The organism is Paenibacillus xylanivorans (assembly GCF_001280595.1).
Taxonomy (GTDB): Bacteria; Bacillota; Bacilli; order Paenibacillales; family Paenibacillaceae; genus Paenibacillus; species Paenibacillus xylanivorans.
This window is the reverse complement of the sequence record NZ_LITU01000070.1, coordinates 1-41806: the sequence shown is the minus strand read 5'-3', so window position 1 is coordinate 41806 and position 41806 is coordinate 1. Positions and strand designations below refer to the sequence as shown.

General features: G+C 44.2%; 24 protein-coding genes, 2 pseudogenes and 1 other annotated feature. Of the genes and pseudogenes, 7 read left to right on the top strand and 19 right to left on the bottom strand.

Translation table 11 applies throughout. The features are described 5' to 3' along the window. Nucleotides 1-370: pseudogene (locus AMS66_RS34000) on the bottom strand (DNA-binding protein); the annotation flags it as partial. A 213-nt stretch (nt 371-583) separates the two neighbouring features. Here AMS66_RS34000 and AMS66_RS20035 point away from each other — a divergent pair. Beyond that, a complete protein-coding gene (locus tag AMS66_RS20035; RefSeq protein ID WP_053782473.1) occupies nt 584-931 on the top strand; it encodes a helix-turn-helix domain-containing protein in 348 nt (115 codons plus the stop codon). A gap of 444 nt (nt 932-1375) precedes the next feature. Here the strand turns inward: AMS66_RS20035 and AMS66_RS20030 are convergent, their stop codons facing one another. Both AMS66_RS20030 and AMS66_RS20025 read right to left on the bottom strand, forming a co-directional pair. Further along, a complete protein-coding gene (locus tag AMS66_RS20030) occupies nt 1376-3274 on the bottom strand; it encodes an ATP-dependent helicase (protein WP_053782472.1) in 1899 nt (632 codons plus the stop codon). A gap of 21 nt (nt 3275-3295) precedes the next feature. Further along, nucleotides 3296-5068 (bottom strand): ATP-dependent nuclease, encoded by a 1773-nt coding sequence (locus AMS66_RS20025; RefSeq protein ID WP_160319717.1) that lies wholly within the window; start codon nt 5066-5068, stop codon nt 3296-3298. Between the two features lie 397 nt (nt 5069-5465). On the opposite strand from AMS66_RS20025, the gene AMS66_RS20020 reads away from it, so the two are divergent. Then, a complete protein-coding gene (locus tag AMS66_RS20020; protein WP_082350807.1) occupies nt 5466-6506 on the top strand; it encodes an IS630 family transposase in 1041 nt (346 codons plus the stop codon). A gap of 58 nt (nt 6507-6564) precedes the next feature. On the opposite strand, the gene AMS66_RS20015 is transcribed toward AMS66_RS20020, so the two are convergent. The 5 genes from AMS66_RS20015 to AMS66_RS19995 all read right to left on the bottom strand — a co-directional run bounded on the left by AMS66_RS20015 (nt 6565) and on the right by AMS66_RS19995 (nt 13406). Continuing rightward, a complete protein-coding gene (locus tag AMS66_RS20015; protein WP_053782469.1) occupies nt 6565-8259 on the bottom strand; it encodes a histidine kinase N-terminal 7TM domain-containing diguanylate cyclase in 1695 nt (564 codons plus the stop codon). Nucleotides 8260-8604: 345 nt separating this feature from the next. Beyond that, entirely contained in the window at nt 8605-9375 is a 771-nt protein-coding gene (locus AMS66_RS20010; RefSeq protein ID WP_053782878.1) for an AAC(3) family N-acetyltransferase, read from the bottom strand. A gap of 193 nt (nt 9376-9568) precedes the next feature. Further along, the gene (gene araA, locus AMS66_RS20005) at nt 9569-10993 is read right to left on the bottom strand and encodes an L-arabinose isomerase (RefSeq protein ID WP_053782468.1); all 1425 of its coding nucleotides are present in this window, start codon (nt 10991-10993) and stop codon (nt 9569-9571) included. Nucleotides 10994-11090: 97 nt separating this feature from the next. Continuing rightward, nucleotides 11091-11786 carry an L-ribulose-5-phosphate 4-epimerase gene (locus AMS66_RS20000; RefSeq protein ID WP_053782467.1) on the bottom strand — a complete coding sequence of 232 codons (696 nt, stop codon included), beginning with the start codon at nt 11784-11786 and terminating at the stop codon, nt 11091-11093. 3 nt (nt 11787-11789) lie between these two features. After that, the gene (locus tag AMS66_RS19995) at nt 11790-13406 is read right to left on the bottom strand and encodes a xylulokinase (protein WP_053782466.1); all 1617 of its coding nucleotides are present in this window, start codon (nt 13404-13406) and stop codon (nt 11790-11792) included. Between the two features lie 397 nt (nt 13407-13803). Between AMS66_RS19995 and AMS66_RS19990 the strand changes: the two genes are divergently transcribed. The 3 genes from AMS66_RS19990 to AMS66_RS19980 all read left to right on the top strand — a co-directional run bounded on the left by AMS66_RS19990 (nt 13804) and on the right by AMS66_RS19980 (nt 17648). Next, nucleotides 13804-14895 carry a GntR family transcriptional regulator gene (locus AMS66_RS19990; protein ID WP_053782465.1) on the top strand — a complete coding sequence of 364 codons (1092 nt, stop codon included), beginning with the start codon at nt 13804-13806 and terminating at the stop codon, nt 14893-14895. A gap of 278 nt (nt 14896-15173) precedes the next feature. Further along, complete coding sequence (locus AMS66_RS19985) at nt 15174-16643, top strand: hypothetical protein (RefSeq protein WP_144424553.1); 1470 nt, start codon at nt 15174-15176, stop codon at nt 16641-16643. Between the two features lie 147 nt (nt 16644-16790). Continuing rightward, nucleotides 16791-17648, top strand: a complete 858-nt coding sequence (locus AMS66_RS19980) for a hypothetical protein (RefSeq protein ID WP_053782464.1) — start codon at nt 16791-16793, stop codon at nt 17646-17648. Between the two features lie 113 nt (nt 17649-17761). Here AMS66_RS19980 and AMS66_RS19975 read toward each other — a convergent pair whose 3' ends face one another. Continuing rightward, complete coding sequence (locus AMS66_RS19975; protein ID WP_236703538.1) at nt 17762-18577, bottom strand: GNAT family N-acetyltransferase; 816 nt, start codon at nt 18575-18577, stop codon at nt 17762-17764. Continuing rightward, nucleotides 18576-18804, bottom strand: a binding site (T-box leader). It overlaps the preceding gene by 2 nt. A gap of 9 nt (nt 18805-18813) precedes the next feature. Next, nucleotides 18814-19434 (bottom strand): annotated as a pseudogene (locus AMS66_RS33995) (ATP-binding protein); the annotation flags it as partial. A gap of 840 nt (nt 19435-20274) precedes the next feature. On the opposite strand from AMS66_RS33995, the gene AMS66_RS19965 reads away from it, so the two are divergent. Together AMS66_RS19965 and AMS66_RS19960 are read left to right on the top strand one after the other, a co-directional pair. After that, on the top strand, nt 20275-20661 hold the full coding sequence (locus tag AMS66_RS19965) for a MerR family transcriptional regulator (RefSeq protein ID WP_053782463.1): 387 nt from the start codon (nt 20275-20277) through the stop codon (nt 20659-20661). 16 nt (nt 20662-20677) lie between these two features. Beyond that, nucleotides 20678-21439, top strand: coding sequence for an SDR family oxidoreductase (locus AMS66_RS19960; protein ID WP_053782462.1), 762 nt, complete (start codon nt 20678-20680; stop codon nt 21437-21439). Between the two features lie 155 nt (nt 21440-21594). On the opposite strand, the gene AMS66_RS19955 is transcribed toward AMS66_RS19960, so the two are convergent. The 9 genes from AMS66_RS19955 to AMS66_RS19910 form a co-directional block, all read right to left on the bottom strand. Beyond that, nucleotides 21595-23448, bottom strand: a complete 1854-nt coding sequence (locus AMS66_RS19955; protein WP_053782461.1) for a hypothetical protein — start codon at nt 23446-23448, stop codon at nt 21595-21597. An 11-nt stretch (nt 23449-23459) separates the two neighbouring features. Further along, nucleotides 23460-25751: a glycosyltransferase family 2 protein gene (locus AMS66_RS19950; protein WP_053782460.1), complete on the bottom strand. Its 2292-nt coding sequence runs from the start codon at nt 25749-25751 to the stop codon at nt 23460-23462. After that, nucleotides 25751-26851, bottom strand: coding sequence for a bifunctional glycosyltransferase family 2/GtrA family protein (locus AMS66_RS19945; protein ID WP_053782459.1), 1101 nt, complete (start codon nt 26849-26851; stop codon nt 25751-25753). Before AMS66_RS19945 ends, AMS66_RS19950 begins: the two co-directional genes overlap by 1 nt. A 231-nt stretch (nt 26852-27082) precedes the next feature. Next, complete coding sequence (locus tag AMS66_RS19940; RefSeq protein ID WP_053782458.1) at nt 27083-27616, bottom strand: YceI family protein; 534 nt, start codon at nt 27614-27616, stop codon at nt 27083-27085. 701 nt (nt 27617-28317) lie between these two features. Then, a complete protein-coding gene (locus AMS66_RS19930) occupies nt 28318-32652 on the bottom strand; it encodes a LuxR C-terminal-related transcriptional regulator (RefSeq protein ID WP_053782456.1) in 4335 nt (1444 codons plus the stop codon). Between the two features lie 362 nt (nt 32653-33014). After that, nucleotides 33015-35417, bottom strand: a complete 2403-nt coding sequence (locus AMS66_RS19925) for an InlB B-repeat-containing protein (protein WP_053782455.1) — start codon at nt 35415-35417, stop codon at nt 33015-33017. 85 nt (nt 35418-35502) lie between these two features. Then, nucleotides 35503-36126 carry a cupin domain-containing protein gene (locus AMS66_RS19920; RefSeq protein ID WP_053782454.1) on the bottom strand — a complete coding sequence of 208 codons (624 nt, stop codon included), beginning with the start codon at nt 36124-36126 and terminating at the stop codon, nt 35503-35505. Between the two features lie 283 nt (nt 36127-36409). After that, nucleotides 36410-38533 (bottom strand): 5'-nucleotidase C-terminal domain-containing protein, encoded by a 2124-nt coding sequence (locus tag AMS66_RS19915; RefSeq protein WP_053782453.1) that lies wholly within the window; start codon nt 38531-38533, stop codon nt 36410-36412. Between the two features lie 756 nt (nt 38534-39289). Further along, a partial coding sequence (locus AMS66_RS19910; RefSeq protein WP_144424552.1) for an S-layer homology domain-containing protein occupies nt 39290-41806 on the bottom strand: 2517 nt, incomplete at its 5' end.

The following is a 41806-nucleotide window of genomic DNA, read 5'->3' as shown; positions in this document are numbered from 1 at the left end:
CCTGTGCTCGATGCCTAAACTCCTGCACTACCTGCATTCCCGCCTCATCCAGCTCTTCCATCCATGCTAGTTCTGCATACCGGTTGATACACGCCCGCGCTTGATCCACCTGCCCCATCTTCTGGTGAGCCATGCCCCGCATTTGGAGACTGAACCCGTGATAATAGATCAACGGACGCTCGGTATGAATATAGGGTAAAGGTAACCCCTTGGTTCGATGCTCCTGTCGCTCTTCATGAATGCACTGCACACATTGATACAACATGTCCGCCCTCTCCATTACCTTGTTCCAATTTTCAAAAGCAACAGCCATGTCCAACATTTCAACTATGATGTTCGGTTTGAGTGATTTCAGGATAGAAGTTCGCAAGGATGGGTCCTCCTTTAATTTGAGATGGGCTAAATAGTAAGATAACTCCGTATTAAATACCTTTATTGTTGATTTCCCTTTTAGAAACTCCAAAGAAGTAGTACAATAAAATAAATATAGTACTTTATCGTAGTTTTTTCAATATATTTTACCGCCTTTATATATCTGCTAATTACTTCGATACTCTCCTAACCTTTAGGAGAGGTGGTTAATATGAAAACATTACGGAATTCCGTTGGAGAACGAATTAGAGCAATTCGTAAGGCGAAAGGTTTGACACAACAACAGCTTGCGGAACTTTCAGGATTGGATGACGCATATATAGGATCGGTAGAGCGAGGGGAGAGGAATTTTTCAATTGATACTTTGGAGAAAATAATATTAGGTTTGAATATCCCTATTCATCAAATATTTGTTGTTTCTCGACATGAAAACAATGAAGACTATGAAATAAATAAAGCAGTTGATGAATACAGCATTTTATTAACTGATCTAAATTTAGAACAGATTAAAGCCTTAAATAACATTGTACACGAAGTAAAGAAAGTCATTCTTTCATAATTCCTATGTTGAATCTCATAACCAACTATAAATAGACCGTAATTGATATATTTATCCAATAAAATAGATAGGAATTTTCTCACCAAAAATTTTTACTCTCTATGCAGTGGAATTTAATAGTATAGCTTACCTTTAAAAGCGTAATAGTTTTACCACTAGCCTTATCTATAATAGTGGGCCTAGCCTATTAAAATAGTAAAATTGCGGTAATTATTTTAATAGCTCTACTTGACCTCACAGTGGCCCCATTCTACACATGTTCTATTCAATTCCATTGATATTCTAAGCTACCAACAAAAATAATAATGCGACTTTCGTAAAAAACGCCATCCCAAAAACGAATGGCCTTCAGGACCTTGGTTTTAGGATGGCGAGTATTCTCTGTGTTTTTTGGAATTCACATCATTTAGCATAAGTTCTCCTTAAAACATCGCTGTATATATTTTATAAGAACTTACTCGGTAAAAATCTTGATGGGGACTGTGATATTTTCTTACCTGTGGGTAATACTTTTGTTTTAGAATAAGATAGATAAAGAACTCTTTTAGCACGTGTTATAGCCACGAATATATTATGTCTTTCTTCTTCTAGCGCCTTTCCATTCATTTTTATAGCTCTGTAATCAGGAAAAGTACCATCACTCATACCTAGTATGTGCACTACTTGGAATTCTAATCCTTTGGAAGCATGCACCGTTAAGAGACCAATACCCTTGTTGATTTTCTCTCTAACTGTCCCTAGTGCAATTTGATTTCTAAACTTAGCTAAATCATGCAAGTCTCCAGTAGTTTGTTTAACATAGTTTATCCAGTATGTCTTCCACATTTCCAAATCATTTTCTATTAGAAATAAGAATTCTTCTTCTTCGGACCAATATTCCGCTGCAAAATCACTAAGTATTTTTAATGCTTTACTAAATTTAGGCCGTTCAATAGTGAGAATTTCCCATACATGTAACAAGCATTTATACGGCTCTTTCCAATCATTTAAAACATACTTATTAAGTTCATTTAATAATTCGAATCCGTTCATTTTATTATTTGTTCTTATATCCTCGATTCCTTTTTCTATGTTCAATATTTCCAACAAATGTTGGAAATGAAGCCTATCAGAAGGATTAATAATCAATCGAGTTCCTAACTCAAAGCAACGAATAAAATCTGATTCGCTATCAATGATATTTGAAGAACGAGTATAATATGGAATACCTAGTATATTTAATTGATCCTCTAGAGTTTTTAAAATATATTTATTTCTTGCAATAACAGCGCAGTCCTCGAAAGTTATTTTATTTTCTATTTGTGCATGTCCATTTTCAATTAAATCTTTAAAATTGTTTATTATCCAGTTTGCCTCTTCCATTTCGTCATTAAATATTTTTAGAGATACTTCACCCTCAATTTTCAATTTTCCATGAACTTCTAGTGTGGGATTTATTATCTTAGCAAATTCAATAATTTCTTTTGTGGAGCGATAATTTTCATTTAGTTTAATTTGTATCGGACTAAAGTCTTTTATGAAAAGTTCACACATATATTTGCTGTCTGCTCCATTAAAACCAAATATAGCTTGATTGGGATCGCCAACCATCATAATGTTATTAAAGCCATTGTTACATAATGATTTTATTAACTCATATTGAGCAAAATTCAAATCTTGAGCTTCGTCAATACAAACATATTTGTATAATCTCTGATAAAAATTAGTTATAGATGGTCGCTCAATAAATATACGATATGTTAAAAAGATTAGATCATCATAATCAATTGCATTTTGTTGTCGTAGAAGATTATCATATTCTCTATAAAGCTCCGCAAACAAACTTTGATTTTCATTTAATGCGATTTTATCTTCAAAAAAATCTGGTGCTTTTAAAGATCTTTTTTGTGCACTAATAAAGTCTAAAACTTTTTTTATGAATTGTTGCTTGTTTTCCTGCTTCAATAAAATCTCTTTTAATTCTGGTTTATAATCAAAAGCTTCTCGCAATATATCCTGTCTATCTGACTCAGAATCAAACATGTGAAAATCATTACTTAATCCTATAAATTTCCCATGGCTATTTAATACATCCATGCAAAAGCGATGTATTGTTCCAATAAAAACTCTCTCTTCTATATTTTCTTCAATATTTAATAATCTCTCTCTCATTTCTTCAGATGCTTTGTTAGAAAAAGTAAGAGCCAGCACTCTGTAATGACCTTTTTTATTCGTAATTAAATTTCGAACTCTTTCAGTTAGTACTTGTGTTTTCCCACTACCTGGACTAGCCATTACAAGAATCGGACCCTCTGTATGATGAGTTACTCTCAATTGGGACTCAGATAAGTTAATATTACTCATCAAAATTCAATCCTCCATTCTCTACATACCAATTTTACTTCCTATTTGAACAAATAAATCTTTTATCTTTGGAGGGATACGTCTATCCGGATCGTCAATCTCAATTAGTTTTTTTGCTATTAGTGGCCCATACTTTGTCTTTCCGTTTCTTAACTCTTCTAATACTTCATCATCAGAGAACTCTTTACCACTCCACTCTCTTTCAAGAGCAGTTCTATGCTGATCATTAACTGCTGCATTAATTTTGCTTTCAATTATTACAGATTGAAGTTCATTCTTATAGTCTCTAGTCATAATTTTCTCAAAATTTAATCCCTGATCTATCTTAATTACATTATTATCATCTATTGATTTCCCCAAACTTCTTATAACAGAATCTAGCTCACTAATTACATCTACTTCTCCATCCGAGAAAATAAACCAATCAATATTTAAACCCTCTGCTATCCTTAAAAAAGGAAGATATCTTGCTCCCTTACCTCCAACACCTATGAAGCTAAATCCTAACTCATAGGGATGTTTATTAAAATGTTTCTGAAAGAATATTGGCAGAGCCTGTTCTTCAGTTTCACCTTCGAAAAGAACAATACCACGTGAAAATAATAATTCACCACGAGTATGCATAACTTCTCTATTTATTTTCCTTAAGTCTTCACCACTAAGATTAGTTAAATCTATTTGTGTTACTTTGCACTCAGAATTTTTCTTGCAAAAGTATCTTATGGATGAGATGTTACCTTGGCTCACAATATACGGTGAATGTGTACTAACAATTTTCTGACCCTCAAATTCACTTATTTGTTGAAATATATGTCTTTGAGCATGTGGATGTAAATGTGCTTCGGGCTCTTCGAGAGCTAATAACGGAGAAAAAGGAATACTGCTTTCTTCATTTTTTTTTAATACCCATGAACAATATGAACGAAATGTCAACAAAGTTGCCCAGCTTCTTGTTCCCATACCATGATAATTGAGAGGAAAGCTTTCACTCCCGTTATCCTGGTACAATATATCAATTCCTCTATTTAGATCCCGCAACTTTCTCGTTAATGGAGTAATTTGGACTCCCTGCTCAGTGCCAGAAGCTATTTCATTAAGTTGGGTAAGATTTGATTTAATATGATTTAGAACATCACTTTTTTCTAATATAATTTCGTTTAATTTATTTAAAATCCTTTCTATTCGAGAGATATCAGCATTATCCAAGTCGATATCGGAAGCTAATTTGCTCCAGTAAGAAGAAGACTCCTTCAAATCTTTTATCATATCCCTCTGCGCATCCATGAAAAATAAAGGTAATTTCTCTAAAATTCTTCTGGTAACCTGAGCTCCTCTAACCGATTTTGCTTCATATAACTGCTCAGGATCGTCATACCAAAAATCTAGAGCTTCTTGTGAGATAACAAATTCATTTTTTATTGAATTAAATTCTATTTTTGTTCTCACTGCCAAGAATTGTCTTTCTGATATATCAAACTGTAATAGAGTTCCAAAATGTTCATTCCACGCATCATTAAAATTCATACATCTATTAAATTGTTCATCAATAGGTACTATGAGAATATCAATAATAGCCTCATTTTTATTTATTATTTGCTCATTTGGCGATATGTAGATATCCTCTTTACTTACATACTTTCTTCCTACTCCTAGAGATAATTCCAAAGCTCTTAGAAAGCTGGTTTTCCCAGAATTATTAGCCCCCACCAACAAAGTTAACGGCTCTAATGTGACATTAATACTTCGCAGGGATCTAAAGTTTCTTATTCTAACTTCTTGAACTAGAATTGACACAATAACACCTACTATCTTAGATTTTATTACTAGTTAAAATAGTAACATTATAATCAACATACTGGTACACAATTCCATTAAACGGAATTATATTCGGTAATTATGATACAGTTCTCCAGTTACAAGTAACAGCAAGTTTTTGAGCAATCCTTTGTAGGATAGCCCTTTCAAATGAAATTAACGTTTCCCGGAACGTGCTACACGATTTTTAGAACCCTCAGCATGATATTCGAAACGATCTGTTGTTAATTCTCCCACTCATTATCGGAGTTATAATAAGGAAGAAAGTTTCCAATATTTTAAAATTATGTTTCTATATAGAACGTCATTAAGAAACTAACAAAACCTCTACAGTCGCCAAATCGGGTAATACATGGTAAATAAACTCGAGGCGGCGATGAAAATGAGTAATAAAGAGATTGAACGATTGAATACGGCAATGAAACAAACCTCAGATAAACGGCTTTACGAAAGATATCTAGCGGTTCGCCTTCGTCTCGAAGGACACACCTTTGACGAAATCGGTGAATTACTTAGCCGCGCGCGTCAAACGATCAGTATTTATTGGCAAGCCTACCAAGCTCAAGGGCTGACGGGTCTGGAGATGGATCATTCTCCTGGACAACCGACAAAACTCACGAAAGAACAGCGTCATCGGTTAGCCGCGATGTTGGAACAGCACGCACCCGTCGATGTGGATTTTGAGGCTCGTTATACCTGGACCCTGCCACTGGTAGCGGAATGGATTAGACGGGAATTTGGTGTCACTATGAGCGTACGTGGAATTAGCGCAATGCTAAAACGGATGAATTTTAGTTTTACCAAAGCCACTTACACGCTTGCCAACGCCAACGAGGAGGCTCAGGCTTTCTTCAGAAAGCACACATTTGCTCAGCTCAAGAAACAGGTGGAGGCCGAACAAATTGACCATCTGCTGTTTGAAGACGAGTCTATGATTCGCTCGTATCAAGCCCTTCAGTACAATTGGTTTCCTCGCGGCAAGCAACGCAAAGTGCCAACATACGGCAAACATGAAGGAGCCAAATTATTTGGTGCCATTAACTATGAAACCGGTCAAGTTCATCATCGAGAAGAAGAAAAAGCGGACACTGCGGCCTTTATTCGATTTCTACAGGATATTCTCTCTGCTTATCCTAATGGAAAAATGGCATTGATTTTGGACAACAGTCGGATTCATCACGCTACAGAGCTACAGCCGTTTTTAAAGGAACATCCGCGGCTGCAGCTAGTTTTTCTACCACCTTACAGCCCAAACCTTAACCCCGTTGAAGGACTTTGGCTATGGCTCAAAGCTGATGTGGTGAACAACATCTTTTTTGAAAAATTTTATAAGATCAGACTTCATGTGAGTCAATTTATGAAGCGAATCAACAACCAACCGATGGAAACGATAGATCGTCTCCTCGTCAGGTTATAAACTTAATTGCGGTCTATATAGTAAATCTTCAAGGAACTGAATATATCCTCGTACCCATCTACAAAACAACCCGCTCAAACTCCGCAAACTCAATCCGGTTACGCCCATTCTGCTTCGCCTGATACAACGCCTTATCCACTGCAGCGAACAGCTGAATCAGATACCCCTCCGGATTGTCCGGTACATGTTCCAATTCAAAATCCTCAATCGACAGAATGCCTATGCTGATCGTAATGGACACCTGTTCAATCTCGTGATCAACCACAATGAGGTTGGACTCCACTGCTAATCTCACACGTTCCGCTATTTGTTGAGCTAACTGGCGTTCGGTATGCGGAAGGTAGATCATAAATTCCTCCCCGCCATATCGCGTTAGAATATCGGTGCTCCGAATGGATTCTTTGACGGCCTGAGCGGTGCGTTGCAGCACTTCATCCCCGATGACATGTCCGTAGCGATCATTGATCGCTTTGAAGTAGTCAATATCCAGCAGTATGAGTGAAAACGGTGTTTTATATTGAATATTGGTTATAACCTCATGATTCAGGTGTTGGGTCAGATAACGGCGGTTATAACAGTTGGTTAGACTGTCCGTGAGGGCGAGTTCTTCCAGCTTGCGATTGGCCTCGGACAACTCCAGACGAATACGATCTAGGGCATGATTACGCTCCTGAAGCGTCTCATTCTGCCGATTCATTTCTTTTACATAGAATCTCTCTTGAGAGACGTCCTGAAACGTAAGGATATGACCAATGGGTGCGCGAGCAGCATCAACAATGGGAGACGCTTGGAGGATATAATGGCGGATGTCATCCCGCCCCACGATCACTTCAATTTGAGACAATGTATTGTCTTTTTGCTTATACTCCTCCAGAAACTTCTGGCGGCTGCCCTCAACACGAACAGAACCCAGAAATGCCTCCATATCAAAAGAATCCCCCACATGCAGATCCATAAAGGATCGGGAGGCTTTGTTCAATTCAATAATCATCTCATTCTCATCCAATACAAGGATGCCGTAAGGAATGGTATTGATCACATCCTCGTGCGCAATGGAGACCAGATCGAACACATTGTATCTTTTGATGACATAGACGAAGAACAGGTCCGACAGAAAAATGCCCAGCGAAGTCATTCCGGGAATAATAAACGGTAAATACGCTCTAAAAACCACATTAAGCAGAGCATCGATGGTTGCAAAAACAGCCAGCACGAATATGCCCCATAGCGTAACTTTCACCTGGTTTTTAATCATGGTGGACGTTCGCGAAGAATAAAGTGCCCGGAACAAAATAAAGAGGGAAGTCACAAAGTAGCTCACGAGAATAAACATGACAACCCAGAACCAGGGTCCATAGGCCCGCTCAACATAACCGCCTTCCAGCGGAGTTACAAACCAGCTCCACGGGTTCAGGACCACGCCTACAGCGCCAATAACCGCGGGAATAAATAGCAGGAAGGATCTTATTTTGCCTAATCGCTCCGCCTCACCAGTAATAAAGATAGTAAGCAGCAGCCAACCGCCCCCGAGCAAGGAAACCGCGACAAAAGATAACGTAACATAGAACAACTGCAAGCCGGGATCATCCGTCAACGTACTCGCAAACTGACAGAATGGCCACAGCATCATCAACCCATGAAACAAAAAGTAAACCTTATGTAAGTTCGTAATTCTAACCGTTGCAAAAACATATACGTATACACCAAACAATAGGACGAATAGAAAGAGATCATACCATACTAATGGGCTCACGAATCTTCTCCTTTTTGCATGCGACAACGAAGATAGTATTGAACTGGGGTATTTCTTAACGCTACTTACGCTAATGTGGACCTTTGATAAACCTATAAAAGATATTCTTATACTACAGCTAGCTATTGGTTAAATTAACCACATCTTATCATACCGCTACTGGACTGAGTAGCCCATACAATGGCAATCCAGCCAACCTCTGATTGAATTTTGCGCTATTTTTGCGTTTTCGTGAAAGAATTTGAACGTTTGGATGCAAACCGGGAGGGAAGAAGACCTTGTTAGCTGTCGTAGGAGATACGGAAGTGCGCATATAGAGCCCTCCGTCGCCGGACGGCCCTCTCCTCATTCGTGTACAGTAGCCAAAGGCAAATTGTCCGAGAACAAATCCGGATTATCTTGGAGCATGTCCGTAATGACTTCCGTCAACATCGCCGCATCACACACTCTGACGATCGCATCACCAAGCTGCCCCTTGCGCATCGCACCTTTACGTTCAAGAACGTCATCCACTTTCCAAAAATGCTCCGACCACGACAATCCGCAATGTCTCCGGGAGGGCACCGAAATTTCGGTTCCATCGGGTAAAACCGTACGTAACATCTCAGGCTCATCCGTTAATCTGCCCGGGATGTCGACCCATTCTTCGATACCATGGATAAACGTGTTCCGTTTCAGATCAACGCCGATCAAAAGGATGGTTGCCTTCCGATCGAGCAGTTTTCCCCAGGCTGAGCCTCTCGCACAAGGTGTATCGAAAAGATGATCGTCCTTCGTAAATGCTTCGGCGTCCCGTCCCAGAGCAGCTACCGAATGTGTAGGGTGCCAAGAACGTACGACCTCAGGTCGTTTGCGAAATAGCTCAGGCAGAATACCGACGCAGCATGGTGAGGATTCCACGTGGAACATCGGATTGTCCGCATTGATCGTGGACCATGTATGCGTTGGCAACACCAGCAGTCCGTCCTTCATATACTCGGTCAACGCATCCAACACCGTATCCGCGCCGCCTTCAACTTCGCCCATGCTTTTCATGGAAGAGTGCACGAGCAACGTCCCTTGGTCGTCAATGCCGAGCTGGCGCAGTTGGTGGAACAAACTTTCTTGGGTATGCATCATTAATGGATAACCTCCTTTGGGCTATTATAGCAAAATAGAGTGTAGACGACGGTACTAACGTTATCCTTTGTATTGGAGAGAGCACAAGACCCGTTTCAGGCCGTCTACCATGCGCCTCACGGCAAGACAAAGGGCCGGGGAACCCCCCGGCCATAAGGAAAGAATTTGTATGAGTCCATGAATAACAAAACTATTTAATCACAACGTACTCCAGGTTCACCAATTTCGCATAAGTAACGATCTGGTCTGTTGTCAGGTTCAAGGATACTACGGTATGGTGACCGCCGCCATTCTCGATCCAAGCTCTGACCCCATCCTGGAAGTTAGGCTTCACATTCCACAGTACACGGGCTACCGGTAGATTAGGCGCTGGAACCGTCGGTTCGAATGCGGATACTTCGTTGATTAACAATTTGTAATGCGTTCCGAAGTCTGCCATGGATACCACGACACCTTCTCCCGCTTTGCCATCGAATACGAGACGTGCAGGGTCTTCACGATCGCCAATACCCAGTGGGGACACGATGATTTTCGGTTTGTTGCTGGCGAGTGTCGGGTCAACTTCAAGCATATGGGATTGAAGGATCGCCTCTTGACCAGCCGCCATCTCGTATGTGTAATCCTCCATGAAACCTGTGTTTTCGTTATGGGCCATAACTTTGAGCAGGCGGTCGAGTGCAGCCGTTTTCCAATCGCCTTCACCTGCGAAGCCATACCCTTGGGCCATCAGGCGTTGAACAGCCAGACCCGGAAGCTGCTTCATGCCATGCAGATCTTCGAAGTTGGTGGTGAAGGCACTGTATCCACCTTCGTCCAGGAAACGTTTGATCGCAATTTCATAACTTGCTTGTACACGTACGCTAGCTTCCCAAGCTTCTTTGCTGTTCGTGCCATAATCGAATTCATACAGCTCTGCATACTGAGCGATCAGATCATCGATTTCTTGCTCCGTTACGGCATTCACGTATTGCACAAGGTCGCCGATACCGAAATAATCGACTGTCCATCCGAATTGGATCTGTGCTTCCACTTTATCCCCTTCGGTTACACCTACGTTACGCATGTTGTCGCCAAAACGAGCAACCTTGATGTTGAAGCTTTCGTTATAAGCTACCGCTACGTCCATCCAATCCGCAACCTGTTGCTGCACTTCTGGGCGCTCCCAGTAGCCAACAACGATTTTGTTTTGTTTTCTCAGGCGTGCATTGATGAAGCCATATTCGCGGTCACCGTGAGCCGCTTGGTTCAGGTTCATGAAGTCCATGTCGATCGTCGCCCATGGAATGCTTTCATTGAATTGTGTCGCAAGATGAAGCAACGGTTTTTGCAGCAATTTCGTACCCCGAATCCACATTTTTGCAGGCGAGAACGTATGCATCCAAGTGATTACACCCGCTACCTCGTCGCGATAGTTCACTTCTTTCATAATGCTCGTGATTTTATCTGCGCTTACCGCCAAATCCTGCAATACGAGCGGGTATGGCAGAACGCCGCTTGCATTGAGGGCATCCGTGATTTTCTGTGCGTTGGCTTTAACCTCACCAAGTGCTTCTTCCCCGTACAAATGCTGCGAACCTACAACAAACCAAAACTGTTTTGCTGCTGTTGCTGACATGTAATCATCCTCTTTTCTATATAGTGTGTTTAACTCCATTTACACTTGATTACTCCAACTGCAGTACCATCTTACGATCGCTGTTTTCCTGCTCGCATCATTTCTGTCCGTAGTACGCGTCTTTTCCGTGTTTACGCAAATAGTGTTTATCCAAAATGCCTTGCGGCAGTTCTTTTGCAAAGTTATTCAATTGCCGCGCATACAGGTTCATTTTGCACACTTCCTCCAGCACGACGCTGTTCACAACCGCTGACTTGGCGTCTTTGCCCCATGTGAACGGTGCATGACCATGAAGTAGAACTGCCGGGATCGCCATCACATCCAACCCCCGCTGCTTGAACGTTTCGATGATGACATGGCCTGTCTCCGCTTCGTAGCCCCGATCGATTTCACCCTGATTCAAGAAACGGGCACAAGGTACGGCACCATAGAAAGTATCTGCATGCGTCGTCCCCATCACGGGTACGTCCAATCCGGCTTGCGCCCAGATGGTCGCCCAGGTGGAATGGGTGTGCACGATACCACCGATTTCCGAGTAATGTTTATACAGCACCGCGTGAGTCGCGGTATCGGAGGAAGGTCTCATTTCGCCCTCTACCACATTGCCGTCCAGATCAACCACAACCATGTCGCTTGGTTTCATCTTGTCATAGCTGACACCGCTCGGTTTGATGACAAACAGACCGCTGTCCCGATCCATTGCGCTGACATTACCCCATGTGAACTTCACGAGTCCGTGCTTCGGCAGCTCCAGATTCGCCTCATAGACCTCTTCTTTCAGTTGTTCTAACATGTGTTAGTGCCTCCCGTTCTCTACCAGATGATCTACCGCTGCCTGCTCAATCGCGAGGCCCTTCCGATAACGTTCGATAAATACTTCAAACCCTTTGACATCCGATGCATCCGGCGCAACTTCCTCACCCTGGACATCATTGAAGACCTTCTGTTCCAGGAACACATCCAGGCTCTCCTGCTGATCCTTGTTGATCATGTACGAGGCTAGAAGCGCCATACCCCATGCGCCGCCTTCACCCGCTGTAGACATGACTGACACCGGCACGTTCATCGCTGCGGCTACGATCCGCTGTCCGACAACAGGAGTCTTAAACAGACCACCATGAGCCAAAATGCTATCAATCGCCACATGCTCGTTCTTCGTCAAAATGTCCATACCAAGCTTGAGTGCACCAAAAGCGGTGAACAGATGCGTACGCATGAAATTCGCCAGATTGAAATTACTTTCCGGGGAGCGGACGAACAATGGGCGGCCTTTATCGATGCCCGTAATGTTTTCACCCGAGTAATAACCGTAGCTCAGCAAACCGCCACCATCCGGGTCAGCTTCCAAAGCCTTATTGAACATCACGCTGAACAATTTACCGGTGTCGACTTCGTATCCCATCGCCTCGGAAAATTCACGGAATAATCCAAGCCAGGCGTTGATGTCGCTGGAGCAGTTGTTAGCATGCACCATGCCTACCGGACTGCCGTCTGGCGTCGTAACCATATCGATCTCGGGATACACTTTGGACAATTCCTTCTCCAAGACGATCATCGCGAACACGGAGGTGCCGACGGAGATGTTGCCCGTACGCTTCCTCACGCTATTCGTTGCTACCATGCCCGTTCCGGCATCACCTTCTGGCGGACAGAGTGGAATGCCTGACTGCAAATCATTCGAAGGATCGAGTAACTTGGCTCCCGCTTCGGTTAACTCACCAGCGTTCTCACCTGCGAGATACACCTTGGGAAGAAGCTCCTCAACCTTCCACGGATAACCTTTGCCTGCGATCAGCTCATCGAACTGCCTGATCATGGACGGGTGATAATTATGCGTAGACTCGTCGATGGGGAAAATGCCTGAAGCGTCGCCGATACCGATGGCTTTATTACCTGTAAGCAGCAAGTGTATGTAACCAGCCAAGGTTGTCAGGTGATCGATGCGTGGCACATGGCCCTCTTCGTTCAAGATCGCTTGGTACAAGTGAGCGATGCTCCAGCGTTCCGGGATATTGAACTGTAGAAGATCCGTCAGCTCCCTCGCAGCCTTCCCTGTAGTCGCATTACGCCAAGTCCGGAACGGTACCAGCAGTTCTCCCGCGCTATCCAGTGCGATATATCCATGCATCATGGCGGAGAATCCGATGGAACTTATCGTTTGCAGCGTGATTCCGTATTTCCGCTCTACGTCTTGCTTCATTTCACGATACGCGGTCTGAAGACCTGTGATGATATCCTCCTGGTTGTACGTCCAATATCCGTCTTTCAAGAGGTTCTCCCATTCATAACTGCCTGACGCGATGGTCTCAAAACGTTCGTCAATCAACACCGCCTTGATCCGCGTCGATCCAAATTCGATGCCTAGTGAAGTGGCTCCCTTGGTAATCGCTTCCTTCATATCCACATGACTCATGATCACGTAGTCCCCTCTCTGACCACAGTAGGTAAAAGTTGAAAAATATAATTGGCTTATGATGATTGAAATGAATTCATATTCCGGTTTATTGAAAAGAATGCGCTTTCCTTTTCCGACAGCCTAAGTATATTTTTTGTACGTACATTTGTCAATAATATATAATAGTTATACTTACATTAGTTAAGATATAACGTCTAAATGATCTAATTTCTGTGCTCAATAGGTTATGTTGTAGGGTACACATCTCAATTTCATGACGAGAATTGTACGGTTTATTTTGTAAAACTGGCTTCTTCATAGCCATTCGATTCGAATCATGATAAAATATGTACGTACAACTATGTATATGACGATGTTTTTTTATAGATAAGTAACGATGAAAGAAGTGGACTGCGTGAAGCCAAAGTATCAGGTCATCATTGACGATATCAAAAGCAATATCCTATCGGGAACCTATAGCGTAGGCGAACAAATCCCTACCGAATCCGCACTGCAGGACAGCTACAACGTGAGCCGCCAGACGGTGCGGAAGGCTATTTTGGAGCTATCGAACGAGGGCTTTTTGAGAAGTGAGAAGGGTTCCGGCACCTATGTAAGCAATCTCTATCGATCCAGAACCGGCGGGAACACGATGAAAAAAACAATCGGCGTCATCACGACGTACATCTCCGATTACATCTTCCCCTCCATCATCCGCGGCATTGAAGGCCGGTTAAATGAAGACAACTATTCGTTGCTCTTAGCCAGCACGAATAACGATGTCGCGCAAGAGAAAAAGGCGCTCGAGATGATGCTGTCCTACGGTGTAGATGGCCTAATCGTCGAACCGACCAAAAGCAATCTGTACAACCCCAACATTGCTTATTACCTTTCCTTTAAGGAGCAGGATGTACCTTTTACGATGATCAATGCCTTTTATGAAGAGCTGGAGGTGCCTTTCTTCTGTCTGGATGATGTGCAGTCCAGCTATCTAGCTACCCGGGAACTGATCGCCAAAGGACATAGCCAGATCGGCATTATCGCGAAAATGGATGATTTACAAGGGAAGTATCGGATGAAGGGATATATCAAAGCGCTGGGCGAAGCCAAGTTGCGGTTTCATCCCGAGCAAGTGCTTTCGTTCGATACGGCATCGAAGCCGAACCTCTCCACTAACCTGGAGGTGTTTCTGGAGGAAAACAGAGATGCGCTGACATCCCTTGTCTGTTACAACGATGAGGTGGGATTGGAGGTCGTACATGCATGTAGAAAGCTGGGCATTTCCATTCCAGACGAGCTATCCATTATCGGCCAGGACAATTCATACATCGCCAAGAACGCCAACATCAAACTCACGACGTTAACTCATCCCCAAGAACAAATGGGCCGTGACGCAGCGGATTGGGTCATCAAGAAACTGCAAGGCAAAAAGGATCTGCCCACCAACACCTATTACCAGCCTGTGCTGGTTGAGGGTGAGACGGTGAAAGAAATCGAGTTGGAGTAGTATTGGAACCGAAAATTAAAAAGGGTCGTTGAATTCTTCAACGGCCTTTTTTCTATATATAAATGTTAACGATGGTGTCGAGCACTGCAATATCCTGGATGAGTTTTTTTCTCATCAGCCCATGAGATCCTGTCTTTCTATCATCTGTAGCATAGTAGGCTAGTAATATAGCTATTTTGTTCAAAAAAACTTCAAAACATCATATAATAACCACTTAACAAACCATTAAAACTGGTATATTATACAATTGTAGCAAAAATTTATTATATGGAGAGGGGATTTTAAACTTGAAAAAGACGCTGTCTATGATTGTCGTCGTAAATCTTTTTTTCAGTTTTGCCTTCGGCCTTCATGCGTTTGCAGACAATGACATGGCCGAATCGGGAGTTCACCCTGATGCCCATGTCGCAGAACAGGTACTGCAGCCAAGTGAAGAAATGATATCCGAACTTACCAAGGATGCTGCTGAGCTCGATTCATCCAAACTAAAGAAACACCGGGTAAAGGCATCTGTAAATTTGGAATCGGCTACCGCGTCTTCAGAACTACAAGAGGGACTCATTTCTGCTCCACAATCGGTTATCGCTACAGCCACAGCGGAGACTAATACATACACGGGCTACATTCAACAAGAAGGTACGTCCAGCTATTTATACCCTATTTATGTACAACCAGGGAGTATACTACAAGTGCAAATGGATAATCCCGCATCAGCGCAGCTGGATTACGATCTTTATCTCTATGAATTTGACATGTCTACTGGGGACTTGAACCCAACGCCAATTGATTATTCGATTTACGGAACTTATCTAAATAACTATGGAAATGGATCAAGAACCTTATCCGAAAATGTCGGCACAAAAAACAGCACTGCCGGTTCCAAAGCCTACTTAATAGAAGCTTATGGCGCAGTTGGAGGCAGCATCAATGAACCATTCACTTTAACCGTCTCAACTAGCGCAACCTATGATTCGTACGAGACGGATGAAAATGCACTTCATGCTTATCCTTTCACGGTAGCAACTGGTGGCTCTACTCTTTCAAGCCGCTCCATTAATTCGGAGGTCGATCAGGATTGGTATAAGATCACAGTTCCCGAAAGCAGAAATTACGACGCCATGCATATCGATCTGGATCAAGCCTCTGTAGGTAATGGCTATAAGGCGGAATTGTATGGTGCATTAAGCAACAATCGTATGGCATTAATGCCCTCCACCAACGGCAATGTGTCTCTAGGCACAGGCACATATTATTTGCGGGTGTTTACAACAAATAACTATTCGGATAACAACTACTCATTACACCTCCAGCCAATATTAAGAGCGGATAAAGTCGTGATCACAGGTTATAATTCCAATGGCGGTCCAAATGACTACCCCACATATGCGTATGGACGCTACTACCGGATAACGGGAACCAGTTTTACGGTGACTGGCGTTGCCGCGACTTCAGATAACTATGCGGTAGCCAATGCGGAAGTAGAAGTCATTTGGGAGAATGATTATTGGTCCGAAGGCAGCAATAACAGATATCGGAGTGCAAAGGTTATGACAGACAGCAGCGGCCAATTCACTGCTACGTTATCCCTGCCTCCTTCAACCGGGAGTATAAGTCAATACTTGCCGGGAGCTATAAGCTTCACTCACTACTATGATATTTGTGGTGTGCTGGCGAAGGTAACGAGTCGTCCGAGTGCAAATGATACGGATATTGTGTATCACTTTGCCTACAGTATTTACGGTGGCTGATTTAATCCAAACAGGGCAATGGGCGTTTATGAATAAACGACCCGTTGCTTTTTTTGTCCAATCATATTAAAAATATGGAATAATATTCCGATAGTATGAAGAGAAGTGAATTACTGGAATACATCAAACGAATAGGGGTGTTTAACTATGAAGGTTCAAAGTACGACACAGTTTGACCTCAATGCCTACATTCAATCGAAACAACGCACGGATAAGCCATCTTTGGTCACAGGCACGATACCCGAGCTGTCACATAACAACGACACAGTGGAGATCAGTCCGGCTTCCAGGCAGTTAGCAGCATCCGATATTGTGAATCATTCCGCTACATATTTTGGAACCGTTCAAATCAATGATTCCTTGAGTCGCTTACTCACGGATCAACCCTCAGAGGTGAAGGAAGCTGTCTATGGCATCATTCAATCCAATTTCATTACTAACGTAACCGGGGAAGAGGACAGGTCAGCATTGCTGGAATTGGGTCTCACTCAAGCAAAGTATATCGCGGACAACTATATGAAAGGGGATAAAGCGACGGAATTCATGAATACGATTCGTCAAATCGCCGCCATCTCCACAACCAGAACGGTAGATCCTGAAACGGAAGAAATCCATTACGAGACTCCTCCTCAAAGACCTGTTGGGGCTCCAGATGATTATATCGATCTAACCTATATGATGAAGAAATTTGAACCAAAAACGCTGGACAAGCTCCAGGATGCGATTGTGAACGAAAAAGACTGGAACAGCATCCTGCAAAGCTTCGCCAAAAATGTATCGACTAATCAGGACTGGTTGAGGGAATACAAAGAGGACGTAGCCAAATCGAACGGGAATATCGCTGGGGAGAACAGATTCGAAAAAGCCTCCACTAGCAACTTGTCTCAGTTTGTCCAAGATATCAAGAACATGATCGCTCATGCTGGGTTAGAAAATAGCAATTTTCTGACAGACAATATAGAAGCATTTATGCGAACCTTGGCAATTCCGAAATCCAATGAATAATGGATAAGACTTACCAACATGAGTGATAAGCATGCCACTGAGAATCAAGATAAGAATGCTGTATATGCCTACAATTGATTCTCAGTGATGTCATGCTCTAAACTACTTTTCTCCTATTTAAATTTAATGTCAGCCACTTGACCGCTTTCAACAAAACCTATATTTTGATAAACCTTATTCGCATCAGGGTTCTTCAAATCAGCATATAGCATCGGATCTAAACCCTCTGCTATGAGGATAGAACATAATTCTGCCACAACTGCACTTGCATATCCTTTCTTACGAAAGGCAGACGGTGTATATACTGCATTAATTCTCGCATGTCTTGGAGAGCGATGTGCAATATTAGCCATGGATACAGGGTGACCACCTACTAACCATAGATAAAAATTACCTGTTTCTATAGCCGACTCTGCTGCTGCGATTTGACTAGACGGTTCTACTTTGACTCCATAAGCTGCTTCTGAGAAGCCAGCTAAAAATTCCGCCACTGTCTCCAAATGCTGTCTTGTAGCTAGGTGCAATATACCTTCTACATGAGCTGGCTTTCTTACCTCTGAACAAACGTAGGATTCCATAATCATATAAGGAACGAATTGAAGCCCATTAGCCTTTGAGTATGCCTCAGCAAAGTGTTCAACAATCACCTGATCTCCTGATATCCCCGGAAGCTCATTTCCCTTGAGAAATTCTAAAAGTTCTTGCACAAGCTTGTTCTTTGGATCAGCTGCAAGTTCTTTGGAAATCCACAACCAAGCATTGTGCCCTTCGGACTGGGCAAAGATCATTGTTTCATTAGATGCTTTTAGGCAGATTGAACGCTCTGACTCGCAAATACGATGGATAAGATTGTACTGAACTTCATCCGCCATAAACATATTCTGACGAAGCACTCGATCTTTTACACCAAACTTTTGCCACATACCCATTAGGGACGGAGTCTATTCCGCGTTACCACCCTGATTGGTGTATAAATGAATACACCCTCTCTGCCATCGTCCAACAACGATGCTTCTATATAACGGTAGAATACCGGGCCCGTCTACTATTATTTCGGAGGCCTGCTCTGAGGTGATTTTTGATTCGGATACCCACTGCCTCGCACCAACCGGCAGTTCTCTGAATGGTATTTCCGTACCCCATCCGTAGCCAAGAAGCGAATCGTAACGGTCGTTCCTACACCTTTCATACTCTCATAATTAATTCCCCCGTCATATTTTTCCACAATATTAAAACAGATCATTAATCCTAATCCGGTGCCATTACTTTTTAATGAATAAAACGGCGTCCCGAGCGACTTCACCTCATCCTCTGACATTCCGCTCCCTTCATCAATGATTTTGATCTCGATATAATGTTGATTTCTCTTAGCAATGACAGCGACGGGCTTACCCATATTCGAAGCTTCCAGAGCGTTTTTAATTAAATTCATCATCAACTGCTTAAACTCAATTGGATTAATAAAAATGAAGCAATCCTCTTCTGCCTCGATATGCATCTGATTATCAGATAACATCGCATAGGAACGGACCAGACCTGTTACGCTCTGAAGGGCATCATTCACATCCACTTTTTCTGGCTTCTGATCTTTATTAGGTTTGGAAAGGGTTAGAAATTGGGAGGTAATCTGTTCAACGGTATTTAACTCATCAATCATTAATTTAAACTTGTTTTTGACTGGATCATCAAATGCAGGATCTTCTCTGTATAGCTGCAAAAAACCTCGAACAACGGTTACTGGATTTCTAATCTCATGTGCAACAGCTGCCGTCAGATGAGCTATCATCTTTAAACGCTCCGATTGTTGTAATTGTTCATGGTAGAGCTGCTGCTTTTTCATACGACTAAAGGATAAATGGAAGATGAGAAATAATAATACCTGACTCGCAATAATGTTAATGAAGTTTCCTAGGATATCATGATGTAGATATGAATATACATTACCTTGATCAATCAGAATGATATAACCAAACGTAATCAATATTAATAATCCATTTAGAATGATGGAGAAATAAAACAATTTTAAATCAAAAAACAGAATGGCAAGTGAAGGAATCAGACAAATGAGAATATAGGTAGTCCATGTCTCTGGATATAAGAAAAACAGGGTATAGAAATAAGCAAAGCCAAATAAAATGATGACCTTTCTGAAAAAAAAGGTTTCATGCTTTGGGTAGATCAACAAACAAACCGCTAGAATGGCCACGCATGAAAAATGGATGACATACCCCAAGGTAATCCCGTTTAGTTCTGTCGTCGATAATATTAATCCAGATACCATAAGGGCGATGAGCGTTAGCATGGAAATATAATAGGTTTTTCGATTCACCTGACTGTACAATTCTTTCATCCACTCACCACTTTAAATTAATGTCGACACCCTCGGTGTGTATGTAGCCCTTTTCTTTGCTATATTTAAAGGCATCCAGTGGATGCCCTTATCTATAATAGCATTGTATCTCATTTAACTAGCTATACAATATGAAAATTTGATAATAAAAGATTCCCTTACCCGTGGACTTATTACATCCAGAAAATAATTAAACACCTTTGTTGACTTAAACCATGGTTTAAGTCGTATGCTATACCTGTCGACAGAGTAAGAACTCATTTGGAGGTCTCCAACATGAAGTATTTTTCCATTAGCGAAGCTTCAGCCAAATTGAATATTCCAGATTCAACATTACGTTTTTATGAGAAAAAAGGACTTCTGCCCATGATTGAGCGTGATGATGCTGGCAGGCGACTATTTTCAGAAAATCAAATGGCTTTATTGGAAACCCTTGTTTGTTTGAAAAACACGCATATGCCCATTAGTCAAATCAAGCAATATATGGACTGGATCATAGAAGGTAATTGTACCCTTGAGGCCCGGCTTGAAATGATGCAAAATCACAAGCAGGCGGTACTGGATGAAATTTCATTGATGCAGAAATCCCTAGAGGGGATTGATTTTAAAATCACACGTTATACCCATCAAATAAAGGAAAGAAACGAAGAAAAAGAAGCATAAGAGGAGCGAAAATATAATGAAACTTTCAGGGAATACAGTACTCATTACCGGCGGAAGCTCTGGGATCGGTTTGGCATTTGCAGAACGCTTCTTAAGAGCTGGAAATACAGTCATTGTTACGGGTCGACGTGCAGATGTACTTCAACATGCAAAAGAAACACACCCAGGTCTTATTACTTATGTGAATGATCTGAATATGGAATCCGAACGTGTGGCATTGTTTGATTGGGTAACCGCGAACTATCCGGAAGTAAATGTATTAGTCAACAATGCCGGTATCCAACAACGTTTTAATGTACTTAATTCAGATGCGAAGAACGATTGGAATTATTTCAATAAAGAAATTATGACGAATATTGAAGCACCGTTTCATCTATCCATGCTGTTCGCTCCTTATCTTGCAACCAAAGAAGCGGCGACGATTATTAATGTCACTTCTGGCTTAGCTTTTACGCCGTTTGCGATTGCTCCGATATACTCAGCTACCAAAGCGGCCCTTCACTCCTTTACAATCAGCCTGAGACACCAGCTTTCGGATACATCTGTAGAGGTCATTGAAGTTGCTCCTCCGGCAGTAAGTACAGATCTGGGTGGAGCAGGGCTGCATACGAATGGAGAACCACTGGATGCCTTCGCAGATGGAATTTTCGAGGGATTAGAAGAGGGCCACAAGGAAGTTGGTTATGGTACTTCTGTTGCTCGCTTACGCATGTCTCGGGATGAAATCGACAAGTACGCAGAACAGATGTATAACGCAACAAAAAATTTAATCGAATAACTCGCCTACGAGCCGTGTGGCTATTCAATAGGTTCACTAAACACGTTCATATGCTTCAAATAAAAGAGGCAGATATAAGCTAAACGCCGCATCTGCCTCTTTATTATTCTATTCCTGATCGGAACCAGTCCACTATAATGATAATCTCAATGATCTCAAGTCAGCGTAAGAATGATCTGTTCCCCGGAACGGGTAATTTCGTAGATACCTTCCTGCATGTCAATGCCATAGTGCTTTTTCAGCAACCACTTTGCGTTACGATCCGTCTCCACGACGACCAGATAATCGTAACCGCTCAGAAGATTGTCCATATTATCCTCATAGAACAACACGATCCCGTCCACATGCGGAGCATACAAGAAATACTTCCCGACATACTGCATGTAATAATTCGTGACCTGCTGGTCCTTATCCGAAGCGTAGAACAGATACCTGTTGTTGTCCTCCTGACCACCTTTATACCAGCGATCACCGGTTACTGCATGGATTTTGTAAGGAAGCGTCGTATCGTAGGTTTTGGCAATCGAGACGATCCCATTGTATTCCGATAAAAGGATGGTCGCCGCAATCGCCATACAGCCAATAATTCCTTTTTGATAATGACCCTTTGTCTCGACCGTCTTGAAGGCTTGAAAATCAGGCACTTCACCAATCCGATAGTGGAATGAACGCTCTAGGTCAATCGCAGCGCACAGCACCAGCCCACCGGCGAACAGCACCACAATACTCGACGCATAACGCTCAAATCCTGCCAGCACGATCGCCTCATCCAGCGGCATGGAGAAGAGATACAACGCCAGAATTCCTGCATAATACAGTAACAATACAACATCCAGCGCAATCAGTGCTTTCCACAAATTCCACTTCTTCTTGAGTACTACATAGGCAAATATCGAAGCTGCAATCGCTACAAGCTGGAAAATGACAATACCAATGACCGGCCGTGTCGTAAGGTCCGTACTCGATTTTAAGAACAGCCACAGAATCTCATGCATCTGCTCCGCCGTTTTGCCGGATTGAATCCCGGAAGCAGCAACATCGAACTTATTATCTACTCCTTGGAACACCGTCGCCATTCGCCAGCTCCAGCCGAAGTAAGGAATCAGTACGCCGCAGATCGTTCCCACCACAGCGAGTATATTTTTCCAACCGGATTTTTGACCGTGTGTCAGCCATGTATACACCAGGAAGATCAGGCCGACGGCCGCAAAAATAATACCAGTGCTTTTAATGATCGTCAGCAAACCCGCAAGCGGGAGTACGACAATACACGCTCGCTTAATATCATGACGATATTGGTATACTACCGCCAGAATGGCTAGCGCATAGATGGGGAGCAAGAAATCTACGAGCAGGTTGGTAATCCGAATCGTAAGGTTGAAGAAAGACAGTGTAGATAACCCAAGTCCGAGAAACGCGTACAGCAGAAAACGTTTCTTCTCGGAAACAATGCCAAACATGGCGTAAAAACAGGAAAAGATCAGTAGCCCTTGTGCCAGGAGCATCACAGACTGGTCATGCCCCATAAAGCGACAGACATAATAAATAAACGACGAAGTCCCTAGCGGATAGTTTTTAAAATCAATTAGGTTGGAATCCGGCGTTGGAAAAGCATCGGTACTGAGCACCTGCTTCAAGACTATCGCCCAGTGGGAAAAATTATCGTAGTGCGTCAATTGGTTCTGGAAGAGTACCAGTAAGAAGATGAAAGTCCCAGCCAGAAATGAAAACTGGAATAAGGAAAAAGAAATGCGAAAGGATGCTCCTCGGCGCAAACCGAGAAACACCATCCCTCCATACAATAGTAATCCGACGATGAGAAGGACAAGGCTGCCAATGTAGAGCTGCCCTGCCAAACCGCTAAGAAAAACTATACATGCTATTGAGGAAAACACAAATACAGGAATGAACTCCCAACGTATGGACAGTGCCTTTCGAACAAACTGCATGTAACCAATAAAGGAGAATATCAATAAAACTCCCATCACAAATTGAAGCATAAACAGCATCTCTATCTCTCCTAACCCTCTCTGGTGAAACGCTCGGCATGTGGGTAGGTCAAATCGCTCAGCAATTGATCAATCAAGCCACGCTCCACGATATCATCAATATTCTCCACCGAGAGAAGCACTTCGCGATGACTGGCTGTTGTTTTCCCCGTATGCTGCAAAATGACTTCAATATTACTCTTCGTATAAAAAGTAACGATCGCTCCTGCCGCAATATCACCATGGAGACCTGTGGCGGAAAAGAAACGATAATTGAAGCTGCGCAGCGTACAGCCCGCATGATTGGTGAAATCGACTGGAAGCTGCAAGGAAAGCCGCGGCATTTTCCGCTGATCCGATCTAGGTTGAATAATACGTTTTTTCACATTGCGAAGCATATCGTCGTAAGCCGTATCCCACAGGTTCATTTGCTCTGGTAAGGAGTGTTTACGATCATATATGATTTGCATATAATGGCGGTTATCCGTCTCCTCGATTGGTTGAACCGTTGCAGAATAGCGCCAGCCTTCTCCATCCTGCTTTACATAGACGATAACTGCATCAAGGTTTGCCTCATACCGCTCGGATTTTACGACCAAAGAGATCGTCTTCTGCTCAGGCAGATAAATGGGATACGGTACATAAAAGGCAATGCCTTGTTCGGATACATCTACCGTCTTGGCCTGATAACGCAGATTCGTGTCCTGATCGTGGATCGTTACATCCTCTTGTGCCCGAATCCGCTCTGTCTCCCGATATGCACGACGGCCGACCATGAAGAACAGGGCATAACACAGCGCAATCATATTGTGAATGAGCCAGAAAATAATGATACTGCTGAAGAACAACGCGATACCGTACTTGCCGTTAACATACCGAATCACAGCCGCAATCGATAGCAGGAGCAGGAAGATATGCGGAAGTGCATATAACAGAGCAGACATCCATTTTCGACCGCTTGCTCTGCTTTTGTTCGTAACCTTGAATTTTTTTTCGCGAATGCCCAGCGTTTCAAGAAGAACCGGCCATATCAGATAAGGCATAAATATAGTATCAATAACCTGACTCCAGCGCTGATTCCGAATATTGCTGGACAGATAACGCATCGATACGCTGTAGAAGAAATAGGATGGAAGCCAGAATATTAAGATTTGCCAAAAGCTAGTGTTTACAATCTTAAAATCAAATAGTGCAAATAAAATAGGCGCCAAAATGAAAATCAACCGGTTAAAGAAGGACCACCAGTATAAGAAACTGCTCAAATAGGTTACCCTCGTCCAGAAAGGAAGCTTCTCGGATAAGGGTGCACGCGTATTCTGCAAGCTCTGAATAATGCCCCTTGCCCAGCGAATCCGCTGCTTAATCATGCTCGGGACTGTTGTTGTCGTCTGTCCGGCAGCTTGAACCTCTTGAGTCGCATAGGTAATATAACCTTCCTGTTGTAGGCGGATGCTTGTCTCGAAGTCCTCCGTGATCGTATTCAGCGGAAAACCTCCGATGTCTTCCATGCCTTTCCGGGAAATGATCGTATTGCTTCCTGTATAGGCTACCGCATTGGAGGCATTACGCAGGATGTTAACTTCTCTGGAGAAGAAATCCTGTTCATTCGGAATTCCTTGCTCTGCATACAAGTTAAACTGGAATAGATCCGGATTGTAGAAGCTCTGAGGGGTCTGTACCAGCCCCAGCTTGAACTTTCTATCCATTTCATCCTCACGGCGAAGCCGCCATTGCCCGTTCTCTTCTATAAATGTGGAGAGCAGGAAATACGGGACGGTTTTCATCAAAAAGGTGTGTTGCGGAATCATATCTGCATCAAAGGTTGCAATGAGTGGGGAAGAGGTTTTGCTCAGAGCATTATTCAGATTACCTGATTTGGCATGCTTGTTGCCGGGGAAACCCAGATATCCAACGCCAAACTGCTTCGCAAGCTCCTCCACCTCAGGTCGTGCTCCATCGTCGCACAGATAGATGTGAACCTTCTGCTTGTCTGGGTAATCCATGAACGTACAAGCATTGACGGTTTTATACAACAGATCAACCGGCTCGTTATGGGTGGCAATGAACACATCCACATCTGGATAATAATCGGGAGGAACGATGGGAAAATCGAGCTGCGTACGTTCCTTTTGCATCTTTTGAAAGAACAATTCAAAGGTTGTCAGTACGGTTACCGTCTCAGCCACAATGAGCAGAATGCCGAAGATGACGTTCAATACGCCTTCTCCCCATGGCAATGTAAAGAACATCCGCCATAATAAATAAATCGACATCAGGATCATGGTGATGACAAAGAAAATATTTTGCCTTTTTTCGTTTTGCACTACAGCTGCTTCCTCCTTGCTGCAAATACCCATCTTCGCTGCAATTGAAAACTGAGCAGGAACAGCAAGGCATCACAGACAAATTTCGCGATTTTCTCATCCATGAAGAAAATCGTATGGAACAAATATACCCCCGTACTGGAGAGCACAATCACGAATCCGCACAACGTCAAATAGCGCCATAGACTGCCCTGGCTATCCTCCTTACGGAATACAAAGTGCCTGTTCAGTACAAAGTTGACGACAATGGAAATAATTCTCGCAATCACGGTTGCGAGTAGAATTCTTAGGTAATCCTGCTGACCCAAAATAGGTCGCAAAAAGTCGATCAAAAACCATGCAATTGCCAAATCGACGACAGAACTCGCAACCGAAGAGGAAATGAATCGCAGGAAGTTGGAGAACAACACACCCATTACGCGAGCACTGTCCTGAATCGCTTTAAAGTGGGTCCCGGCATTTCCGTTTTCATAAATGACTTGAATCGGTACCGTATGAATCGGGATGCCGGACTGAATGCACGAGATGAGCATCTGCAGCTCGTATTCAAACCGGGTACCGCGAACATCTTGCATGAACGCTAGTAACCCGGGACCAAAAGCACGAAGTCCGGTCTGGGTATCCGAAAGCTTTTTGCCATAAAGCATAGCAAAAATAAAGGACGTCATCCGATTGCCCAGCAAAGATTTCGGCGGTATTCCTCCCTCGCTGAAGTTCCTTACCCCGAGAACCAATGCATCAGGATGCTGCCTCGCTTCTTTGGCAAGTCTGTATACATCCTCTGCTGCGTGCTGTCCATCTGAATCAGCAGTGACAATGAAGGAAGACGAAGCATCGAACTGCTGTCCGATAAATTGAAATCCGGTTTTGAGTGCGGCGCCCTTTCCGAGATTTTGCGTGTGCCTTAGCAGGACACACCCGTTCTCACGGAGTTCCTCGAAAATCGACTGATATGCCTCACCAGATCCGTCGTCCACAATAACAATATGGGTCAAACCATACTTTCGCAATTGCCGTACATAGGACAGAAGTCTCTCATCTGGCTCAAGCGATGGAATGAGGATAATCGTTTCATCGTCCTTATGTATATCCATAATCATCCTATTAAGCCTCAATTCGACATATTTTCACAAATTCTTTTTGAATATTGTGAGTATAACACCGAAATGGTAGACAGTAAACGATAAACTTGTATATATTTTGGTAAAAAAGTTGCATTCGCATTTGTGCTAGTTTATAGGTGAAAAATACTAGGAATAGGGCTGAGGTATACACAATGAAAAACTCGCCACGATTATGGCGAGTGAATGTTCAAGTAGCAATTATCGATACTAATCTATCTTAATCGCCTCGATATTAAGTTCGATGCTCACTTCATTTCCGACGACAATTCCACCCGTTTCCAGAGGCGAGTTGAAGCTCAAGCCAAATTCATTTCGTTCGATACTGGCTGTTGAATGAAATCCCACTCGTTCCCGGCCGCGAGGGTCTTTATTAAGTCCTACCAAAACGGTATGAAAAATGATGGGTTTTGTTACTCCATGCAGAGTTAGATTGCCTGCAAGCTCATATTGCCGTTCGCCAGCAGGGACGCAGTTGGTGCTTTGAAACGTAATCGCTGGATACTTGGCAACATGAAAGAAATCGTCACTCCGCAGATGTTCATCTCGTTGCCGCTGGCGAGTTTTGATACTATTTGCGTCGATAGAAGCCTGAATACTCATGGTTGTTACATCGTTGGGGTCTAAACTTAAAAACGCTTCGAAATGCTCGAATACTCCTTTGATTTTATTAATCATTAGATGCGTCACCGAAAACTCGACGGAGCTGTGATCCGGATCCACTTCCCATTTGACATTGCTCATAAATAAATTCCACCTCTATACTAATATTATGTGAGAAAGTTCATCCTATCTCCAAAACACTGCGCTATTCGCATGCTCCTAATATACAAAAAGGCTACTGACAACGTGATGTCAGTAGCCTTTTTGAGTTTACCCCTACCTGTATAATAGCGAACTGGCTGTAAGAAGTACCGGAAGAAGTATAAGGTTCCGCTTCAATATTTCCACTTGGTGTTCTAACCGTTGCGGTGATTCTAGTGACCAAGCAGACTCCACGGCTGGAAGCTCTCCATGTCTCGTCACGCTGAACGCTATAGTTGTCGTCACTACAAAAGATAGATGCATATTCAACTTTTCCAAATGCATTAAACGAAGTAGAGTTAAAGATCTGAACGGGGTCATAACCACTTCTAGGTCCTCCAGGTCTTCTATTTCCCATCATCAAAACCTCCTTATTATTGATAGTTTCATTAAATGCAATTCAACCATTTTGGTAAGGTATAAATGTGGACAAGGGGAAAAAAGTACGTTTGTCCGGTGGTCACGACGAGGGGTGCTTATACATCTGTACCTCAAATAAAAAGAAAAACCGCGTTGTTACACAGGTGGTTTAAGTCCTACTAAAGTAGTACTCCGCAAAAAAAGGCGATAGACGCTAAGCCCCGTGTACAGTTCACCTAAAAAAAACAAAGAAGCGGCCCTTAAGGATCGCTTCCTTGTTTTCACTCTATCAATTGTAGTTCTCTAGCACGGACAACAGCTTGACCTCGCCGTTTTACACCCAGCTTGCCGTAAATTCTGGAGGTATGTGTCTTGACCGTCGTTTCCGCGATACCAAACCGATCAGCAATCTCCCTATTCGATAAGCCTTCTGCAATCGCTGTTATAATTTCCGTTTCTCGTTCGGTCAGCGGTTCAGTCAGCCCCTGTAGACCGAGACCAGGCGCCACGGACGAAGCGTTACTTTCCACGGTACTCGGGATGGTTGTAACCGCAGCTTTATCCTCCAACAGCTTGAAATAAATGATTCGAGTCGCAAGAAGCTCCAACACCTGAACGTCCCGCTGTGTGAACACGCCCGGCATCTGCCGATTTTCCAAGTAAAGCAGATACGGAGCCTGTTCTCCCGGCACAACAACCGGCATGCACAGGATCGATCTCTGCTTCCTTGCTTCAATGTAAGCATCTCTCATCCAAAAACTCTGCATCGCGTCATGCAGAACTAGCGGTGTCCCCGTCATCGTTGTATGGCGCAAGACGTCCTCCGAATACAGCCCGGTCCCTTCTTCCTTCTCAGCCCAATCCGAAGCGTTTGCTTCAATAAAGAACTCGTTATTTTGATGCTTCAACAGTAGACCGCGCTCTGCTCCAGCTTGCCTAAGGGCTGCTTCCAAGAGATTAGTCTTCCAGTCGATCTTATTCGGCTTTGATAACCCATGAATGAGTCGCTGTACAAGATCGAATTCCTCTTCGGTCCTCGAACCTTCACTGATCTTGGAGCCATTCTGCAGAGGCAACTCGATGCTGTTACGATTCATTTCGACTCGCTCCTGCAAAACCGGACCCTCATACCGCTTGGAAACCGGGTCCAGCAATTCGGCGTGTCTGCTTCTAATCTGCGTTACTTTGGAGGTGACGCCCCACTCGGCGTAAGCCGCACATGCATCCATCATCGTGATCGCCGCTCCGGATCGACTGAGCAGATCATCTTGATAACATTCTGCAAGCCGTTCGCAAGCTATCGCTTCCATCAACACGTATTTCTCGGCTCGCGCCCGCTGAATTGCAGCCGTATATTTTTGTAAGGCGCCCATTGAATTCCCAGCGATTCGTTCACCCTCTGCTTGGATCAGCAAATATGCGGAGGACGTACTGTCCCAAAACCCCCGCCAACCCTTCATCCTCCGCAATTGCGAGCGTATGGCCTTCCGGATTCGCTTACCTTCTTCCCTGTTCGTCTCGAAGAATAATGCAGCTAATGCCAAGCTCTCATATACGCGATGTTTACGGATTCGCATCCAATCCAGTGGCAGTTCGTTGTTCCTTCCCCGCTTCGCCCAATACAGCGCCTCCCGGTACTTGCCCGACAAATATGCCACTTCCAGCCGGCAACCGCAGCTATGGTTGTCCTCGTCCGGTTGCTCCAAGTCGCTACCAGACGGAGCCTGTGGAATAGCAACGAAGCTGTCGGTCAAAGAATCGTCTTGCAACGCAGCTACGAAACTGCTCGTGAGCCGCACCATCTCCAGTATCTTGTCGTCGGCAATCTTCCGCATGTTCTCCTCAAAGTATTGGATCAGTTCATTTAGGGCATATGCGTTTCCACTATTACCCATAATACAGAAAATCAAAGCCTGATTAGCGAAGTCATGATCACCCGATTCCAGCCCCTGACGCAACGCTTTAAACAGGACGACGGAGGCTTCCAAAGGCCTATGCATCTGATTGAACATTCCGCTTACAAAAGTGAATACATGCTTTTTCTTGAATGTAGAGGTGTTCGCGATTTGCAGAAACGCCTGTTCAGCAATCGGAGTCGATTGGACGAAGCCCGGAAATATCCTTTGCACTATCAGCTCGTATCCGCCGATCATCGCAGCCAGCGGCTCGTTCACTCCTTTGTGCAACCCATAACGAATAAATCGGGCATACAATTCCAGTAGTGATCGCGCATCGTGTATAAGCAATGGAAGAAACAACAGTTCCAGTAAATGGCATAATTCTGCATAGTCCCCGTCGAGAGGGTCTGCAATCGGAAGGAGCTTGACCCGTTTTCGATGTAAGAGGACCCCAGTCCATATCACTTCCTTGGCTACGGACAACAGGGAACTCTTCTTCCCAAGCTTCCAACCGTAGGAGGCTAGTGCTTCCATTCCAATTTGAATCGCAGTCTCATTGTCCGCGAATGCATGGAATTGTATCAAGGGTGCCCAGACGCTAAGCCGCTCGGATCGGCTTAGCCGACCGCTGTCTTTGTTCAAGTTCACCAGCAGTTCTTTCGCACGTTCGCTATTGCCACCCATATAATCCGTCCATGCTAATACCAACTGCAGACCGACATCAAGTGTTTCTGTTGCGCCCCCCCCACTTGTTGCCAACAACTGAAGCCCGCTCTCGGCATAATGCTTCCCTTTTGCATAACGGCCGGATGCCAATGCCTCTTGACCCGCTTGAAGATTGTACTCGATCAGCTGCCTCATCTCTTGCTCTGATAATACAGAAGCAGCCAAATTCAAATGATCAACCGCTGTTCTTGACAGGTTACCGTTCGAATCCGAAGCGTGGTGCCGCAACAACCGTCCAATGGCATGGTGTCGGTGCATATTGCTTCCTGGGTTGAAAGCGTATGCCATTTGGTGAATGACTTCATGCACAAACACATAGATTGAGTCCTGTCCATCTTCTTGCTCCGCTTCGTCTTCCCTATAAATAATTCCTTCTGCTTCCGCCTCTTGAAGCCAGCGGAGTGCAGTATCCATTGGTATACTACACACTTCAGCCAGGATTGATAACTGAAATGTCGGACCCATTGCGGCTGCCGTAGCCAAGAACTCCTTCCGATCTTCCTGAAGCTTGGAAAAGCCTATCTCCAGCAGACGTAGATGGGCTTCTGATCTGCTTAGCTGCCGGATTACTTCGGAGTCCCACACCCACTGACGTCGCTTCTCGTCAAAGCGTAGTCTGTTCTCCTTTAACCAGCCTTCCAGCAATAAGCGAATCGAGCCGGGATTACCACCTGTTTGGTCGTAGACAGACCGCGCCAGAAGTTGAATGCGAGCAGTTCCCTCATGTAGATTATCAGCGACCAACTGCCTCACATCCTCATAAAATAGCGGCTGCAAAGCCACTTGTTCCTCAGGATTCGCTTGGCATCTTTCCGTTAACCAAGCCAGTAATGCCTCTTGATTGAAATTCATTTCATCCTGAGCGGAAGTGACAGCCTCCTCCGTTCGAAAAGCTCCGATGAGGAATAATCCATGCACCTTTCGTGCAGATACAAGTTCACGAATGACCATTTGCGTGCCATGGTCGACCCACTGTAGATTATCCATAAACAGAACAAACGGCGGCTTGCATTCAGCCATGCAACAGATCAGGTCGGGCAGCAATGTTTCAAACCGCTCCCAGACCTTCGCATCGTCCGTGATAAGCGATGCCTCCACATCGTTGTTGAACAACAATTTGGCCTCAGGCATGCAGGAGACGATGGCCTGCGTTTCTCGCCCAAACTCGACTTGCAGCTTGGCCTTCAGCCCGGTAATAATTTCAACCGGCTCGCTCCACAGCTGATGAATCCATTGTCGCATCGCCTGAAGGATTGGCCCGCACCGTACAGTTTGTTGGAACGGCTCCACTTGCACTTCGACCATCCGGCCTCCATGCCGTGCTACGTTTCGTTGGAGCCTATGGACGAGCAACGTTTTACCCATTCCCTCTCTGCCCATCACCCAACGAAATGCGTTGATCCCTTGGAAAGCCTGCTCTAGCCCAGCCTCCAACTGCATCACTTCTGCACTCCGCCCATACCATGAGTCGGATAGGGAAAGGGTACGAATGTTATCCAAACGTCCCACTTCCAAGGGTGTAAACGTTCCGTCGTTAACCATCATTTCCTGATACAACTTCAGATCTTCAAGCACCCCATATGCACTCTGATAACGCTTCACCTGCGATTTGGCTAATAATTTCATCAGTATCGTTTGCAGTGTTTCGTCGAGTTCCGGCCGAATATCCGATACAGGCTGAGGCACCCTGCGGGTATGCACGATGCTCCAGTCTTCATTGTCAGCTTGAAAAGGTAATTGCCCGGTTAACAATTCGTAGAGAATAACACCTAATGCATAAAGATCACTGCGTCCACTCGGTACCAGATTGAATCGGCCAAATTGCTCGGGAGAATGATAGGCTGCATGACTTTCCGCATGCCAGGATATATGCGCAGTCCTCCCCTCCCACTGAACGCTGATATGATCAGGACTAAGGTATCCAATCACCGTATTCTGTTGATGTTCACGGTGCACCATTTCCGTCAGTATAATAGACAGTTCAATGAACACAGCACACTCTATAGGGGGATGCGTTATGTATTCCCTTAAAATCTTGATGATGATACACACCTATCTAAGTTATATTTTCGTTTCGAGAGAAAAGTAAATTTCAGAATATAATCATAATTTCGGTTAGATGAAATCAATTTATTAACCTGCCTAATTAAAATCTTAATCTATGGTCCATTTAGAGTCTAGCCTGCGTGATATATATGAACTCCATGCCAATCAAATACGTGGATAAAAAACGAATAAAGCCACAGCTCGCCTCTACGTGTATACGTAAAGGTAAACTGCAGCATATATTCACCATCATTTATTATAGGACTATCAATTACATCATCATTTATAAAACAGTATGGACCTTATTTTTACTGTATCAGATTAAAAGCTCGGTACATCATTGCAGTAAATTCTGCACGAGTTACAGGTTCATTTGGTTTGAAGCTGCCTTGATCCCCATGTACAATCGCTAAATCTCCCAGTACGGCAATATAGTTATAGCTCCAATGTGTCGGAGTCACGTCTTGAAAGGTACTTCTCCCTCCTGGCGTTAGTCCAAAACCAAGCACGATCATTTTGGCCAACTCTGCACGCGTAAGTGCTGCCGTTGGGTGGAATCCACCGTTCGAACCCTCTACGATCCCTGCTCGCTGTAATTGGGTGATAGCCTCGTAATATGGATGGCTACTTGAAATATCCTGAAAGGGGACTGCCTCTTGAATGGGTGTTACGTTAATCACACGATTGAACATGATCGCGATATGCTGGCGTTCGACTGTTTCATTGGGACGGAACGTGCCATCTCCATAACCAGTAATCATTCCACGATTGGTCATAACCTCGATCATGTCTTTCGCCCAGTGAGAGGATATGTCGGTGAAGGTTATCGCTGGTTTTGGATTTTCTGGATTTTCTGACTCTGGACGATGTTCAATCCACTTGGCATAAAGAGTCGTTTGCGTTGTCACTACCTCTTTCGTGAAATCCCATTCCTTCGTCAATGCTGCATCCTTATACCACCCCGTAAAGGTATAACCTGCCTTGGTTGGGTCTGCTGGCTTGGTTGCGTTCGTTTGATCACCTACATTCTGACTACCTACAGCACTTCCCCCGTTCGTTTCATAAGTGAGGGCATACTGAACAGGGATTGGGGTGGGAGTGGGATTCGGGGATGGGGTATATCCTCCACTACCTGAAGAACTGTTGCCATTCCACTTCGCATATAGTGTTGTATTTGCGGTTACCACGTCTGTCGCAAAGTCCCACAATGTTGTATATACTGGCTCCTTATACCACCCCCTAAAGGTATAACCTGCCTTGGTTGGGTCTGCCGGTTTGGTTGCGTTCGTCTGACTATTGAAGGTTTGATTCGCAACCGCACTGCCTCCGTCTGAATCAAAAGACAGGATATGCTGCTGATTCGCTTCCCACTTCGCATATAGCGTTACATTGGCTGCTCCCATCGTGAACGTTGAACCTGGCGCGTAATCCACGCCAGTACCGGTCGCACTGTCGTTCCAGCCCGCAAACGTGAAGCCATCCTTCGTCAGTAGCCCGTTATTGCCCAATAGACTTATTGTCGCTCCACTAACATAAGAGTAAACGTCCGAGGTAACGCTGCCTCCCGTGTTTCCGTTGCCATCATAGCGGAGAGTATATTGATTTTGCTGATTAATGATGATGTAAGCCGTGGATGGAATCACCCCCCCTGCAAGAGACAAGTCTGCATTCGTTCCGCCACTGCCGCGCACGCTCCCTCCGTTCAGCTCAATAGCACCGATGCTAATGCCGTCGGCATCCGAATCTCCGCTTTGTACTGTATATCTAAAGGTCAAGACTGACGAACCACTTCCGCTTATATAATACGCTCTTTGCGTAACACCACCGATATCCAGTCCCAGTGTTGGCGTACCTGTTACCGTCACTGGCTCACTAAAATTGATAGTAAATTGAAGCAACTCTCCCGTTGTGTAGCTACCGTTCGCCGGCACGCTCACGGAAGTGATGGTAGGAGTACCAACAACTGAATGTGTATAATTCCCGGTGCTTGCATTATATTTTTGATTAACTCCAAGATACTCCGCAGTAAACTGAACATCACCCAAATAATTAATAATAACATTTGCAATAACCCTACCTGCGGCATCTAACGAAACTCTACCTATCCTACTCAAGTCAACCGACCCTTCGGGTATAGGGTTTCCATTTAGGTCAGTAACCGTTGCCGTTAATAAAAATTGTTCTCCCTTAACTGTAGAACTCGGTGATCCAGATACAGTCGTTTTAGTCATTTTTACTTGTAACGCTTCAAGCTCCGTTTTATTCAACGTAATACTCCGATTTGCTTGTCCTTGGATAGTAGCCCTCTCCAATGTGCTGTCATAAGTTAAATCGTAGTAGTACCTTGCACCATCATACCTTTTATAGGATACAAGATTATTGTCACGATCATATACAGCAACTATTGTTGCAAAATCATTATGAGATGCACTGTAAGGTACATAGGTATACTCCCCCCATCTCAGAATAGGACATGATGGACGTAACGAACTGAGAGCAGGATCAGAATCCCAGCAACTAAAAGACTGGATATCCGGAGGTTCTACGGGAGGTGCTACATAACTATTCATCATGATGATTTCAGGCTCACTACTCGCTGCCCAAGCAATCGAATCTGAGCTTAGACGATTGCCATAGGGTGAAAATAAAGAAAAAATCAAAATAACAACTAGCGCCAAATGGATCTGAGCAGTAAATCTGGTATTTTTCATAGATATCGAACCCTTCTTTTCATTAGAAATTGAGAACATACAATAGAAAGTTGTTGATCTACCTGCTCTCCGTTATTCATCTCTTTCAGAGCGTCTCTCCCGTATACTTTTCTAGCGCTGCATAGACGCCTTTTTTATGGGCACGTTTGACAATGAATCCAAAGAGGCCGCGTTGCAGCCGGAGCGGAATACCCATGATTAATGTATCTTGTAAAGTTAATACCAAAGCGGAATGGGCAAGTGATTTAGGATTGCCCTTCTCATCGGTCAAGCCATCGTCCATAAGCCCGTAATGAATGCGGACAGACTGCTCAAACTTGCTTGGTGGCGTTAGTCGAACGCGAAATACAGTAGGCTCATCGTGATCGTTTGTAAAGGTATGGGGCGTTCTGATCGGGGCAGTACACTGATCTCCCGCTGCTAACAAATGCTTTGTCTTCCCTAAAGTAACTGTGAGCTTACCCGAAATGACTTCAAATTCCTCTTCAAAACGGTCATGAATATGCAGGGGGGGACCTTTCCCAAGCGGGGGTAGTGCGACTTCAATTAATAAATATTTACCGTCCGTATCCGTTGCCGTCTCTACAAACGTAATTTGTTCACCTGTTACTTTATGCGTAACCGTTTTTTCCACTCTTGACCGCTCCTTGTGTTCATTCATTAAAATCTCCAAACAACGCATAGAAGGTTCCTTATTACCTTCGCGCAACTAAAAACTCCTATCATTCTCCACTTAGACATTGTAGAGAGAATAATAGGAGTTGTAGTCATACGAAAGTAGTACGCCGCCATGAAAAAAACGATTGTTCGGGGATAAGCCGTTTATTTTTTAACTTCATGGTATTATTCAACTCATTATCGCTATCAGAAACATGGCTAAAATGAGCTTTCGTCGCATGTAAGCATGAAAAAACACATCCTAAACTGGGAAATGGCATTCTCCCAATAGGATGTGTTTCCTGTTTTAATATAAGGTTTGAATAAGTTCTAGATTATGAAGCTTTAGCTGCAACTGCTTTTTGAATTAAAGCTTTTGCATCGTTAGTAGAAAGTCCTTGTTTAGGTTGAAGCAGGTTTTTCTCTGCTGCACTAAGAATACCTTTGTCAATCAGATTTGCCATAGATTTCACCGCATAGGTAGAAACGGTTTTTCCATCTTCAAAACCTGCAATGATCGTAGCCGCATTTTTATCAGAGGCTTGGTCTTTTATCAATTTAGCAAGAATGGTAGCTGCTTCTTCACGTGTGATATCACGATCAGGATGGAAGTTACCACCGTACCCTTGAATGAATCCAGCATGAGTCGCTTCAGCGATTGCATCTGCATATGCAGCGTTAGCAGCAACATCCTTGAATGCAGGTGCTGTAGTTACTTCATTTAGTTTCAACAAGTCTACAAGCGCAGTTACAAATTCAGCACGAGTAATAGATTCATTGTTTACCGGTGTTTCCGGTTGCTCTGTAGATGCAGCTACATTCGTAATACGACCTTCATTTTTAGCCTCAATGCTAGCGCCTTTATACGTATCTACAATGTACTGGTAGAATACATCCAGATCGATAGGACCAGCCAAAGATGATTTAGCATCTACTAGCACTTTATAGTTATCTCCACCTGCGGCCATAAAGTTGTTAACTACAGCCGTATATGTTTTTGCAGGATCAATAGGTGTGCCATCTTCGAGAGTGAGGCCAGTAACACGTTCTGCAACTGGCTTATTGAAGTCTGCAGTATATTTCAGGCCAGAGATCTGTAGAGTTTTAGTGTTTGGTGTACCGTCAGCATTGGTACCCCATTGTTGCTGCAACAAAGTTTTAATTTGTTCACCAGTCAACTCAAGTTTCACCAGAGTATTGCCAAAAGGTTGGATTTTAGCAAGATCAGCAAAGGTCACATCGCCTTTTGGCAGATCCGCACGAATACCACCTGGATTCATAAATGCAAAGTCAGCAGCGCTTGCTTTATCACCAAAGTCTGCTTCACGCATTGAATCTGCAATGAGGTTGCCAAGAGCGGCTTCGTTATTATAAGCATCTGTACGTGTTACAGAACCATCCGTTGTACCTACTGGCTTAGTCAGCTCAGGATGCTTGTCTAATGACTTTTTTATAATAGCTGCAGATTCAGGGTCTTCTTTTACACCCTCTTGGAAAGTCGTTGTAACCGTAGCTGATTTTTCGGTTACATCCCCGGTAGCAGGGTCAATCATCAATTTAATATCTTCAAATGCCGTACCATAAGAATAGGCTTGAACAATCAATTTTCCATTCACTTCACCGTTAGCTAAAGCATGATTGTCACCTGCGACGATAACATCAACAGGGGAATCTGCTGGCAAAGCTTTTGCCAGATCAGCCGCTTCTCCAGTGGTTACGCCTTCTTTAGTACTTGCTGGATCATGTGCCAGGACGATAATCGTTTCTACACCTTGATCTTGCAACTCTTTTGCATATTTATTAACGGCTTCAACTTCTTCTTCTGCACTTAAGAAACGCACACCAGCTGTCCCGGATGGGGATACTTTTGCAGGTGTGGATTTAGTCACTAATCCGATGAATCCGATTTTGACTCCGCCCACTTCTTTAATCACATATGGCTTAATCAATGTTTTGCCAGTGGCAGTTTCAATGACGTTTGCATTGACGTAATCAAATTTAGCACCAGCATGAGTTACCTTACCTTCTTTTGGATCAAGGCCACCAAAGATTTGTGCCTTCAAAGCAGCGATACCTTGGTCAAATTCATGATTGCCTAGAGAAGCTACATCAAAGCCCATCATATTCATCCATTCCATGGTAGGCTCGTCACGATCAAGAGATGAGACTGGGGCAGATGCACCAACAGAGTCTCCATTATGGAAGAGTAGGGAATGTTCATATTTTGCTTGAGCTTCTTTTAGATAGGTTGCTAGAATTGGAGCCGTTCCTGCCTTTTTATCACTAACGATCGATGTGGTATCTAACTGACCGTGGAAATCATTGATACCAATCAAGTGTACTTCTACATCTTTGCCTGCGGCAGAGACAGAACCCGCTGCGCCCAATAGTTGGGTGAGTAATAGTGCAGCAGTTGCCACACGAATTGTGCCTTGGCCCAGAACTTTTTTCCAATACATGAATTAACAAAACCCCTCTCCAATTTTAGATCCTGAAATATTTTACCATAGTTCAATTCATAAAAGTCGTAGAATATATCAAATGGATGTAAAAAATTTGGAAGATTGATAGAGAAGGAACGTAATTTTATCTGTCACTACTTCAAAGTTAGTGCTTCTAAGTAGATAAGCACTCTACTTGAAGCGCTGGAATTGGAAGAGCGGTTTCTCGCATTCTAATTCTCCTACTCCTTTATCATCTGCCTCAATCCCTAGCAAAATCAGCATCAAACCGACCCCAAAAGCCCGTATGGCACCGGCCTCTCCCACTCGGATTCTCTCACTATGTATAGCAGCTACTTTGTGCTGTCCCTATACATCCGGAACGAAATAGAAAGCGTAAGCCGACAGCGTGCAAATCGCGCTTGTAGTTCTGCTCTCATGATCGATTCTATGAAGGAGCATCATGCGGTTGGTGAGTCGAATGATGACCGGCTCATAAGAATCGTTAGATTTAAGTCCTGACCTATTATATGGTTGTTACTAAAATCACTAAATTATGCTACCCATGGAATTCTCCTTTTGTAGAAGTGAGGAGTCCCAGCTGTATCCTGGGGGTACATACCGAGTAGATCGAAACTTTAAGCAGTCAATTTTATAAATATTAATATTGTCTTGGCGTATACAAAAACACCACTGAAGCCATCTCGGCTTGCAGCAGTGTTTTCATTTACTATAGCCTATACTCTGCTCTTACCAGTAGCCAGGGCCACTCATCTACGAGTCAATCGTTCCAAGCGCTCGCATTATTCTAATCAGTACAATCGCTGCCTGCTCTCGTGTCGTTTCACTCTTCGGGCTGAATGTATTATTTCCCGTACCCTGCATGATATTGAGCTTCTGTATTAGACGAATGCTCTCCAAATTGGTTGCATCTACGTTGTCGAGATCCTTGTAACCACTCGGACTGATATCTTCCCTGGTGGTCGGCAGCTCCTCCAGGACAATCGCGGCCATTAGCATACTGGCTATCTCCTCTCGGGTCAGCGGCTGATCCGGCAGAAAGCTATCGCTGCCCGCAAACCCCAGCAGTCCAAGCCTCTTCGCTTGAGCAACAACGCTGGAATACCATTCGCCCGGCAGTATGTCCTGATATGGAGACGATTCCGCGGCTGTCACAGAGCTGCGTCCGAGCGCACGAACCAGCATGGCGGTGAACTCCGCCCGAGTGACACTACGCTCCGGGGCGTACTTCCCGCCGCCAACCCCGTTAACCAGTCCTTTTGCAGCAGCAAGCTCTACATAAGGTTGGCTCCAATCCTTCTTCACATCGGTAAAGCTTAACGGGTTTTCTGCGACAACGTACACGCTGTTTATATTGGATTGGATCATCGCATACCACACGCCTTCGATCTGAACGCTCCGTGCGGCGACAAACTCAAATTTCTGCACCTTCTCGTCGTAACGGAACGCTCCCCATTGTTTTGGCAGAGCAGTCAGGTGCTTCGGCAACGGGATCATTCGAGTTAAGGCCTTGTTTAATACTTCTGCAGTCCCGATCGATTGACCGGTCTTCGTGTTCACGATCTCCATGCCGAAATCAACAATCGCGCTCATCACCTTGCCATTCGGCAGGTCCCCTGTGAACGTTGCCTGAATGTTCTTATCGTCCGACCTGTCCGTCAGCGAAATTCTCAAGCTGATCTCATCTATTTTCAGTGTATTGGTCGTCAGTACATCCTGCAGCCCCGGAATGAGCACCCCCAACTGTACCGGCAAGAGGTAACTGCCATAAGAGGTCTTGATTTCGAGGACAAAGCTGGCGTTCTTGTCAGCGAAGCCGGATAGAACGGTGGCCGGTATGCTGACATGAACGGCGCCTTCCTTAGGCGTTGCTTCTAACGTGTAGGACGGCTTCGTCAGGTCGATGATTTCCGGATTCATACGAGTCCCGTTTACATCGATATAAGGCTTGGCAGGTACAGGTACAGGTACAGGTGCGGGTGCGGGTACAGGTACAGGTACAGGCGCAGGCGCATTGCCTCCCGTATTGCTCTCTTCCGCTGGCATAACCGTTACGGTTGCAGACGGACCCGCTACCTCCGTACCATTAAGATAGACCTTCAAGCTATGGGATTTAGCGTTTGCTGCATGGTTCCTTGGCAGTATGACGACGGCTTCCGCGCTTGAATCGTTGCTGGCAGCAGCTGTGACGGCATAGATGCCGTCCACGTATACGTCCAGCTTCTGTCCGGTCAGATGCATACCCGCTATAGCCAACGTTACATCCCCCCCAGCATGCGAAAGACTTGCCGGCTGCGCGGTTATGCCGGTCACGACAGGCACCGCCACAGTAAAGCCTGCGCTTGCCGTATCAAGTGAATTATGATTCGCATTCTGTACCTCATCTCCTACCACCTTCACGTGATAAGCGCCGTCACCAAGCGTGTCGTTGAACGTTAAGGTAAACGTCAGCAATGATTGATCATATGCAGCCGTATAATCGGAGAACGGCACACCATCCTTTTCCATGCTGAGCAGTGCTGCCGCATCGGATACGTCCACCTCATCCCCGTTCGCTATTCCATAGACCGCTTCACTGACCGTAATATGGACCGAGGCCGGGGGTGCAATAAACACTTGATGATCGGTAAACCCGCCAAAGGTCACAACTGGCTTCGTCGTGTCGTACAAGTAGCTCAGGACACTGGAAGCTTCGTTTGGGTTGCCCACCACCGTATCTGTAGCGACATTGGCCGCAACTTGCACGGTTACAGCCTGTCCGCTTGTAAGGGGAACAATTGTAGCGGTATAGGTCTTGGCGTCCTCAGCAACAAAGTCCGTTACAGTTCCGTTATCAACCGTAATTCCAGCTGCCGTGAAGCCGGTTACCGCCTTGCTGAAGTCGATCTTCACAGGGAACGGCGCATTAACTGTGCCGCTTGCCGTACTGGAAATTGTAACAGCGGGAAGCGTCAAATCTCGCAATACGGTAATCGTGTACTTCCGGGACGGCTTCAAATACGGCTCCACGCGGACGTTAATAGTCGTCGTGTCTGCGGAAATCCCTACTACTGCAGGGTTTCCGCTTACTTGCAGCTGATCATTCACATAGAGAGCGGCGTATTCTTCATCCTCAAGCCCGGTCTCCACATGTACTTGCGACACTGACGGGGCGATATAAGACGTATAGGACGTAATTTCAGATGAAAACGGGACATCGAACACGCCTTCCTGCAGCCCCAGATTTTTCAACCCGTTATTTCCCGGTACGGTCGTTTGGCCCTGATCATT

Excerpts from the sequence above, each read along its gene's own strand:
- AMS66_RS20035 (WP_053782473.1), top strand. The coding sequence starts at position 584 with ATGAAAACATTACGGAATTCCGTTGGAGAACGAATTAGAGCAATTCGT.
- AMS66_RS20030 (WP_053782472.1), bottom strand. The coding sequence starts at position 3,274 with ATGAGTAATATTAACTTATCTGAGTCCCAATTGAGAGTAACTCATCAT.
- AMS66_RS20020 (WP_082350807.1), top strand. The coding sequence starts at position 5,466 with ATGAAAATGAGTAATAAAGAGATTGAACGATTGAATACGGCAATGAAA.
- AMS66_RS20010 (WP_053782878.1), bottom strand. The coding sequence starts at position 9,375 with ATGCATACCCAAGAAAGTTTGTTCCACCAACTGCGCCAGCTCGGCATT.
- araA (WP_053782468.1), bottom strand. The coding sequence starts at position 10,993 with ATGTCAGCAACAGCAGCAAAACAGTTTTGGTTTGTTGTAGGTTCGCAG.
- AMS66_RS20000 (WP_053782467.1), bottom strand. The coding sequence starts at position 11,786 with ATGTTAGAACAACTGAAAGAAGAGGTCTATGAGGCGAATCTGGAGCTG.
- AMS66_RS19995 (WP_053782466.1), bottom strand. The coding sequence starts at position 13,406 with ATGAGTCATGTGGATATGAAGGAAGCGATTACCAAGGGAGCCACTTCA.
- AMS66_RS19980 (WP_053782464.1), top strand. The coding sequence starts at position 16,791 with ATGAAGGTTCAAAGTACGACACAGTTTGACCTCAATGCCTACATTCAA.
- AMS66_RS19975 (WP_236703538.1), bottom strand. The coding sequence starts at position 18,577 with ATGGGTATGTGGCAAAAGTTTGGTGTAAAAGATCGAGTGCTTCGTCAG.
- AMS66_RS19965 (WP_053782463.1), top strand. The coding sequence starts at position 20,275 with ATGAAGTATTTTTCCATTAGCGAAGCTTCAGCCAAATTGAATATTCCA.
- AMS66_RS19960 (WP_053782462.1), top strand. The coding sequence starts at position 20,678 with ATGAAACTTTCAGGGAATACAGTACTCATTACCGGCGGAAGCTCTGGG.
- AMS66_RS19955 (WP_053782461.1), bottom strand. The coding sequence starts at position 23,448 with ATGCTGTTTATGCTTCAATTTGTGATGGGAGTTTTATTGATATTCTCC.
- AMS66_RS19945 (WP_053782459.1), bottom strand. The coding sequence starts at position 26,851 with ATGATTATGGATATACATAAGGACGATGAAACGATTATCCTCATTCCA.
- AMS66_RS19940 (WP_053782458.1), bottom strand. The coding sequence starts at position 27,616 with ATGAGCAATGTCAAATGGGAAGTGGATCCGGATCACAGCTCCGTCGAG.
- AMS66_RS19925 (WP_053782455.1), bottom strand. The coding sequence starts at position 35,417 with ATGAAAAATACCAGATTTACTGCTCAGATCCATTTGGCGCTAGTTGTT.
- AMS66_RS19915 (WP_053782453.1), bottom strand. The coding sequence starts at position 38,533 with ATGTATTGGAAAAAAGTTCTGGGCCAAGGCACAATTCGTGTGGCAACT.